Raw genomic sequence first — 43,689 nt, forward strand, 5'->3', positions numbered from 1 at the left:
GCCACCCCGCCCGCCCGCCTCTTCTCGTAAAATCCAACCGCATCAGCCGCCCCGAGCCTAAAATCCATCAGCGGATGAAATATCCGGGCTAGCGCCCGGCGGCTGATGTATAACCCGCGGCTAGCGCCTTGCGGCTCACGTTTCCCAAACCCTACGCCTTCTTATGCTGCACGGCTCGGCGGCGGTTGGGGTAGAGCGTGCGGCAGAGTTCGCACACCGTGCCGTCGCAGCCGCGGGCCGTACAGTGCTCGCGGCCGTAGTAGATGATCTGCAAGTGCAGGTCGTTCCACGACTCGACCGGAAACAACCGCTTGAGATCGCGTTCGGTCTCGGCAACGTTCTTGCCGCTCGACAGTCCCCACCGCTGGGCCAAGCGGTGGATATGGGTATCGACGGGAAAGGCGGGATGTCCAAAAGCTTGCGCCATCACGACCGAGGCGGTCTTGTGGCCGACGCCGGGGAGCGACTCGAGGTCTTCAAAATTTTCGGGGACGCGTCCGCCGAACTCGTCGATCAGCCGCCCGGCCAAGCCTTCCAGCGCGACCGCTTTTCGTGGAGCGAGCCCGAGCGGCCGGATGATCTCCAAAATCTTCTCGGCTCCCAGGGCACGCATCTTTTGCGGCGTGTCGGCCAGACGAAACAGCTCGGGCGTGATGCGATTGACCATCTTGTCGGTGCACTGGGCACTGAGCAGCACGGCGACGAGCAGCGTGAACGGATCGCGGTGGTCGAGCGGGATCGGAGGGTCGGGGTAGAGTTCACCGAGCCGCCGGCGGACGTGCTCGGCGCGTTCAGTCTTGCGCATGGGGGGAGTGCAGAAGGGGAACTTCGGAGGAGGGCGTTTCCGACAAGTCGCGGATGTGCTCGAGAACGCGGAGATGGATCCGGTCGTCGATGCTGTCGGTCCAGATCGTCCAGTAGGATAAGGGATGGATCCGCAATTGATACCAGGTGCGGCCCTCCAGCCGCGTCCGGCCATCGGGCAGCGCGATCAAGCGGAACTCTCCTCGCAAACTCCGAAACGACCCGTCCAAATGCGGCGGGTGAATGTGACGGTAGGGGGTCAGCTCGAACATCGGCTCTGGCTGCTCGGTGACGTCGAACGCCAGTCGGTGGGGCGGATCCCAGACGGTGATCGGTTCGACGAACGTCCCTGTGGTGAATTCGCAGTAGCGGATCGCTCCCACTCCCGTCCCTTCGATCCGTGACCGCTGCGGCGAAGCGATCCCCATCCGAAAGAACCATTCGGGCGGGCTCTCGATCTCGGAGAAAGCGATCACGTGCCCCCAGACGCGCTCCGGCGGAGCATCGATCACGATCGGAGTCATGATCTCGATCGTCGGCTGCGGCTCAAGTCGGCTTTCGACCACCGCGATCACCGGCAGCAGGATCATGCAGCCCAGCATCCCCGGGCGCTCGCTCTGCTCCGGACGTCCCAAGCTCGTCGCAATGCTGTAGCCGATGACGGCGCCAAAGATCGTCAGCGGCGCCATGATCGGGATCGCCATCACGATGCAGATCGCACCCTCGAGTCCAAACAGCAAAAATCCCAGCGAGGCCACAGTGATTGTCGCGAGCGAGTGCAGCACTGTGATCCCGAGGCCGCGCGGCGAGCCGGCGTTGAGCAGGTAGGCGCTGACTGCTCCGGCGATGATTGGGGAACCAAAGAATAGCACCGCTCCATAACTCGACAGCACGAAGACGCTGAGCAGCACGATCGCCACCATGAACCCCACTCCGGCGGTCAAGCCCAGCAAGGCGGCATAGACCGGCTGTAGCGGCGACACGTAATCCGGAGGGAGCTCCGAGGCAGTAGCCGGGGGACTCCAGGCTCGCTGAATCTCAGCCGCCTGCTGCTCCTCTTTCTGCTGCTCCTCGGGCGTTCGCGGGACGACCAGCCGCGTCGGGGCCGCGGCCAACGCCCACATCCCGACCAAGTTCACGAACGGCACCAACACGACCAGTCCCCACCAGGGCGAGATGCCGATGTCGCTGGCCCGCCGCACGCTCATCGAGACCGCGATCCACAGAAACGGCAGCGTCCACAGGACCCAGCCCATCCCGAACCACGCCGGTGCGTCGGCCGTGAAGTGGGCGCGACTCGAGAGCAGCGGATTGACGAAATCGAGCGGCGTGTAGCTCTTCCCGGTGAAGCTGCCGATCACCGCCGCTTCGACCGCGTACTTGAGTACCGCCAGCCCCACGCCGACCGCCGCATACTCGCGGCGGCCAACGGTGGCGCGAAAACTCAGCAGCGAAGTGAGCCTCTCTCGGAGCGTCCGACGTTGCGAAGAATCGATTGGAGCACCTCCGGAGGAACGGGGTAGGCTGGTTTTGTGAGGCGATCGATAAAATCCGCCGCAGGCGCAATTTTAAGTGTCCGTTGAGCCGTAGGCGCTAGCCTCGGGCCCAATTCGGTCCGCGGCGTGGGAAACTGTTGCGCCGCAGCCGCGTTTCATCACAAGCTCGATCCGTGGGCGGACGAAATCGGACGCGGCGGTTATAGTGGCCCGGGACACACGCGAGGTGATGCTTGAGCGACGCAGCAGTAATTGAGCTGAACGACGTCTACAAACGCTATGGGCAACGGCTGGCCCTGGGGGGTGTTTCGCTGCGAATTGAGCCGGGCGTAACCGGGCTGCTCGGTCCCAATGGTTCGGGAAAAAGCACCCTGATCAAATCGCTGATGGGGCTGGTGGCTACCGAGTCGGGTGACGGACACGTGCTCGGGCACCCTTGGCCTCGGTCGGCGCGAGCGATTCGCGACCTGGTGGGTTATCTGCCGGAGGACGATTGCTATGTGGCGGGGCTGCAGGGAGTCGAATCGGTGCAGCTCGGCGGTCGGCTCTCGGGGTTGCCGCGTCTCGAAGCGCTCCGCCGGGCTCACGAGGTGATGGACTTTTGCGACATCGGCCAGGAGCGGTACCGGCAGGTCGAGACGTATTCGACCGGGATGCGGCAGAAGCTGAAGTTCGCTCAGGCCCTGGTGCACGATCCTCCCTTGATCATTTTGGACGAGCCGACGACGGGGCTCGATCCCGGGCAGCGGGAGGCGTTGCTCAACCGGATCGGCGTGCTCGCGAAAAAGTTCGGCAAGACGATTCTGCTCTCGACCCACATCCTCCCCGACGTCCGGCAAGTCTGCGATGCGGTGGTGATCTTGGTCGCTGGCCGAGTCCGGCTCTCGGCGAGCCTCGAATCGATGAGTCGGCCGGCGACGCCGGAGTTGAATCTCTGGGTGGAGGAAGGGGTCGAGCGGCTCGAAGCCCGGGTCCAAGCCGAGGGGATCGCGACCACGCGGCGTCCCCCCTACGAGCTGCGGATCGTTGGGCTCGAGCCGGAAGACGCTCCCCGCGTCTGGGGCTGGGCGAACGAAGTCGGGGCGGCGATCCGCAAGCTCGAACCGGCCCGGGCGTCGCTCGAACAGACCTTCGTCGACGCCGTCCGCGAGGCCGCCGCTTCCGGTGAACTGGAACCGCGCGCCCTGGAATCGAGCAAGCTCGCGGCAGCGGAGGTTTCCCATGCCGATCATTGACCTCGGGTACCGTCGCTGGGCGGGCGCTCGCTCGGTTCGACCACTCCGTTGGCTGGCGATCAGCTCGACCAGTCTCCACCTGGTTTGGCGGGCCCCCTGGCTGCGGCGGCTACTGATGCTCGCGTGGCTGCCTTCGATTCCGGTGGGGCTGAGCTTTTTCGCCTACGAGCAATCGCTGCAGAATTTCGAGTGGCGTCAGCTGCTCGCCGGGGTGTTTACCAACATGTTCAACCGCCCCGACATCTCGGCTCGGATCATGGCCGATCCGCTCGAAGCCCGCCATGACATTTGGGCGATGCTGTTGCTGGCGTTCTTCCGCTACCCCCAGTCGTTGAACATGGTGGTTCTGTTCGGCATGGTCGCGCCGCGGATCATCAGTTACGACCTGCGGAGCCGTGCGTATCTGTTGTATTTCTCGCGGCCGCTGTCGGTAACCGAGTACATGCTCGGCAAAGCGATGGTCCTGATCGTGCTGTTGGCGATGACCTGCACGGTGCCGGCGCTCGGAGTGTACGCGATCGGGCTCGCCCTGAGCCCCGACACCTCGACGATCCTCCAGACCTGGGACATGCCGCTGCGGATCGTCGCTGCCTCGGCGACGCTGGCGATTCCGACCGCGGCGCTGGCGATCCTGTACAGCGCGTTCACGACCGAGAGTCGCTATGCCGCGTTCGCCTGGTTCACGACCTGGGCGCTCGGCTGGGTGGCCTATGGGACGTTGACCAGCAGCGAACTGGCGGCGGCCGGGCCGGCGATCTTGATCGACGACCGCGTTCGCTTGGTCTCTCCCTACCACGTCCTCGGCGAGATCCAGGCGGCCGTTTTTGGGGCGCTCCCGACGGGCAGTGATCCGCTCTCGGCGATCCTCCTGGTGTCGGTCGTGACGATCGCCGCGGTGATCGTTTCCCACTACCGGATCGCCAGCCAATTGCGTGTTTGAGGCCACTGAGAGTTTGAGGCATTGATGGAAGCAACTCCCCACGCCCCTCCGGCAACCGCTCCTGAGCCGGCGGTGGTTCCCCCGGCCGACGTGCCTCCGCCGGTGATCGAGCTCGAGCGGATCACGCGTCTCTACGGGACGGTGATCGGGGTCAACGACATGACGCTCTCGCTCCCCTCGGGGGCGTACGGGTTGGTCGGTCCCAACGGGGCTGGCAAGACGACGCTGATCGGGCTGATCACCGGCCTGCTGCGGCCGAGCCGTGGGCAGGTGCGGATTTTTGGAGTCGATCCCTGCCGCCATCGGCATGTGCTTGGGCGGATCGGTTTATGTCCGGCGAGCGAGCTGCTCTTGCCCCGGACGTCGGCACGAGGCTGGGTGGTCGAAATGATGATGCTGCAGGGTTACTCGCCTCGTGCCGCGGCCGAGCGAGCCGAATCGGCGCTGGTTCGCACGGGGCTCAAGGAGGTCATGCACCGGCCGATCGAAACGTTCTCGCTGGGGATGCGGCAGCGGGTGAAGCTGGCTCAGGCGATCGCCCACGAGCCTGATCTGCTGATCCTCGACGAACCCTTCAACGGGCTCGATCCGATCGGTCGGTTTGAGATGACCGAGCTGCTGCAGGATTGGATCGGTCAGGGCAAGACGCTGATCCTGGCCAGCCACGTGTTGCCCGAAGTCGAAGCGGTGACCGATGCCTTCTTGCTGATCTACGGCGGCCGGTTGTTGGCCAGCGGAACGGCGGACGAGCTGCGGGAGTTGGTCGCCGAACTTCCTCAGCAGGTGACGCTCTACGGCCGCGACGTCGATCGTTTGGCCGGTCGCTTAGCCGATCAGCCGTGGGTCGACAGCGTACGATTGTCTCCGGATCGGCTGACCCTGCGGATCGAAGCCCGGCGGGCGGGCGAGTTGTATCGCAACGTCACTCACTGGATCGGCAGCGATCGACTGCATGTCGAGCGGATGAGCGGGGCGGAAGGGGAATTGTCGGCGCTGTTCAGCGTGTTGACCCGTCGCCACCGAGGGTACGCCGGATGAATCCTTGGGGCCCGCTTGGGGTGCTGCGGTTTGAGCTGCGACGCTCGCTTTCGGCGGGCCGGCTGGCGTTGTGGCTGTTGGTCGCGCTGTTCCCAATGGCGCTGATCCTGCTGACGCAGCTGCGAGCGGCGCAGACGATGAGCCCTGGGTACTCCCAGGAAGCGATGATCGCGCTGCTGTTTCTGTTGATCGTGCGAGTCGCCAGCGTGCTCGGCTTGCTGCTCTGGGCAACGCCGGCTGTCCAGAGCGAGATCGAAGCCCGCACCTGGCTGTACGTGGCGACGCGTCCGCAAGGCCCGGGCAGCTTGGTGCTCGGCAAGTACGCCGTCGCCATCCTCTGGTCGTTCACCTCGGCGGTCGCGGCGACCACGCTCGCCGTGCCCGTCGCCGAGCTCGAACATGGGCTCCGGACCTGGGGCGTGCTGACCGCGCTGGCATTCTTAGCCGTGCTCGCCTATGGAGCCCTGTTCACGTTCATCGGCACCTTGATCCAACGGCGGGCGATGGTCGTGGCGATTCTCTACATCGTGCTGGTCGAGGGCGCGTTGTCGCTGATCCCGGCGACCATCAATCGCTTCACCGTCGGTTTTCGGCTCCTCTCGCTGCTCGTGCAGTGGATGGAACTCGACTTGAGCGAGCGGAGCGAACAGTACCAGATGCTGTTCACCGATGCCCATCCGCTGACCCACCTGCTGATCCTGCTGCTCTACAGCGGCGGGCTGCTCACCGCGGCGATGTTCCGCGCCCGGCGAGGCGGTTACCAGATCGAGCCGGAAGATTGAGGCATAGTCGCCTTTCGCTCCGCGAAAGTTGTGAGCAGACGCTACTTTCGCGGAGCGAAAGGCGACTAGGGTGAGCAGACGCTACTTTCGCGGAGCGAAAGGCGACTAGGGTGAGCAGACGCTACTTTCGCGGAGCGAAAGGCGACTAGGGTGACTAGGGCCAGCAGGCGTCGAGGACCTTGCGGATCTCGGCGGCTGAGGCTCGGAAGCTCTCGCCTTCGGCCGCCGAGAGAGCCGGATTGAGCGTTCGCAGCACGCCGCCGGCGCCGACGATCGCCGGCACGCTGAGGCATAGATCGTGGACTCCCTGAAAGCCCTCGATCAAGGTGCTGACCGGCAGCGTCCGGCGGCTGTCGCGAATCACCGACTCGATGATCACCGCCGTCGCCATGGCGATCGCGAAGTTCGTGAAACCTTTGCGGTGATAAACCTCCAGCCCCGCCGCCCGGGTCCGGGCAAACAAGCTCTCGATCTCCGGATCGGCGTCGAGCGTCCGCCCGCCGGTGGCGGCGATGCTGAGCGCCGGAAACTGGGTGTCGCCATGCTCGCCGAGAATGTACGCGCGGATATCGTCCGGATGGATCTGCAGATGATCCGACAGGTAGGAGCGGAACCGCGCGCTGTCGATCAGCGTGCCGGTGCCGATCACTCGCGAGGCGGGAAATCCGCTCAGCTTCCACGTCACATAGGTCATCACGTCGACCGGGTTGGTGACGACGATGATCACCGCCCCGGGGCTCGCCGCAGCCAACGACGGAATCGTCTCGCGGAACAATTCCACGTTCCCCTCGGCTAGTTCGAGCCGGCTCTTGAAATCCTGCTTCGTCGGCACACTGTGGGTCAGCACCAGCACGTCGCTGTGCCGCGTCGCCTCGACTCCGCCCGCATGGATATGGATCGAGCGTCCCACCAGCGCTGCAGCATGGCGGAGGTCAGCCGCTTCCCCTTCCGCCTTTTCCGGTGTGCGATTGACCAGCACGATCGTATCGACCAGCTCGCGAATTACGGCAGCAAACGCCGTGGTCGCACCGACGTGCCCAGCTCCGATGATCGACAGCTTGGTAGCCACAACGGTCCCTTCAGAAGTGGAGGAATAGGATTTGCCGCGGATCTTCGGGAGCCGGGAGCCGGGAGCCGGGAGCCGGGAGCCGGGAGATCAGAATTTGAAATCTCAGATTTGAAACCTCAGTTTCTTCCTGCACCTGACACCGGACACCTGACACCTGACACCGGACACCTGACACCTGACACCTGACACCGGACACCGGACACCGGACACCGGACACCGGACACCGGACACCGGACACCGGACACCGGATTCCGGTCTCCGCCTCCGGAGACGCGAATTTGGCAAAAGGCGAGCCGCTTGATTTCCCTCTGGTGGATTCTCGGCTCCCTCCGCGAGACAATAACGGATTCCGGTGTGGACGCGGAGTTTGCGAGCGGAGCTTTGTCGGCTGAGCTCTGGTGACTCGATCCGCGGCTGTGGTGATGCTGGAGTTCCCACCTTTTCGGCCGTTCCTTCCAAACGAAACTGAGCAGACGATGAAACGTTACTTCCACCGCTTGGCGGTTTGTGTGGCCTGGGCGGGCGTTGCGGGAACGGCCCTCTTCGCCGCCAACCCGGCCCCCGCTCAGGACTCGGCCGAAGCCGCCGAAGTGCTGACGATCGGCTCCAAAGCACCGCCGCTCGACATCGAGCACTACTTGCACAAGGACGACGACAAGTTTCAGCCGGTCACGAAGTTCGAGGAGGGTAAGACCTACATCGTCGAGTTCTGGGCGACCTGGTGCGGACCGTGCATCCAGAGCATGCCGCACTTGGCCGAGTTGCAGCGCGAGTACGCCGACCAAAATGTCCGCTTGGTGAGCATCAGCAACGAGGAACTCGAGACGGTCCAAACGTTCCTGAAAAAGCCGGTTCCCGACAAGGAAGACCTGACGTTCGGCGAGCTGACCAGCGCCTACACCCTGACCACCGACCCGGATGAATCGGCCTACCAGGATTACATGCAGGCGGCCGGTCAGAACGGGATCCCGACGGCGTTCATCGTCGGCAAGAGCGGATTGATCGAGTGGATTGGGCACCCGATGAGCATGGACGAGCCGCTCGCCCAGGTCGTCGATGGCTCTTGGGATCGCCAGGAATTCGCCAAGGAGTTCAAGGAAAAGCAAGCCAACGAATTGGCGTTGACCAAGGCGATGCAGCTGATGCGTGCCGGCAAAACGTCCGAAGCGGTCGCCCTGCTCGACGAGCGGATCAAGGCTACCGATTCGGAAGACTCGCTGTCGATGCTCAAGCAGTACAAGCTGCGGGCGCTGATGAGCGATCCGAGCATGAGTGGCCAAGTCAGCGAAATGGTCAAGGAGATGCTCGAGGACGCTGGCGAGGACCCGGTCCAGATCTACCAATCATCGGCGATCGTGATCGCGCTCGCCCAGCGCGGCAAGCCCGACGACGCGGTCGTCTCGCTGGCGGTCGACAAGCTCAAGAAAGCCGTGAAGGATGTCGAGGAACCGGGCAAACCGTTCCTCTACGACACGCTCGCCCGGTTGCTGCAGGTCCAAGGCAAACTCCAGGAAGCGATCGCCGCCGAAGAGCAAGCGGTCAAGCTGGCCGAAGGCCCGATGAAAAACCGCTTCCAAAGCTTCCTCGATGACCTCCAAGCCGAAGCCAACGGCGACAGCAAAGAAGAAGCCGAAGCCGAAGGCGAAAAGGCCGAGCAGGAGTAGGGGCCTGAACGTCACCCTCCCCCCGGGAGGGTCGCGAGGAACGAGTGGGGAGGGGCCGGTAGACGCTCGCGTGAGGAGTGCGCGCGGCCCTTTTTCCTCAACGAATTGGGCTGTTTTCTAACGTCCCAATCGAGAGTTCGTGCCGAAACCCATTGCCCTCCCCGGGCATAAGAGCCCGACCCTCCCGCAAGCGGGAGGGTGAGATCTTGACGTGCCGTTTCTACTTCTGGCGACCTTTTCCTCCGGGCTTTTCACCATCCCAGCCCGACCCTCCCGGCAGGAGGGTGCTGGGTAAAGTCTGAATGTTTCGCACGCTCTCCCCGGGCAATTTGCTGAGTTACAATGGAAGAAGTTACCTCACGACTTCTCTGATTGGCACTCGAGCGATGTTCAAAACTCTAGTGGGGGCTGCTGCGCTGTGCTTCGCCTGGCCCGCGGTCGCCGACGCCCAGATTCTCCGCATCGGGCCTCTGGGAGGCGTCAGCGTGCGGGTTCCCTTTGTCAGCGTCGACGTGAGTCCCTATGGCGGGACTCGTGTCCGCGCTCCGCTGACGGCGATCGATACCTCCGACCGCTATTACCTGGCTCCTCACGGCTATGGCTATGCGCCGATCCCGCCGGGGCACGCGGTCCCCTATCGCGACTTTCACGCTCCCTATTTTCGTGGCTACCACCGCGATTACTCCAAAGACCCTCGACCACCGCGGTTCGACCAGCCGCACGGCGAGATCCTGGCCGCTCCGCTCGACGGCGGCTCGCTTCGTGGCGGGCCGATTCCGGAGAGCGTCTACCGCCCGGCGCTTCCGGAGATCGAGCGGCCACCTGCCCCGCAATTTGATATCCCCAGCTTCTCCGAAGTCTTCCCCGGCCAGGAACCGCTCGAGGAACCGCTTCAGTGGAGCGATGTGCCGACGAGTGGCACCGATCCGACGCGGATCGCCGAGCGATTGCGGGACGGGGCTCTTCGGCTTCGGCTGGCCCTTGAGCGGCGTCATCAAGGAGAGATCTGGGCCGAGTATCTGCGCTGCGTCGAGCTGGAGCAGTTGGCCGACGACCTGATCGCTAGCCGCAGCCTCGCACCGCTCTCGCTCTCCGAAGCCCACGAGCTGCTCGGCAACTTTGACGGCGTGGTTGCCAATTCGTCACTCACCTGGGTGACGCGGTTGACGGGTTTTGAGGATACGCGCGGCGCGCTGACGAACCTGGTGATGGTCCTCGAGGCCGAAGCGGGAGAGGAACCGCAGCTCGATTCGCCATTCACGACTTCCGAATTCAGCTCCCCGAGATCCACGGCCCCCTCCAAATCCGCTCCCCGGCTGACCGCCCCGCGGCGGCCAAACGCAGACACTCGCGACGCATTTCCCGAAGCTGAAGAGTTGCCCGCCCCGCTGCCCGATCGGCTGCCCAAAGCTGGGGATCCCGATGCCGAGGCCCCACCAGAGCCGCGGCGGGTGTTCCGCGCCGAGCTCTGAGAGCGCCCGGGTCGACTCGATCGGCCGCCAGCGGCTACGATTTGTTGAAGCAGCAACAGGATCGTTTAACGGCAAGCCGCAGGCGACTGTGTTTCAAAAAGCAGTCGCCTGCGGCTTGCCGTTAAACGAAACTGCGGCTGATCGAAACCGCGGCTGATCGTGCGACCCCCGAAAAACGAGCCGGTGCGGGCACTTAACGAGGAGTGGAGGCCGAGAAGCCGCTGATGCTGTCCGCCGTCGAATTATCGAAGTGGTTCTCGGTGCCGGAGGGTCGCATTTGCGCGGTCGACGGGCTCTCGTTTCGCGTCGAGCCTGGGGAAGTGTATGGGTTGCTCGGACCCAACGGAGCCGGCAAGACGACGACCTTGCGGATGATCCTCGGTTTGCTGCGTCCCGACAGCGGGTATGCGGAGGTCGACGGCTTTCGCACCAGCGAATCGCCCGACGAAGTCAAAGCCAGGCTTGGTTTCGTCTCGGCCAGCGACGGCGTCTATCCGTGGTTGACCGTGCGCGAGATGCTGCTGTTCTTCGCCGATCTGTACGCGGTCGATCCGCCGGTCGCTCGACAGCGGCTGGACGAATTGGCGCAGTTGATGGGCGTCACCGAATTGCTCGACCGCCGTGCCGGGGCTCTCAGCACCGGCCAGCGGCAGCGGGTAACCTTGGTCCGCGGACTGATCCACGATCCGCCGGTGATGCTGCTCGACGAGCCGACGCGGGGTCTCGATGTGGTCGGCAGCCAGACCATCTTTGAATACATCGGTCATCTTCGCGAAGTAGGGAAAGCCGTGGTCGTCTGTACGCACCGGTTGGACGAAGCGGAGCGGTTGTGCGATCGCTTCGGGTTGCTGCATCGCGGCCGGCTGCGATACGAGGGAACGCTCGCCGAGCTCCGTGCGGCGACCGGCCGCGACCACTTGGTCGAGATCTTCGTCGACCTGCTTCGCGCTCCCGCCGCCCCACCCCGGGCGGGCATTGCGGTGGACCCCGCTGAACTCTCGGGCCCGGCTAACGCGTCTTCCACCTCCGAGACGCCGCTGCGATGAGTTCCACCGCCGGTCGGCTACTCCGCCTCTGCCAGAAAGAGCTTCGCGAAACGCTCCGCGACCGCCGCACGATCATCACGCTGGTCCTGATGCCGCTGTTGATCTACCCGGTTCTGAGCATGACGCTGAACCGTTTTCTCCTCACATCGGGGCAGGTTGGCGGCCAGCCGATGTTCATCGTCGGCGTGGCCAGCGAGCGAGAAGGGCGGTGGCTCGAAGAGGTATTGCTCGATCCGCGAAGCGGGCCTCCCGCAGCGATCTCGGCGGCCGCCGATGGGCAACTCTCGCAGTTTCGCTTCGCCACTCCGACCGGAAGCGGAGAGCTCGGCGAGTTGCTGCGGACCAACGAGATCGACGTCATCGCTGAAGTTGACTTGGACGCTCCGCCGCCCGAGCGAGAGCGGAGGGGCGGACGGTTCGGCCGCGGCGAGTTTGCCCGCGTCACCCTGACCGCAGTCAACGGCAACGGGAACAGCGAGCTAGCCCGTCGAATTTTGGCCGAACGCCTGCTGTACTTTGAAAAGGCACTCGCCGCCGAGACGCTTGCCGCCGCCGAAATCCGTCCGCCGCTGAGCCTGGAGATCGAAGCCCGGGGGATCGGCCAAGCGGAGCACGAATCGATGCTGGTGGCGATCGTTCCGCTGGTCTTGGTGCTGATGACGATCACCGGCGCGGTCTATCCGGCGATCGATCTGACCGCCGGCGAGCGAGAGCGGGGAACGATGGAGTCGCTGGTCGCTTCGCCCGTGGCTCGCGGAGCGGTGCTGTTCGCCAAATACGTGGCGGTCGTCACCGTCTCGCTGCTCACGGCGATTGCGAACCTGGGCGCAATGTTGACGACGCTCTGGGCCGGCGGATTGCTGCCCCTGCTGGTCGGCGAGGGCGAGCCGATCCCTTGGTTTCAGTTCCTCCAGATCCTTGGGCTGCTGGTCCTGTTCAGCTGCTTCTTTTCCGCCGTGCTATTGGCGCTGACCAGCTTTGCGCGGAGCTTCAAGGAGGCCCAGGCCTACCTCATTCCGCTGATGTTGCTGTCGCTCACCCCGGGTGTGCTCAGCCTGATGCCGGGGGTCGAGCTGAGTGGTCCGTTGGCGGTCGTTCCGCTGCTGAACATCATCCTGCTCTCGCGCGAGATCCTGGCGGGTTCGGCGACGGCGGTCACATTTTTGGCAGCGGTCCTTTCGACGCTGGCCTATGCGGCCGCAGCCCTGGCCATCGCCGCTCGGCTGTTCGGCAGCGATGCGGTGCTCCGCGGGTCGGAGCTGTCGATCGGAGCGGCAGTCCGGCGGCCCGAGCAGCCTCGCCCGCGGCCCTCGCTCAGCGAAGCAGCGATGACGCTGGCTCTGCTGTTCCCCACGTACTACCTGGCTTCGAATCTGCTCGCCCAGCTCGCACCGGCCGAGATCGCCCCGCGGCTCGTCGTCAACGCGCTCGTCTTGTTCGCCGTGTTTGGAGGCTTGCCGCTCTTGGCCGCCCTCTACTGTCGCGACACCTTGCGAACGACCTACCGGCTGCAAGCTCCGCCGGCCGCGGCCGTCTTGGGAGCGGCGATCATGGGACTGGGACTGTGGACCTGGGCCCATGAGCTGTTTTTGATCGCCGAGATGTTTGGGCTTCAGGGTTTGGATGCTTCGAAGATCAGCCGCGTTGAAGCGATGGTGGCGGAGTTTCGAACCATTCCCGCGTGGTTGATCCTGGCCTGTTTAGCGGTCACCCCCGCAATCGTCGAAGAGCTCTGTTTTCGCGGATACTTGTTCAGCGCGCTAGCCGAGAAAGGGTCTCCAGCCAAAGCGATCGGCGTGACCGCCGTGATCTTCGGCTTATTCCACGTGCTGACCGGCAGCACGCTGCTCCTCGAGCGGTTTTTGCCGACGGCGATGCTGGGAGTGGTTCTCGGCTGGATTGCGTGGCGAACCGGTTCGGTCTGGCCAGGAATCCTTTTGCACCTAACGCACAACGGCTTTTTGGAGTTGGCGGTTCGCTACCGCGACGAGCTGCTCGCCTGGGGCATCGGCGTCGAGGAGCAGACCCATCTGCCGCCCTTGTGGTTCGCCGCCGGTTCGGCAGCGGTCCTCCTCGGAGCGGCACTCGTCGCCTGGTCAACGCGGGGACGTGCAGAGGCGTAAGGGGAAAGGGGCGGAGCCCTTCTTGCCCCCTCTCCCCCGAACAGCCGGCAACCCGAAGACTCATCGGAAGCCACCGACTTCGCCGCCGGCTGTTTGGGGGAGAGGGACGGGGTGAGGGGGCCTGAATAAGCGGCAGGCTCGCCGACCGCCGCACGTCGAGGATCCGAGAACCGACCGAGCGATTGCTGAAGGATCTGCGTTTACGTCGGAGGCCACCCCCATTGCCGGAGCCCCCTCACCCTAACCCTCTCCCCCAAATGGTTCGCGGTAGAGTCGTCGATTTCAATGGAACTTGTCGTCGCGAAACATTCGGGGGAGAGGGGACTAAAACCCCCTCGGCCTGCCTCAGAGGTTCGTTAAATACTCGACCGCCTCGGCCGCTTCGGCCTCGCCGCCGCCGGGGCGTCCGACGACGAACCAGCCGCGGTAGCGGAAGTCTTCCAGCGCTCCGAGGATTTGCGGGTAATCGGCCGAGCCCTGGCCGAGCGGCACGTCGATGCCTCGTCCGCGTGCCAAGTCCTGGACGCCGTCTTGGGCGACGACGACGCCGATGTCGGCGCCGAGGGCACGGACGGCATCGGCGACCGAAAAATCGTTGACGACGAGCTGGCCTGGATTGAGTGCCGCCGAAACGTAGGCGTTCTCGAGCCCCTGGATCAGCCGCGCCAGATCCTCGCCCGACTCGGTCCCCGTTTCGGCTGCTAGAAACGCACCGATGTGGGCGCCGTAGCGGCCGAGATCCTCCATCACGGTTCGCAATTGCTCCCACCGCGGCGATTCGGTATCAGAGGGAACCCGCCCGATTTGGTTCACCACATGGGGAGCGCCGAGCGCAAACGCCATCCGCATCGCCGCCTTGGTCGCTTCGATCCGGCGGTCGAGATCGGCCAACACGTCGTAGCCTCGCCGGGTCTGAAAGCGGACCGAGCTGACCCGCAAATTCAGATCATCCATCATCTTCCGAATCTGGCGGGTTGCGGTATCCGTTAAATCCGCAGGCTGCATCTCGGTACGCGCATCAATTTCCACGCCTCTCGCCCCGAGACGCGATGCGGCGAGCAAGGCTTTCTTGAGTGGCAAACGCAGAGCGGAGAGACGCACAGAAATTCGAAGGTCGGGCACGATGCGGTTCAACGGTCAATGGAAAGGGACAATCAACGCTCCGGCGGTCCGCTGGAGCGTGCCGCTGGGGGTCATTCTATCGTTTCTCTGCCTCGCCTCGGCACCACCGGTCCGCGGTAGTGAGGCCATCGCCCAGTGGAACTTTTCCCGCCGCGATGACCTCAATTTTGACGGTGCTCCGGATCACTGGAAGCGGCTCGACGGGCCCGCGTACCCCCGCTATCTGGCGCTGGAGATCCGACCTCGCGACGCCGCTTACGCCGAGCGGATGCGGCAGGTCGACGCCCGCCTGCTCGCATCCTGGCAACCGCTCCGCGAGTACCTCCCCTGGCTGCCCTCGCTTCCGCCCTCGCTGAGCGATTGGTTCGTCGATCGCTACCTCCATGCGGAGCTCGACGGGGGAGCCCTGCAAACGACCAGCCCCACGGTCGACGTGTTTGCCGATTACAACTACCGGCTGCGACTGCGGCTGCGGACTGTGGGACTGACGCACAACGAGGCCTGGGCCGAACTCGTCTTCTACGACGCTGCGGGCGAGGAGCTGCGGGCGGTCGAAAGCCAGCGGCTCGGCGGCACGACCGAGTGGAGCGAGCTGCAAATCGGACCGATTCCGCCACCAGCCTCGGCGGCGGCGGTCGCCGTTCGCCTGCGTCTCGAACCGGGGGCAACCCCCGACATCACTGGGTCAGCGGGTTTCGACGACCTCCGCGTCGATCGGCTGCCCCGCATCCGCACCGAAGGCGACGTGCCGCTCGGGATCTACGCCAGCGGCGATCGGCCGCGCGTTCGCTGCCTCGCATCGGGGCTGCCGAGCCAAGTCACCGCCGTTCGCTTCTCCCTCCAGGACGAGATGGGCCGGGAGCTGCAAGCGGCTTCGCTGCCGCTGCACCATCAATTTCCTCCCTCCCCCACGCTCCGGCGGCAAACGCGGCGAGGTCGTCAGGTCATCGGTTTCGGCGGAGAGGCCGAGTGGCAGCTGCCGCCACTCAGCCCCGGTTTTTATCGCGTCAAACTCGAGCTCGATGGCTACCCTCCGGACCAGTTCGACGTCGCCCACACGCTGGCCGTACTCGGGGAACTGCCGGGTGGGCGAGGGCCGTTCGGCTGGTCGCTGCTGGACGCCGAGCAGCACGGCCTCCCTCCCAAGGCGCTCCCCGACTGGCTCGCCCAGTGCCATGTCAGCTGGGTCAAATATCCTTGCTGGACCTCCCCCGACGACCCGGCCCTCCTCGACGAGCTCGGCAAGCTGCTGCACCGCTTTCGGGACCGCGGAATCGAACCGGTGGGCGTTCTCGCAGCACCTCCCCCGTCGGTGTGTGCGAAGCTCGCGGTCGCCGCGAACGACCCGGCCGCCATTCTGTTTCGCGACCCCAGCAGCTGGTCTCCGCTGCTCGAGCCGGTGATGGCGCGGCTCAGTCCCGAAGTGCAGTGGTGGCAGCTCGGCGAAGAACGCGACTACAGCTTTCTCGGCCGCACGCAGCTGAGCCAATGGATCGCGGACATTCGCAGCGGGCTGCAAGGCTACGGGCACCCGGTGAACCTCGTGCTCAGCTGGCCTTGGCTCGAGACGCTCCCGCCTGAATCCTCCCGCTCCTGGGAAGCGGTCTGCTTGAGCGACGCGCTGCCGCCGACGGCTGCCGAAATCGCTGCCTACATCGCGGCCCTCGATCGCTCGCAAAACCTTCCCTCCACCGCCGCTGGGGCCGGCGATGCTCCCGTCGCCGGTGCGGCTCCCAGCAATCCGCCCCCCGCCGGCGATGCTCCGCCGCGGCGACCCTGGATCCTGCTCGACCCGCTGCCGGCGGACCGTTACCCGCGGAGCGAGCGGATTCGCGATCTGATCCTGCGGATGTTGACCGTTCGCCAGCAGCAGATTCCGGCCGCGTTTGTTTCCAATCCCTTCGATCCGCAGCAGGGGTTGCTCCGCGGCGACGGCACACCGGGCGAAATGCTGCTCCCGTGGCGGACCGCAGCCGCTCTGCTCGGCCCGCTCCGGCCGATCGGCTCGATCGAGTTGCCCGCGGGAAGCCAGAACGTCGCCCTGATCGACGAGACCCGCGCGATGCTGGTGCTGTGGAGCGACTCACCGCGGACCGAAGTCCTCTACCTGGGCGACGAAGTCCGCCAGATCGATGCTTGGGGACGCACTCGAGAGGTCGAGGAAGTGCAGCGCGAGGGTCGGACTGAGCAGCGGATCGAGGTTGGGACGCAACCGACGTTCCTCGTCGGCGTCGACCGGAACACCCTGCTGTGGCGGATGAGCATCCGTCTGGAACCGCAGCGAATCGACAGCCTGCTCGGTCGCGAGCAGACGGTCCGGCTGCACTTCCAAAACCCGGCGCCCGGGTTGCTCAACGGTTCGTTTCGGATCCGGCCCCCGGCGACCTGGAACGTGGGTCGCTTTAGCCAGCCCTTCGTCGCCGAGCCGTACCGCGAGCAAAGCGAGCCCTTCGCGTTGTTCCTTCGCTCCGACGCGACGATCGGCCGCCAACCGGTGGCGATCGATTTCGAGCTCGAAGGGGACGCGCCGCGGCGGTTCACCGTCTGGAGGCATTTGGAGATCGGCCCCGAGGACGTTCAGGTCGAAGTCACGACGCGTCTGCTCTCCGACGGACGGTTGCTCGTTCGCCCGGAGCTGAGCGTCGAGGCGGCGACCCCGCAGCGGTTCGACTGCTACATCTACGCTCCGGGCCGCCAGCGACTCCGCCGTGGCCTGACCGTCCCCGCCCGCAGCGCGGTCCGGCAAGAATTCTTTCTCGAGAACGGCGAGCAGCTGATCGGCCAGGAGCTGTTGCTCCGCGCCGAACAGCAAGGGCTCGGGCGAACCCTCAACTACCGCTTCACCGCCGAACGGTAGCTGTATAGTCGCCTTTCGCTCCGCGAAAGTTGCGCAAAGCGACGCTACTTTCGCGGAGCGAAAGGCGACTATCCCGGAGCGAAAGGCGACTATCGCCGTTTTCTGATACCCTGCGAGCAGGCAGCAGTACCGCACGATGGTTCCTTCCACAAAGGATGTGGCGACGGTGAGTCTCAACGCAATCGATCTCTCCCAGTACGGATTGGACGTCCGTGACGTGGTCCGCAACGCAACCCCAGCACGGCTGTACGAATTTGCGATTCGTGGACACGACGCGGTGATTGCGGCCAGCGGCTCGCTCGCCACCCGCAGCGGCGACAAGACCGGCCGCAGCCCCAAGGACAAACGCATCGTCGACGATCCGGCCAGCCACGATTCGATCTGGTGGGGCGACGTGAATATCCGCATGACCGAGCGGTCGTTCAGCATCAACCGCCAGCGGGCGATCGACTACCTCAACACGCGCCGGCGGCTGTACATCTTCGACGGCTACGCCGGCTGGGATCCCCGCCACCAGCTGAAGATCCGGGTGATCGCCAGCAGCGCCTACCACGCGCTCTTCATGCACAACATGCTGATCCGCCCGACCGCCACTCAGCTGGCCGAGTTCGGTGAACCCGACCTGGTGATCTTCAACGCCGGCTCGTTCCCCGCCAATCCCTACACCGCTCAGATGACCAGCAAGACCAGCATCGATCTGTCGATCGAGAACGGCGAACTGGTGATCCTCGGCACCCAGTACGCCGGCGAAATGAAGAAGGGCGTGTTCACGGTGATGAATTACCTGATGCCCCACCGCGGCGTGCTCAGCATGCACTGCAGCGCCAACGAGGGTGACCGCGGCGACGTGTCGCTGTTCTTCGGGCTCAGCGGCACCGGCAAAACAACCCTCTCGACCGATCCCCACCGACAGCTGATCGGCGACGACGAGCATTGCTGGACCGACGAAGGGATCTTCAACATCGAGGGGGGATGCTACGCCAAGGTCATCCACCTCAGCCCGACCAACGAACCGGAGATCTACGCGGCAATCCGTTTCGGCGCCGTGCTCGAAAACGTCGTCTACGACTCGGGCACGCACGAAGTCAACTACGACGACGCCTCGATCACCGAGAACACCCGCGTCGCCTATCCGATCGATTTTATCCCGCGCGCCAAAATCCCCTGCGTCGGCGGGCACCCGGAGAACATCATCTTCTTGACCTGCGACGCGTTCGGCGTGCTGCCACCGGTCAGCCGCTTGAGCCCCGATCAGGCGATGTACCACTTCATCAGCGGCTACACCGCCAAAGTCGCCGGAACCGAGATGGGCGTCACCGAACCGGTCGCCACCTTCTCGGCCTGCTTTGGAGCCGCGTTCCTCGTTTGGCACCCAATGAAATACGCGCAGCTGCTGGCCGACAAAATCCGCCAGCACGGAGCCCACGCCTGGCTGGTCAACACCGGCTGGAGCGGCGGCGGCTATGGGCTCGGAGAACGGATGCGATTGTCGGCGACGCGGCAGATCATCGACGCGATCCACTCCGGCTCGCTGCAGCAAGAATCCTTCCGCACCGAACCCTACTTCGGCTTGGAAGTCCCCGAGCGTTGCGAGGGGGTCGATGCAAAAATCCTCTGGCCCCGCGATGCCTGGTCCGACGGAGACGATTACGACGAAGCGGCTCAAGGTCTGGCCGACCTGTTCCGCGTCAACTTCGAAAAGTTCGCCGATCAAGCCTCGCCCGAAACCCTCGCCGCCGGCCCCCTCGCCACCGACAAACGCTCCGCCTAAACCAGCCGCAGCAGTCAGCCGCATGAACGCCAGCATGAACGACCACCAGACGACGATCCTCGAACTCCGCCGGTTGGTCGCGCGATTTGTCGCCGAGCGCAATTGGGAGGAGTTCCATACGCCGAAAAATCTGGCCATGTCCCTGGCGATCGAAGCGGCCGAAGTGATGGAGCACTTCCAGTGGTCGACCGCCGAAGAGGCGCTCGCCGCGGCCAGCGACGAGCAGAAGCGGGGCGAAGTGGCCGACGAGTTGGCCGACGTGTTGGCGTATCTCCTCTCGCTCGCCACCGCCCTGCAAATCGACCTCGCCGCAGCCCTCGAATCCAAGATGCAACGCAACGCGATCAAATACCCCCGCCCGAATCAGTAGCGGGATTTACCTTCTCTCCGCCCGAAGGGTGGCAACAGACCAGCCCAGGGCAGAGCGCAGCGGCGAAGCCGCGGAGCGTCGCCCTGGGGATCCTACATCCGCCCGAAGGGTGGCAACAGACTAGCCCAGGGCAGAGCGCAGCGGCGAAGCCGCGGAGCGTCGCCCTGGGGATCGCGATCCAGACCGAATCGGAAGCCCTGAAGGGGCGTCACAGACTTCGGCTGCCCCTTCGGGACGCAGAATCCGGAACCCCACCGCCTCTCTGGAGCAGCTAAGCTGAACGCCGGAGTGAAAACTGCCTCACTTGCTTCCTGTTCCCCTCTCCGAGGTCGAAACCATGCAATGCTCGCTCGTCGGGACGTGGGCCCGCACCGCTTGGACGCTGCCCCTGCTCTTCGCTTCACTGCCCACGCTCCACGCCGCCGATTCGCTGGTGACGAAAGAGCTTCCCGGGGTCGACAAAATTCGTCTGCTCCCTCCCACCGAGAACAATCCTCGGAACAGCGAAGGCGACTTTATTGAGCTTCGCGACGGCCGCGTGCTGTTCGTCTACAGCCACTTCACCGGGGGCGGCAGCGATCACGCCGCCGCCCACTTGGCTGGACGGTTCTCGAGCGACGGCGGAAAAACCTGGAGCGAAGAAGACGTGCCGATCGTCGAGAACGAAGGGGGCATGAACGTGATGTCGGTCTCGCTGCTGCGACTCGACAACGGCGATATCGCCCTGTTCTACCTGGTGAAAAATTCGCTCACCGACTGCCGACCGGCCATGCGGATTTCGAGCGACGAAGCGAAGACCTGGAGCGAGCCGAAGATGTGCATCGCCGAACCAGGATACAACGTGATGAACAACGACCGCGCCGTGCAGCTCCAGAGCGGCCGAATCGTGCTCCCGGTGGCCCTCCATCCGAACGACCCGCAAACCAAGAGCTTCGACCCCAAGGGGATCGTCCGCTGCCACTACTCGGACGATTCCGGCAAGACTTGGCAACCGGGCGAAGTGGCTCCCGCCCCGTCAGCCGATGGCAAGGGACTGACTCTCCAGGAGCCGGGCTTGGTCCAGCTCGAGGACGGCCGCTGCATGATGTTCTGCCGCACGCCGCACGGCAGCCAGTACCTCTCCTACTCGAGCGACGAAGGAAAAACCTGGACGGCGTTCGAGCCCTCCGAAATCCACTCGCCCGTCTCTCCCGCCACGATCGAGCGGATCCCCTCGACCGGCGATTTACTGCTGGTGTGGAACAACCACGCCAACGTGACTCCCGAAATCCGCGGCCGCCGCACACCCTACAACGCGGCGATCTCCCGCGACGAAGGCCGCACCTGGGAAAACGTCAAAACGCTCGAAGATGATCCCCACGGCTGGTACTGCTACACCGCAATGGCGTTCGTCGACGACCACGTCCTGCTCGGCCACTGCGCCGGAGACCGCCGCACCGGCGGCCTGAACACGACGCAGATCACCCGCATCCCGGTGCAGTGGCTGTACGAGTAACTCGTACGTCAGCCCCCAGTCCCGGAGGGACGACAGAGAATAGCCTGCGGCGTGAGCCGCAGGTATCGATGCCCCTCCAAACGCCCCCCAGCCCCAGCGGGGCGACATCGACGCAGACCGGCCCTGCGATGTCGCCCCGCTGGGGCTTTCGAGGGAAGGTGGTCCGCGGTCCAGGGGCTCGCGCCCCTGGCTATTCTCTGTCGCCGCTACGCGGCTGGGTCAGACGTGAATTGTCAGGCTGGAAAGCCTGACGTACTCAGCTGCAGCCCATGCTGTTGCCGCAGTTGTGGCAGAGGTAGCAGTTGCCGTTGCGGACCGTGATGCTGCCACAGTTGTCACAGCTCGGGGCGTCGCTCTGGAAGCGGGCGAATTGGTCGGCGCGGCTAACCAGGCTCTCCCCCTCGGCGTGGGCATGGCCGTTTCCGTTGCCGTTGCTGCTGCCGTTGGCCGCGTTCCGCAGCACCATCCCGGCTCGCTCCAACGCGGCAAAATCGACCGGCGGCAAACCTTCGCCGGTGAACCGGGCGAGCGTCTCGGACGACTCGACCGTCGGCCCGTTCCCTTCGCTGATCGCTGCGGCGACCGGATTTTCGGTAGCCGGAGCTTCCGCAGCCGGCGTGCTCGCAGCAGCGGGGCCACTCGCAGCAGCGGGGCCACTCGCAGCAGCCGGGGCATTGGGAGCGGGGCTGCTGTGGGGAACGCTCCGTCCGTACTCGGGGTGCCCCGAGAGGAAGGTGATCCCCAGCCAGCGGGCGATATAGTCGACGACGCTCTTGGCGATCCGGATGTCCTTGTTGCTGGTATGCCCCATCGGCTCGAACCGCGTGTGGCTGAACTTGTTGACCAGCACTTCGAGCGGCACGCCGTACTGCAGGGCGATCGAGAGGGCGGTGCCGAAGGAGTCCATGATCCCGCCGATCGTGCTGCCCTCCTTGGCCATCGTGATGAAGATCTCCCCCGGGCGACCGTCGGGATACAGGCCGACACAGAGGTAGCCTTCGTGGCCGGCGATCGAGAACTTGTGGGTGATGCTCTGCCGGGTGTCTTCGAGCCGTTCGCGGCGGGGGCGATAGACGACCTTTTCGACCGTCTTGATGATCTCCTTCGTGGCGGCCGCTTCTTTGCCTTCGCCGCTCTTGGTGTTCAGCGGCTGCGACTGCTTCGATCCGTCGCGATAGATCGCGATCGCCTTGAGCCCCAACTCCCAGCCCCACTGGTACGCGTCGGCGATGTCCTGCGGGGTCACGTCGGTCGGCATGTTGACCGTCTTGCTGATCGCTCCGGAGAGGAACGGCTGGGCGGCGGCCATCATCGTGATGTGGGCCTGCCAGGGAATGCTGCGAACGCCACCGGCCGGCTTGAACGCACAGTCGAAGACCGGCAGGTGCTCGTCGCGAAGTTCCGGAGCTCCTTCGATGGTGTCGTTCTCGTCGACGAACTTAATCATCGCTTCGATCTGCGGCTCGCTGTAGCCGAGCTTCCGCAGCCCCGCGGCGACAGTCCGGTTGACGATCTTCAGCATTCCGCCGCCGGCCAGCTGCTTGTACTTGACCAGCGCGATGTCGGGCTCGATTCCGGTCGTGTCGCAATCCATCATGAAGGAGATCGTGCCGGTTGGAGCCAACACGGTCGCCTGGGCGTTGCGGTAGCCGTGCCGCTCCCCGAGTTCGATGACCTTGTCCCACAGCCGGCGAGCGGCTTCCTTGAGTTCGGCCGGACCGTCGTCGTCGATGTTCTCGACCGCCTCGCGATGCATCCGCATCACGCCCAACATCGGTTCGGCGTTGTCCTCGTACGCATCGAACGCCCCGACCACGCCGGCCATCTCGGCGCTGGTCCGATTCGCCGTGCCGTGGAGCAGCGCGGTCAGCGATCCGCACAGCCCGCGGGCGGCGTCCGAATCGTAGGGAACGCCAGAGGTCATGATCACGCTGCCGAGATTCGAGTAGCCAAGCCCCAGCGGACGGAAGCGGTGGCTGTTGGCGGCGATCTCTTCGGTCGGGTAGCTGGCGTGGTCGACCAGGATCTCCTGGGCGATGAAGAACAGCCGCGCGGCCGCCTCAAAACGCTCGACGTTAAAAGTGCCGTCGCCGCGAACGAACTTCATCAGGTTAATGCTGGACAGGTTGCAAGCCGTGTTGTCCAGGAACATATATTCGCTGCACGGATTGCTCGCATTGATCCGGCCGCTGTTCGGGCAGGTGTGCCACTTGTTGATCGTCGTGTCGTACTGCACGCCCGGGTCGCCGCAGTGCCAGGCGCACTCGGCCATCTTGTTGAGCAATTCCCGCGCGTCATACTCCGGCGGCAAGCCCGCCGCCTTGTCGCTGATCCACCGCGTCTGCCAGCGGCGACCGTCGCGAACCGCTTCCATGTAAGGATCGGTCAGCCGAACCGAAAGGTTGGCATTCTGGAAGCAGACCGACGAGTAGGCTTCGCCGTTGAAGTTCGACTCGTAACCCTCGCGAATCAGCGCGTGGGCCTTCTTCTCTTCGCTCCATTTGCACTCGATGAATTCCAAAATGTCCGGGTGCCAGACTTTCAGCGACTGCATCTTCGCCGCCCGCCGCGTCTTGCCACCCGATTTGATCACGCCGGCGATCGAGTCATAAACCTTCATGAACGACAGCGGCCCCGAGGGGGTCCCGCCGCCGGAGAGCTTTTCGCGCTGTGAACGGATCGTCGACAGGTCGGTGCCGGTCCCCGAACCAAACTTGAACAACATCGCTTCGCTGCACGCCAGCCGCATGATGTCTTCCATGTTGTCGCCGACGCTCTGGATAAAACACGCCGAGCCCTGCGGATACTCGTACGAGTTCTCCGGCTGGGTCACCGTCTGCGTCTCGCGATCCCACCGCCAATTGCACTTCGCGCCGCTGACCCCGTACTGCTGGAACAACCCGACGTTGAACCACACCGGGCTGTTGAAGGCTCCGTGCTGGTGCAAGCACAACCACGACAGGTCGCGGTAGAAGTTCTCGCCATCCTCGGGCGTGTCAAAGTAACCGTCCTCGAGCCCCCAGTCGGCGATCGTCCGCGTCACGCGGTGCACCAATTGGCGAACGCTCCGCTCCCGCTCCCGAGGGTTTTTGGGGTCGCCGTAAAAATACTTGCTGACCACGACGTTCGTCGCCAACTGGCTCCACGCGGCCGGGATCTCACAGTCGGTCTGCTCGAACAGCGGCTTGCCCGACTCGTCCTTGATCGTCGCCGAACGCAGCTCCCACGCCGTCGTGTCGAACGGCGAGTCGGCGTCGCTCGGACAGAACACCGACTCCACCTTCAGCCCGCTGCGGTCCCCCCGCAGCGTCGTGCCAAATCGTTGCCGAGCGTAATCCACTCCGTGCTGGAGTTGCCCTCCCACGGAGGCGGCTTCTTGATCCGAAGCGAGATCGAGCGCAGCGGAGGTTGCAGCGGGAGCCATAATTTTCATCCTTGGGCCACGCCCCCCTCGAGGTGCATCGCTTCAGTGCGAGCGCCGCGGGGCGACCTGGAAAAGCGGAAACGACAAACAAACCGAATAATGCGGACGACGAAGTGAACCTTTGTCTATACCCACGCCACGAGGTTCGACGACAGAGAAACCCGGAAAAGCCCGATCGAGGGCGGAGAGGAGCGTCAGCTGAAAATTGCTAGCAACTGGCGTACCTACTAGGGATAGTACGTAGCGGGCAAGGTTAGCACTACATCTGGTAGCGGGCAATGTTATCGAGGCCTCCTTTTGCAGTCAATGAAAATTGCGGCTGCGGCCTAAGTGGTTTGCTAGCAAAGGGTTATCCAGTGGACCGGTCGGGCAAGGGAAGCCGATTGGCTCCGCCGCCAGCGACGCAAACCGAACGCTGGCGGGAGGTTAGTAACCGGCGGCCGAGTCCCGTCCCCGGCTGGGGAAAACCTGTCGAAGTCGTAAAAATTTTCCCGCGGAACTCCCCCGCGGTCGCTCGCCAAGAAACCCCCGACCGACCTGCCTGCTTCGCCTGCAACCATCATCGCCGGGCCTCGGGACACCTTTGGTCATGGCGGCCCATTTTTGGGGTGGGAAAATCGACTCCCCCCGCTTCTACTCTTAAGTGGGCCTGCATGACCGCTCCTGTCGGGGGGCCGAAGGGGCTGCGAGGCCCTGCGAGGCCTGAGACTAGCGCCTACGGCTCAAATACCTGAGCCGACGGCGCTAGCCGCGGGTGCGGCAGCGAGAATTCCGGGGCTGCGAGGCCCGAGGCTAGCGCCTACGGCTCAGAAACCGAAACCACTGGGTTTTCTGACAGAACCTAGGGTGGATCGAGACGCGGAGGGCGAGTCGCCGCAACGGGGCGGGGCTCTGCGAAAGACAACTCTTAAGTAGGTGAATGCATTGAAGTTTGCGATTTGCAATGAAACGTTCGGAGATTGGCCGCTGGACCGGGCTTTGGCGTTCGCCGCCGAAGCGGGCTACACCGGCTGGGAGATCGCTCCGTTCATGCTGGGCCCGGACATCTACGAACTGTCGGGAACGCAGCGGGCCGAATACCGCGGGGCGGTCGTCGGAGCGGGGCTGGAGGTCGTCGGCTTGCACTGGCTGCTGGCCAAGACCGAGGGATATCACCTCACGAGCCCCGACGCTCGGGTGCGCAAACAGACGGCCGAGTACCTCGGCGAGCTGGCCCGCTTGTGCCACGATCTGGGCGGCTCGGTGATGGTTCTCGGCTCGCCTCAGCAGCGGCAAGTGGCCGACACGCTGACGATGGACGAAGCCTACATGCACGCGGCCAATGTGCTGCGGGCGGTCGTCAAAACGCTGGAAGAGACCGGCGTCAAGCTGGCCCTCGAACCGCTCGGACCGGCCGAGACGAATTTCATGAACACCGCCGCCGACGCCCGCCGGCTGCAGGAGATGGTCGGCAGCGACGCGATCGGCCTGCACCTGGACATGAAGGCGATGAGCAGCGAAGCCGAGCCGATGCCCGAGCTGATCCGTGCCAACCGCGATTGGCTGCTCCACGTCCACGCCAACGACGCCAACGGCCGCGGCCCCGGAATGGGCGAAGTGCCGGTCGCCCCGGTCCTCGAAACGCTACAGGAAATCGGCTACGACGGCTGGATCAGCGTCGAAGTGTTTGACCACGAACCGGGCGTCGAACGGCTGGTCAACGAAAGCATCGATAACCTCCGCTCGGCCGTCAGCGCCTAGACGCGGGAAAGATCGTTTAACGGCAAGCCGCAGGCGACTGCTTTCTCAGACACAGTCGCCTGCGGCTTGCCGTTAAACGACGACGCGGTTCGCGTGAGGGAGATCCTCCATGCAGCCAGCGAACTCGAGTAGCACCTCGTCCGCCGCCGATTCCCCGTCGCCCCGCCCCCTCGCTGGCGACGGTTGGCGAGTGGTGCCCAACGGCTCCGACGCAAGCAGCCTCGTCTGCGCCCCCTGGTACGCGGTCGTCTCGTCGCGGCTCGGCCGAGTGGTGGAAAAGCGGCGGCGGTGGTTCGCGCTGCTCGAGCGCTCCGTGCAGCGAGCGATCGCCGACCGCGCGGCGCTGCTGGTCGTTGCCGGAACGGCTCCGGAACCGTGGGTCGTGCGAGCGACCGAGCTGTTTCGCGTGCCGCTCGTCCGCGTCGAAGTCGCCGATCCGCGAGCCCGCGACCGAGTGCTCGTCGAGCTCGCCGACCGCCTGTTCGTCCTTCGTGCCCGCCGCGGCGGCCAAATCGAACGGCTGGTCACCGAGCGGATCGCCGCCGAGAAACGCTTCGAGCAAGCCGCTCCCGCCGTCTACGTGGCAATCCATGACGACCCGGACGATTGCGGGGCTTCGCTGGTCGACCGGGGCGCGGTCGGCTGGTGGATCGCTGAGCCGGCTCCAGCGCAGGCGGCTGCTTCCTGGCCCAAAACGGGGACCGAGGAGCTGCTCACGCTCCGCAGCGCAGCTGCCCAGCACGACGCTTGGCTCGTGCACTGCACTCGTGGCCACTGCGGGCGATGGCCGTGGCAGAGCGAAACGCAGTGGCGGGACGAAGTTCTGCTCGGCGGGGAAGGGGCCCAGCCGCTGAGCCCTCTGGAAGTGCTCGAGCGGATCCTTCGCGAGGGTCGACTGCGGGGTTCTGCCGCGGTCACCTCGACCGGGCCAGTCGTCTGTTTCTCCGCAGTCCCGCTCGCCGAGCTACTCGCCCGCCGCACTTACCGTCCCCATCTGGGCCGCTGGGACTACGAGCCGTTTGGGATCGCCATCCGCCGCTCGCGGCTCGAGGCACTCGGCGGCCGGCCAGTCGTCTATGGCTCGACGCTGGCCGACGCGGGACTCGCCGAGGACGAGCGATGGCGATTTCAGGCAACCGGCCGGACATTCGATTGGCGGCGGGAGCAGGAATGGCGAGTCGCCGGGAGCCTCGACCTCGACCAGCTCCACGAGTCCGACGCGTTCGTGTTCGTCGACGACGCAGCGGCGGCTCGCCGCGTCGCCCCGCAGAGCCGCTGGCCGCTCGTGCTCGTTTAACAGCAATACCGTTCGTTTTTCATCTCATCAGCCGCAGGGCGCTAGCCCCCGGTTTCTTCAAACCCCATCAAAAACCGAACGCTAGCGCGTTGCGGCTGATCCTGCGACAATCAGAAAAACGAACGGGATTGCGTTTAACGGCAAGTCGCAGGCGACTGTGTTTCAGCTCAGCTTCGGCTGGCCGGCATACGACTCTGGCACGAGCCTTCCGTGAGGCGAAGCTGCAGCAATTGGGCGTGGCCGGTATTGCCTGCTCTGGCGTATAATTCCTCGCGAAGATTCCGTGGCACCGAAAACTTTTTGGGGAATGGCGAATTGAGCGTCGTGACGCAATCCGAGGGACTTCATCCGCTGAAGCCTTACAAGTCACTCGAGAACGAAGTCCTGCAGGCGCGGATTGAAGCGGTGCGTCGGGAATTTGGAGACCGGCTGCTGATCCTCGGCCACCACTACCAGCAGGACGAAGTGATTGCCCACTGCGACCTTCGCGGCGACAGCTACCAGCTGAGCCAGATGGCGGCCGAGAGCGAAAGCTGTGAAGCGATCGTGTTCTGCGGCGTGCACTTCATGGCCGAGACGGCCGACCTGCTCGCCAATCGCCCCGACAAAATGGCAGCCCGCAACGGCGTCCGCGTCCCAGTGGTCCTTCCCGACATGGCGGCTGGTTGCTCGATGGCCGACATGGCGGCGATCAACCAAGTGGAAGCGGCGTGGGAAGACATGGGCGAAGTGATCGACACTTCCGAAGTCATTCCGGTCACCTACATTAACAGCGCGGCCAGCCTCAAAGCGTTCTGTGGTCGCCACGGTGGGATCGTCTGCACCAGCAGCAACGCCGCGGCGGTCCTCGAGTGGGCGTTTGAGCGTGGGCGGCGAGTCTTCTTCTTTCCCGACCAGCACCTCGGCCGCAACACGGCCCTGAAAATGGGGATCGGCGTCGACCAGATGCCGGTCTGGGATCCCTACCAGCTGGAGCTCGGCGGGAATACCGAAGCGTTTTTGCAGAACAGCAAAGTGATCCTCTGGAAAGGGCACTGCAGCGTTCACCAGATGTTCCGCCCCGAACATGTCGCCCAGTTCCGCCAGCAGCACCCGGGAATCAAGATCCTGGTCCATCCGGAATGTCCCCGCGAAGTCAACGACTTGGCGGATGTCTCGGGCAGTACCGGCAAGATCATCAAAACGGTCGAGGAAAGCCCGCCGGGAACGAAATGGGCGATCGGCACCGAGCTGCACCTGGTCAACCGCCTCAAGCAGGAGCATCCCGAGCAGGAGATTCACTTCCTCAGCCCGGTCGTCTGCATGTGCGCGACGATGTACCGCATCGACCTGGCCCACCTCTGCTGGAGCCTCGAAAACCTCCGCGACGGCCACCCGGTGAACGTCATCGAAGTCGAGCCCGAAGTCACCAAGTGGGCGCTGATCGCTCTCGAGCGGATGCTGGCAGTCCGCTAGCCGCGGCCAAAAAACCGCCCTCCCCATCACCCACCCCCCGGGAGGGTCGGGCTCTAAGGCCCGGGGAGGGCCAGCAGAGTTCAGTCGTCTCCAGAGGCGGCTCACCAGGGCTCGGCCGCAGGCGACGGCGACGGAAATCGCCCCCGATCAGCCGTTGACCCAAAGCGTCTGCGACACTAAATTCTGCCTCTAGACACGGTGGGTGTAGCTCAGTTGGTTAGAGCGTCGGATTGTGATTCCGAAAGTCGAGGGTTCGAGTCCCTTCACCCACCCTTCTTCTCAGCCTCTCCCCGGTCGCAGCATCGCTTCAGCGACCTTCTCGGGGGCACGCCTCGACGCGGTCGAGTCGCGTCAGCATTAATTGCTCGCTGAACTCCCGCGGCAGATGCTGCCGGATGGTTTGCAGAATCGCCCGGGAGCGGATCGCGAAGCGGGGCATGGCCATTCCGTACGGCTTGCTGCGGATCAGCTCACGAAGCGACGGCCGCTACTCAGCCGCAAACACCCGCCGCTTGATCAACCGAAACCTGCCATGACACACGCGCCGCAGCCACGACCGTAAGCGGAGCACGGCGAAGAGCGGGAACAACCACCAATGACACGAATTAAACGAATGGTGGCCACGGAAGGACACGAAAAAGCACGGAAAGGGAAGGACCGCGGATAGCACGGAGAACGCGGATGACGGGGAATCTAGAAGCCAAACATCCGTGTTATCCGAGTGATCTGCGGTTTAAATCCCCACCCTTCCTTCATGCGAGGAGAGGGAAGGGACCGCGGATAGCACGGAGAACGCGAATGAAGGGGAAATCTAGAAGCCAAACATCTGTGCTATCCGAGTGATCTGCGGTTCAACTCTCCACCCTTCCTTCATGCGCGGAGAGGGAAGGACCGCGGATAGCACGGAGAACGCGGATGAGGGGGAAATCTAGAAGCCAAACATCTGTGTTATCCGAGCTATCTGCGGTTCAATTCCCCACCGTTCCTTCGTGCACGGAGGGGAAGGACCGCAGATAGCACGGAGAACGCGGATGACGGTGAAATCTAGAAGCCAAACATCCGTGTTATCCGAGTGACCTGCCGTTCAGCTCCACACCACTCCTTCGTGCACTTCGTGCCCCCCGTGGCTCACCGCCTTTTGGAATCCCTCAGGCGGTTAAGGGCGCGTCGACTTCGTTAGAGCCAGAGATTTTAAGACCAAGAAGCTTTTCCACAAGAAAACACAGCACGATCCGAGAATCGAGGTGCGCCCCCTCTTCCCCGCCCCTCTTACATGGGGCAACAACTCAGCGCCGAATTCGGCACCAAAAATAGCTCCTCAGTGCCTACGGCACTCCGGCAGCAACCACCCCCTCCTGCCCATCCCCCCAGCCTTCGCCCATAGCGAACTCTCGGCGAACTGGAACTTCTGGTGTTTTTCCACATACCATCTAAGGGGGCGCCGCCGCCGACCTGATATCATTTCCGCAATTTCCTCGCGTATTTAAAGCCTTGACAACCTCGCCCTCGCCGCCGTCCCACGACTACTTCAAAGTTAATTTATCCTCTCGCAAATTTTCTCGATCAGTCGCTTGCTAGGGCAGCACCGAGCCGCTACACAGGGGGGGAGCGAATCTTCTGCATTGCGCTCCTGCGCTGATCCGTCGCCAGCGGAACATGCCCTCCTGGAAGGACCTAAAATGGAATTTCGGCGTTTTCTCAACTCTGCGTTTTCTAGCAAAGCCTCCCGGAACTCCACCCGCGGTCGCGCCCGCAAAAACCGGAGGCTGTCACGGATTGAAATGCTTGAGAAAAGAGAGCTTCTCGCTGTCGCAGCTGAAATCTCCTACCAAGGCACGCCGGTTCGCGATTTCGGGAATTTCCTGTTTCTCGAAGCGGATGATCTGCAGCAGGACCAACTGGGCTACTACGTCGAAGTCGCTTTTAAGAACACCAGCACGGCTGGAGAAGACTTCGCTGAACTGGACTTTTTCGGTGGAAACTTTTGGGACCCACTCTACATTGATGGAATCTCCCACAGTACAGCAGGGGGAGATACGGCATTCGGCCTCTCGGACGGAAACTCGGTCCCTGTAAAGCTCTACGTCACGCCGGGCGCCGGTCTCTGGATCGGCGAATTCCACATGGGCGGCAATACGCAAGCAGGGGGAACCGGAGCATCTGCGGGTGATTTCTTCTATGCTGAGATCGCCTACCCCGGCGCGGAGATTGAACTTTTCGACGGCGCAACCGAAGTGCCAGACAACACCGGTAGCGTAGAATTTTCTCCGACCACCGTCGGTAGCCCGGTGCAAAAAACCTTTCGTGTAGACAATACAGACACCCATACGGACCTCGTCTTAGGCAACATCAGCCTTCCCGCTGGGTTCTCAATGGTGAGCGAGCCCGAATTATACACGGTTCCGCCAGGAGAGAGCGTCTCGTTCACGGTTCAATTGGACGCCACAAGTCTTGGCGAGTATTCGGGAGAAATCTCTTTTGCCACGAACGATGGCGACCAGTACTGGTACTACGGCGATCCGTATCATGACCCCAACGATGTCGAAGATATCTACAATTTCTCAGTTTCCGGCCAGGTGCAATACGAGGCGGATTTCAACGACACCACACTGTCGTATCAAGTTGGGATGACCGAGCAAATCCCCTTTGCTTCCTGTGGATGCGACTATACCATCCACCTAGAGCAAACGGGGAAGATCGTGCTTTCTTATGAAGTCGAAATCGATCCGTCGACGGTTGGCAGCGACTCCCTCACTTTGAGTGGAACGTTCGGCAACGAGACATTCACAGCAACGAAATCATTCACACGAACTTCGGCCGACACGGAACCTACGATTGTTCGCTTCGCATTTGACTTCGACAGGAGCGATTTTACTGAGAATCATGCGGCCTACTCGGCTACGCTCACCAGCCAAGCCTATGGCAGCCCGGCTCTCTATCGCATGCAGGGCGGGCCTAAGTCTGCATCTGGACACGTTTATTTCGGTGACGACAAAGTAAGCGTCAGCCCGATCCCACGACTGGAGGTCAGTGGGGATGGTGCCATGTACTCATCTGGAAGCGACGTGTTCTACTACCCCGCCGATGGTGCCGGAGGGTACGACGATGCCCCTGGTGCATTCTCGCAGCTCTCGCCCTCTGCAGGAGGTTACGAGCTAGTGGACAGGAACAACAGCACCTATGTTTTCGACAGCGACGGATATGTGCTGACGGTCACGGATTCAAAGGGGCGAACCACGACCTATAGCTATGTCACGGTCAATAACGAGAAGCTTATCTCCGAGATCGAAGGTCCGTTTCTTACGACGACCTTCACGTACTCTGGCGACAAACTCGTCCAAGCGTCGAACTTGATCGGCGACTGGGTGAGTCTTGGCTACTCGGCAGGCCTGCTATCGACGGCAACCCAAAAAGATCCCGACGGCGCGGGACCGTTGCCAGCACATGTCACCAGCTACGCGTACGACGCCTATGGCAGGCTGAAGACCAAGACGGCCACCGGAGGTCTCGTCACAACCTACACGTATGACTCGACCGGTCGCCTTGCTTCGGTCGACGCCCCAGACGGATCAACGGTCAGCTACACGTCGCCCCAGCAAGCGGCAATTTCCGGTGGGGCCGCGATAGAAACCGTAACAGACGAGCAGGGGATTTCCAGGCAGTACGGATACGACAGCTTTGGAAACGTCGTTCGTGAAATCGACGCGATTGGAAATATTACCTCGCATTACCGGGATTCCAATGGCTCGTTGCTGAAGACGATCCTGCCCGACCCTGATGGAGAAGGTCCGCTCGAAGCTCCAGTGTATGAATACACATACGACACCCGCGGAAACAGGCTCACCGAGACGCTTCCCGACGACTCGGTACGGGAGTGGGAGTACCACACGACCTGGAACAAGCCCATCCGCTACACCGATGCCAACGGCCAGGCCACGCTCTACGGATACGATCCGGTAAGCGAACTCGTCCTCAGTGAAACCCGCGTTGTCGGACAGCCTGACGATGAATTCAACCTGGAAACTGACGACTTGACCATTGTTTACAGCTACACCGCGGCTCCAACGCTCGCCACAGAGCCACCTCAGGGAATGCTCTCTTCCGTCACGGATGCTGGCGGCGCTGTCACTGAATATGAATATGACGCGCAAGGCCGACGCACCAAAACCATTTATGCGGTCGGCACCGCGGACGAGGCGTTTACCGCGAGCGCGTACGATGCACACGGGAACGTGCTTAGCCGAACGGACGAGTTGGGCAACGTCACCACCTACACCTATGACGATCTCAATCGCCAGACGTCAATCACCACGCCTGATCCCGATGATGCTGGACCACTAACCGCGACAGTCACAACATTCACGTACAACGATCAGGGCCAGCAAGAAAGTGAAACCGTTGGCGGCCGAACAACCTCCTTTGCGTACGACGCAAATGGTCGGCTCGAGTCGGTAACCGATCCGGATCCCGATGGTACTGGACCGCTACTAGCTCCCGTTACCAGCTACACGTACGACACTTCCGGTAACCTGCTGACGGTTACAGACCCGCTCGGGAATGTCACTACTAATTCGTACACGGACGGATTGCTGACTTCCGTAACGCGGCCCGATCCAGATGGCTCCGGACCACTTACTGCCCCCGTAACGTCTTACACTTATGACGACATGGGGCGCGTGCTGACTGAAACTGATCCGTTGGGCCGAGTAACCAGCTATGCCTACGACGGTCAAGGCCGCGAAGTCTCAGTTACTCTTCCGGACCCCGACGGCACGGGCCCACTTCAGGCACTCAGCAGTTCCACGGCCTATGACGAGTTTGGGCGGATTGCGAGCCAGACCGCATTCGACGGCACCACGGTCACCTTTACCTATGATTCGGAAGGAAACAAGGTCGCCGAGACGACCGCACTCGGCGTCACGACCTTCCAGTACGATGAACAGAATCGCGTCGTACGCGAGGAGACACCTGATCCAGATGGCGCCGGGCCCCTTGTCTCGCTGGTGACCACCTATACGTACGCAGCTTCGGGCAACCTACTGACGGTCACTACTCCGAAAGGAACGACCAGCTACACATATGACGATAGGGGCCGTCGCACGAGCGTCACACTCCCCGACCCGGACGGCTCCGGGCCGCAAACAGCTCCCGTAGAGAGCACGACCTACGACGACGCGGGGAATGTGCTCACCGAAACGAACCCCCTCGGAGGCGTAACCAGCTACGTCTATGATGCGCTCGGGCAACTGACGCAAGTCGTGTCCCCCGATCCTGACGGAAATGGTCCTTTGTCTGCGCCCGTCACCAGCTATGCGTATGACGCCGTTGGAAACCTGCTGGCCACCACCGATCCTAATGGAGGCGTCACCAGCTATGAGCACGACGCATTGGGCCGAAAAATTAAGGAGACCCTTCCTGATCCGGACGGCTCAGGCCCCCTCTCCGCGCCCGAAATATCCTATAGCTACGATGCAGCTGGGCGACTTACTCAGGTCACTGACGAGCTCGGAAACGTCACGCTCTACGAGTTCGACAATCTCGGCCGGCGACTGTCAATCGTGGAGCCGGACCCTGATGGCGCAGGGCCGGACCTATCGCCCGTGACCACCCATACATATGACGCCGCTGGCCAACTGCTCAGCACGACTGGTCCGCTGGGGGGAACGACCGACTATACCTATGACGCCATGGGACGGCTACTTTCCGAGACCTTGCCAGATCCCGATGGAACGGGGCCGCTTGCGTCACCAGTCACGTCTTACGCCTATGATGGCAGCGGTCGCCTAGCTAGCGTGGTGGATGCAGAGACGCAAACGGTCAGTTACGAGTACGACGCCACGGGCCAGATCGAGTCGGTCACCGACCCCACGGGCGTCACGCAGTATTCCTACGATGCGTTAGGCCGCACCACTCTCGTAGTGTCGCCAGATCCCGACGGCTCCGGGCCACTCGCATCCCCCACCGTCACCTACGATTACGACGCCGCTGGAGATCTCGTAGCGGTGTCAACCGATGATGGCGTCACTTCCTACGAGTACGACAATCTGGGGCGGGTCGTAAAGATCACGCAGCCGGACCCGGACGCAGACTATGGCGCAACCCAAGGAATAAGTGGCCAAAATGGACCTCTCGTATCCTCGTGGATTGTCTACACCTATGACGCGCAGGGACAAGTCATAGCCGAAACCAACCGACTCGGCCACACGACTGGCTACACGTACGACAACCTAGGGCGTCTTGTCAAAAAGACTGATGCTGAACAAGGCGAAACGTCTTTCACCTACGATGCCGTCGGCAACCGACTTACCTTAACCGACCCAGTACTCAACACGACCACCTGGACCTATGACTCATTGAACCGAGTCATAAGCGAAACGAATGAACTCAACGACACCCGGTCATTCAAGTACGACTCCGCAAGCAATCTCATTGAGAAAACCGACCGAAACGGCCGCGTCACGGTATACGAATACGACAATCTACACCGGCGCACCGCCGAAAAGTGGATGGATGGCGTGGCGGTGATACGCACACTGTCGTACACGTACGACGCCGCTTCACAACTCACCTCAGCAACCGATCCAGCGGCAACTTACACATTCACCTATGATGCACTCGGACGCAACACGAGCACGGTTCACGACCTCATTACTCTCGGTTTTGATGTCGTTATCGACGAAGCCTATGACGCTCTGAACCGCCGCATTAGCCTCGCCGCTGAAATCAATGGTACTGCGGACTTGGCGAATACCTACCACTACGACTACATGAACCGCATGACACGAGTCACGCAAGGCTCACAATCGGGTGGGAACGCGGTCGCGGAGAAGCGTGTAGACTACACTTACAGCACCGACGAAGTCATGCAGTACTCAGCCGTAACTCGCTACGCCGACTTAGCTGGCACGCAGCTAGTCGCAACCAGCACCTACGGCTATGACGCGGCCGATCGTTTGACCAGCCTCACGCACACTGGCCCCAGCAGCGCTACGCTAGCCGGCTATTCCTGGGGCTACGATGAGGCTGACCGGTTGACCGAGTTTCTTGTGGCGGGCTACTCCGACGAGAACGTCACCTACACCTACGACGACACTGATCAACTTGCCACGGCGGATCGCGATGGCACATCGAACGACGAGTCCTACACGTACGACGCGAACGGCAATCGTACCGGCAGCTACACAGCAGGCAGCAACAACCAACTCCTCTCCGACGGCACGTACAATTACACCTACGACGACGAGGGCAACCGACTCACAAAAACGAATATTGCAAACGGCGACTCGGTCGAATACCGGTGGGACTATCGCAACCGGCTCACAGGGATAACGTCAAGAGACTCGTTAGGAGCAATCACCCACGAGGTCGAGTACACCTATGACGCCTTCAACCGACGGATCGCGAAAGAAATAGACGAGGACGGTACGGGCCCTGGAGTCGCGAAGGAGGCGGTCTACATCTACGACGGCCTGCGGGAAGAACGCGGCAATGCAGGAGATCATATTTTACTCGCCCTTAACGAAGCCGATGCCCTCACAGACCGCTATCTGTATGGCGCTGCAGTCGATGAAGTTTTGGCAAGCGAGGAAGTAGCGTCCACTTTGGCGGCGGGCGATGTCCTTTGGCCGCTCGCAGACAACCTCAGAACGGTCCGCGACATAGCTGAACACGAAAACAGCACTGGATCCACTCTCATTGCGAGTCACATCGCGTACGATGCCTTCGGAAGCATAGCATCAGAATCTAATCTGTCCGTCGATTTTCCGTTTGCCTTCACAGGCCGTGAGCGAGATACGGAAAGTAGCCTGCAGTACAACAGAGACCGCTACTACGATCCAGTGGTCGGGCGATGGGCGAGTCAGGATCCAATTGGATTTGAGGCGGGAGACGCGAATCTGTACCGGTACGGCAGTAATGGACCATCGATGTCGACCGATCCTAGCGGGAGAATCGAAGTGCAGATCGTTGGCGACCGATTCACCTCGCCAAATCCTGACCGACAAAGAAATGGAATTTACGGTTCTGTATGGATGCGACCTGAGCCAGACGAGATGGCTAAAATTGCGCTGGCTGGTGGTGGATACTTCATTGTCGAGGATTACGTTCGAATCGCCTGCCGAGCATGCGGCCAAGATACTGATCTGTCAGGGTCCAGTCGATCGCGTAGGCTTTATGAAATCCAGGTGATCCCTGGCCTGGACGAAGTCCCCGTTTATCCCTCTAACGACCGCGGCAACCAAGGTTGGCAGTACCACCAGATGTTTAACGCGGCTTATGCGTCAGGCGCCGAGTACGAGGGGAAGGTATCGGTTACGACGGTGATCCTTCTCTATGCCAGCCCTCCGTCAGAAAAGGTCCGCAAGCAATTCCTCCCTCCATACGAAGGTGGCATCAAAGGAGACTACCCGGGGCACCAACCTGATGAAATTGGGACAGTCACCGATCGTCCTGTGAGAGGCGACACTGAGCTAATCGGGCGACGCACGGTGCGGTATGAGATTACATTTGGATGCAACGGGGGACTCACGCCCGGGATATTTTCGACAACGGACGACCTGACGGGAGAGACTGTCTCTCCGATTCCTAGTGGACCAAACCGACCGCCGCAGGATCTACGATGAGCAAACGAGCGACATGTAGGCTATCTCTTCGGCAGTTACTGTTCGTCGTCGGGATTGCTGCCGTTTTCTTCGCTTATAACCGTACCCAAAGATTCAGCCAAGCTATTGAAGCGATTGCGCAACACGGAGGATGGACTTGCTACAGTGAAGACTGGGTCGCAATTAGCTTCGCCCCGTGGAGACCCACAGGCGTGCCAGAGGATGCCAGTTGCGTCCAGGCTGAGCCCGGTTCCTTGCCGGATATAGATGCTTTGCTCCCGGACCTTACGCGACTTTGTTACGAGCGCGACATCGTTCGTGTCGAATTTGCAGATGAACTGCTCGCAAAAGACGTCATTGAGAAGTACAACTTGCAGAGCCCGCCTCACATTGAGTCGAATCTCGTCATCAGACGACCCGGATGGGCAATTATGGAGCTGCGCTGCGTTTCACGTACGAACCGACAGGGAGGACGGAAAGCCATCGCCGGAGCATCACCAGTGGAAACGCAATAGGACTTTTCGCGATGCCCGGCTGTCGAGAGGCTCCACTAGGGCAACAGCCTAGATTCACCTCCACGGCGATCGAGGACGGACTAGCCCTGATCGGTGTGGAGGTGCTATACATCGAGCCAGGCTCTCCCTCGCAGAACTGCCAGTGCGAAAGATTCGGCAGCCGCTTCCAAGACGGCACCTGGACCAATCGGAGCGCACGGGGCTGGAGGAAGAACGTGTCAAGGCCCGGGCCTGGCGAGAGGACTTCAATGACCGTCGGCCCCACAGCTCGCTGGGCCACCTGACCCCCTCGGAGTTTCTGCGTCGCTGTGCAGCTTCCGCTACACGGTTCTCTCTCGCATTGGCGTGGAAGCTAATCCGCCGAGAATAGTCCTTGGCGAGCACCAGCTGATTTCGGGCGAACTCTTGGACTACTTTCAGTCGCATTTCGGGCGTGTCCGGTGGAACGCAAAGAAACGGGAGGGATATCCTGGCGAAATACCGTCTTAGCGTTTGCTGTCATACCGCGACACCCGGCAATTCAGGGAGATTTTACGCGAGAGCTTGCGACAGCCGATTCAGGCCGATAAGCTGGTTTTCTTCGGGAAAACGCGACGTTTTCGGGTCGGCCGGGAGAGATTGTGATTCCGAAAGTCGAGGGTTCGAGTCCCTTCATCCACCCTTCTTCTCAACCTCTCCCCGGTCGCAGCATTGCTTCAGCGACCTTCTCGGAGGTACGCCTCGACGCGGTCGAGTAGCTTCAGCACCCATTGCTCGCTGCACTCCGGCGACAATTCAGTTGCCATCAGCGGAATCCTTGAGAGATGCACCCTGGTGGCCATCTGGCGCGTCGCCCACCGCGGTACGTCCTTCGACACTGAGAACTTCGCCGTACCCTCCGCTCGGCCGGCCGAGACTCGCTCACTGGCCCCTCTACCTAACCACGCACCTCACGAGCGGGTGTATCATGGATGTTCACTAAGCTCGGCCCTAGTGCAGTCAGCAGGCAGCCAGAGAACCGGTTCCGAAAGACGTTGAGGAGTGTTATCCATGGAGATCCACTTGCCGCCGGATCAAAGGGCGATCGTCGAGCATCTAGTCGCGTCAGGACGCTTCCGGTCGGCTGACGAAGCTTTGGCCGAGGGCGTGCGGCTACTGGCGTCGGCGGAGAAACTGCGTGAGGAGGTTGAAGTCGGGATTCAGCAGGCGGACCGGGGAGAACTTGTCGATCATGATACCGTTTTCGCACGATTGAGAACGCTGGCGGACGCGGGCATGCCGCGCAACCCTTGATGCCCAAGCCGTTCTATACCTCGGCAGCAATCCGCGACCTGGAAGAGATCCTCGCATTCATCGCGCAGGACAAACCGAATGCCGCCACCGAATGGGTGGAGAAAATTGAAGCTAAGTGTCTGCTGATTGCGTCGTCCCCAGAAATCGGCGAAGCAATGCCGAGACTTGGTGCGGGCGTTCGAGCGAACAGCATCGGTCGCTACATAATCTTCCACCGCTTCGTAAGCAACCGCCTGGAAATCCTCCGAGTGCTGCCGGGCGAACGGAACATCACCAGTCTCTAGGGCAGAGGCCGACGCATCTCTTTTCCACGAGAAGACGCAGTTCGACCCTGGAATCGAAGTACGTCCCCTCCCCCCCGGCCCTGGCTTCTTCAGCTTAGGGCCCTTTGTGCGAGTACCCTTCGCTCGCCGTACGATTCTCCTATGACCGGGCGGCCATTCGATGCTACATGAAACTGCACAATGTACCCGCGCATGGAATTCGATAGCCCTTCTTTGGCTCGTCGCATTTTGTGGCTGCGAGAGTCTCGCCGGAAATTACTCCGTGCGGATTGTCGTTCCGACGGGGTTTAGCGGCACGATTCGGCTTGTTTTCGACGAATCAGGCAAACCCCGTGTCTGTGATAAAAACACGCTCGTTTTTCGGGTTCCAAAGTCTGGCATGCTGGTAACGCGGGGAGAGAATCCCTTCCTAGAATGGCGTTCTGACTTACAGGTAGTTACCACTACCGGCGACTCGATTTCCTGGGAGCCCGTGATTGGGGAAGATGACGAAGTGCGATTCAGAACTGTGGGTGGCACGAACGATGGAACAGAATTCTGGGCAGTGGTTGGAACGCTCGAGGACCTGAAGGAGGCAAGACGCGAACTTCTCCGTGTAATGGCGGAGGAAGGCAGCGGGAGGGACCGCCGTCAGTGACATAGGCAGCTTACTGATCGGCTCAATCTCCGACGAGCTCGTCGAGCGGACTCCGGTCCCCGAACTACGGATATCCGGACACACGTGTTCGCTTCAATCCAATATCAGCAATGCGATCAGACTCCATGAACAAAGGGCGGCGGTAATGCCTACGACTCCACGTGGCAAGATCCACCACGACCAAAGTGGTCAACTCGTAAACAACATCTTTTTTCGGATCTGGACGGGACCCTTTTTTGAAGACGATTACGAACTGCCCGGGGTCATTGTGAGAGGCGTGCCGTCCGGACACCCAACCGAGGTCAGTCCCTACGAAGATCGCTCAACCGACCTGTCTTCGCGACGATGCCCGCATCATCCAGATTTCGTGGACATTCGTCGCTACGAGTACATTCACTGTTTGATATGCAACTTCGGAAGGGACGACGGCGACGCTTTCGGACACCACGACTTCGAATTCATTCACGCTGGTCGCCGGCTTCAAGAAGCACTCCTGGGGGCCGGACTCAACGGAACTCGATTCGCCGAGACGCATGTAGAGCTAGACGGCCCGGGACCGTCGCATTTAAAGGAAATACGCACCCTCTGCTTCGATGGTCGCGATATGCGTCGCCCTTTCGCTGTCGACCCACCCGAAGCGAATCGCTGCTTTCATTGTGGATTTTCTCCAATCGTCTGCCCCACTTGCCCGTCGTTCGAGTCTTTCTGCCCGAGTTGTAGCAAGGCGGCCTGGGGCGGCAACCTGCTCAGCAAAGATCCGAGAACAGTGGATACTACACTTCAATCCGGATTTGATGACAATGGACTCGGATCCGTGCTGGACTTCGACTACTGGGACGGAAACGATTTTGTAGGCCAACCATTGGGTAGCTGCATCGTCACGGGACGCGTCGTGGATTTACTGCTCGACCTCAACGTGACCAACATTGCCCTCCAGCCGCGCCGCTGCCACGTTGGCGGCCGCCAATCTGCCGAATATGCGCACCTGCGAAGTGTTTTGTACCAGGAGAACCTACAACATCCTTAGAGACGATTTCCCGACCATTGCTTGATGGAACGACCAGCTGCAGCAAAAGCGAGTTTACAGTGCGACAGGCCTTGCGGAAGCGACAAATCAGCATCAGATACCTTCTTGTCGCGACGCTTCTTTGCGCCGTGGTTGCCTGGTGGGTCCAGAACGCCTTGAAGCAGGCTCGCGCTATTCACGGACTCAGAAAGGCCGGTGCCGCCATCGGCCACTCCCGGGACGTCCGTGGTAAACAGATGTTCCGGATATTGGAGTATGTCGTTCCGGACGACTTACTGTATGACATTTCGAGCATCTCCATCCGTGGGGATAGCTTTATGGCCAATGCTGACCAGTTTTCAAGAATCCTCCCTAAGATTGGCGGATACCATAGGCTGGTCATCAAGGATATTCCTGTCGACCGGCAACTGCTGCGGCACATCGCGACCGAGCGTTCGCTAGAGCAATTGTGGATCATCGGCGCCGACCTTACGGATGAGGATCTCGTCTCACTGGGAGGCCTCAAGTGCCTGGAGTCGCTAAACTTGTCACGCAACCCGTTGCGCAATCTGGCGCCACTCGAATTAGGCAGCTTGCCGGTTCTTCAGGAATTGCAACTCGATTCCACGCGAGTGACGGGTGGTGACCTTGACTTCATTGCAGGATCGAGCGTCGACTATTTGTCCGTAAGGAACACTCGCGTGACCTTTGAAACGTTCGGTGCGATGCGGAGGCCTAATTCGCTGAAGACACTTTTTGTTGACGACGACTTTGCGACACCAGCGACCATTCGTAGCATCGAGTCCGCAAGCGATATTAACGTGATTTTGCCGTCTGGACCGTTCGAGATTGTTCCCTTCACCCCTTGAGCACGTGTCCCACCAAGGGGATGAGCGTGTTACCTGATCTGGACGTAAAAAGAACGTAAAAACGTGACGCACCTCTTTCTCTGGAAAAGACGGATTTTGGAATTGAGGTGCGTCCCCTCTTTCCCTGTTTTTCCCGGAAGATCACTGCCACCGAAGCGAGAGGAATGAGGGCATGAGGGAAAATCCCACGCGACGCCGCTCGCTTGTCTTTCCTTCCCTACCAGCAGCGGTTTTGACGGGGCTGATCGTAATGCCCCTGTACATTCTGGGGGCAAACGCAATTCTGAAAGGATTTGCCGCGCACATGGAATTGCGGCTCACGCTTTCCCTGCTGTGGGGCATCGTTGGATTTATCGCACCGGTCCTGTACTCGACGGTGGACGTCGCCTACCTGAGGAGGAGCCATCGCCTGTCCTGGGCGGTGATGTTCCGGCCCTACACTGCTCCCGATGCGGGTAGCAGTTCCAATAATCTCCGTGGCTTCTACATTCCGACGTGGCAACGCTTGGCAGCACTATTTGCATCCGCGGTCGTGTCGACGCTCGTCATGCGGTCGATCGGAGTCAATTTCTGAAGCGGTCCACCGCAGGCGGAGCGTGGTGAGGAGCGGGAACAACCACGAATGACACGGATTAAACGAATGGTGGCCACGGAAGGACACGAAAAAGCGCGGAGAGGGAAGGACCGCGGATAGCACGGTGAACGCGGATGACGGGGAAATCTAGAAGCCAAACATCCGTGTTATCCGAGCTATCTGCGGTTCAACTCCCCACCGTTTCTTCGTGCGCGGAGAGGGAAGGACCGCGGATAGCACGGATAACGCAGATGAAGAGGAAATCTAATAGCAAAACATCCGTGTTATCCGAGTGATCTGCGGCTCAACTCCCCACCCTTCCTTCGTGCGCGGAGCGGAAGGACCGCGGATAGCACGGATAACGCAGATGAAGAGGAAATCTAAAAGCAAAACATCCGTGTTATCCGAGCTATCTGCGGTTCAACTCCCCACCCTTCCTTCGTGCGCGGAGAGGGGAAGGACCGCAGATAGCACGGAGAACGCAGATGAAGAGGAAATCTAATAGCAAAACATCCGTGTTATCCGAGCTATCTGCGGTTCAATTCCCCACCCTTCCTTCAAGCGCGGAGAGAGGAGGGACCGCGGATAGCAGGGAGAACGCGGATGAAGGGGAAATCTAGAAGCCAAACATCCGTGTTATCCGAGCTATCTGCGGTTCAATTCCCCACCCTTCCTTCATGCGCGGAGAGGGAAGGACCGCGGATAGCACGGAGAACGCGGATGAGGGGGAAA

27 protein-coding genes, 1 tRNA gene and 1 pseudogene are annotated in these 43,689 nt (G+C 62.0%); 23 read left to right on the forward strand and 6 right to left on the reverse strand.

What is annotated here, in order from left to right:
• Positions 1 to 151: 151 nt before the first annotated feature.
• Together nth and GNK13_RS11020 are read right to left on the reverse strand one after the other, a co-directional pair.
• Positions 152 to 805 (reverse strand): endonuclease III, encoded by a 654-nt coding sequence (gene nth, locus GNK13_RS11015; RefSeq protein ID WP_164102577.1) that lies wholly within the window; start codon positions 803 to 805, stop codon positions 152 to 154.
• Positions 792 to 2,300, reverse strand: coding sequence for an SRPBCC family protein (locus GNK13_RS11020; RefSeq protein ID WP_315852984.1), 1,509 nt, complete (start codon positions 2,298 to 2,300; stop codon positions 792 to 794). The genes nth and GNK13_RS11020 overlap by 14 nt, the downstream gene beginning before the upstream one ends.
• Positions 2,301 to 2,533: 233 nt before the next feature.
• On the opposite strand from GNK13_RS11020, the gene GNK13_RS11025 reads away from it, so the two are divergent.
• Genes GNK13_RS11025 through GNK13_RS11040 form a run of 4 tightly spaced genes read left to right on the forward strand, consistent with a single transcriptional unit; the run spans position 2,534 to position 6,295 of the window.
• On the forward strand, positions 2,534 to 3,535 hold the full coding sequence (locus GNK13_RS11025; RefSeq protein ID WP_164102579.1) for an ABC transporter ATP-binding protein: 1,002 nt from the start codon (positions 2,534 to 2,536) through the stop codon (positions 3,533 to 3,535).
• Entirely contained in the window at positions 3,522 to 4,475 is a 954-nt protein-coding gene (locus GNK13_RS11030; RefSeq protein ID WP_164102580.1) for a hypothetical protein, read from the forward strand. Before GNK13_RS11025 ends, GNK13_RS11030 begins: the two co-directional genes overlap by 14 nt.
• A gap of 24 nt (positions 4,476 to 4,499) precedes the next feature.
• Positions 4,500 to 5,513: an ABC transporter ATP-binding protein gene (locus tag GNK13_RS11035; protein ID WP_235935048.1), complete on the forward strand. Its 1,014-nt coding sequence runs from the start codon at positions 4,500 to 4,502 to the stop codon at positions 5,511 to 5,513.
• Positions 5,510 to 6,295: a hypothetical protein gene (locus GNK13_RS11040; RefSeq protein ID WP_164102581.1), complete on the forward strand. Its 786-nt coding sequence runs from the start codon at positions 5,510 to 5,512 to the stop codon at positions 6,293 to 6,295. The genes GNK13_RS11035 and GNK13_RS11040 overlap by 4 nt, the downstream gene beginning before the upstream one ends.
• A gap of 154 nt (positions 6,296 to 6,449) precedes the next feature.
• Here GNK13_RS11040 and GNK13_RS11045 read toward each other — a convergent pair whose 3' ends face one another.
• Entirely contained in the window at positions 6,450 to 7,364 is a 915-nt protein-coding gene (locus tag GNK13_RS11045) for a malate dehydrogenase (RefSeq protein WP_164102582.1), read from the reverse strand.
• A gap of 476 nt (positions 7,365 to 7,840) precedes the next feature.
• Here GNK13_RS11045 and GNK13_RS11050 point away from each other — a divergent pair, with 476 nt between their 5' ends.
• The 4 genes from GNK13_RS11050 to GNK13_RS11065 all read left to right on the forward strand — a co-directional run bounded on the left by GNK13_RS11050 (position 7,841) and on the right by GNK13_RS11065 (position 13,669).
• Positions 7,841 to 9,028, forward strand: a complete 1,188-nt coding sequence (locus GNK13_RS11050; RefSeq protein ID WP_235935050.1) for a TlpA disulfide reductase family protein — start codon at positions 7,841 to 7,843, stop codon at positions 9,026 to 9,028.
• Between the two features lie 386 nt (positions 9,029 to 9,414).
• On the forward strand, positions 9,415 to 10,500 hold the full coding sequence (locus GNK13_RS11055) for a hypothetical protein (protein WP_164102583.1): 1,086 nt from the start codon (positions 9,415 to 9,417) through the stop codon (positions 10,498 to 10,500).
• Between the two features lie 224 nt (positions 10,501 to 10,724).
• The gene (locus GNK13_RS11060; protein WP_164102584.1) at positions 10,725 to 11,546 is read left to right on the forward strand and encodes an ATP-binding cassette domain-containing protein; all 822 of its coding nucleotides are present in this window, start codon (positions 10,725 to 10,727) and stop codon (positions 11,544 to 11,546) included.
• A complete protein-coding gene (locus GNK13_RS11065; protein ID WP_164102585.1) occupies positions 11,543 to 13,669 on the forward strand; it encodes an ABC transporter permease subunit/CPBP intramembrane protease in 2,127 nt (708 codons plus the stop codon). The genes GNK13_RS11060 and GNK13_RS11065 overlap by 4 nt, the downstream gene beginning before the upstream one ends.
• A 345-nt stretch (positions 13,670 to 14,014) precedes the next feature.
• Here the strand turns inward: GNK13_RS11065 and GNK13_RS11070 are convergent, their stop codons facing one another.
• On the reverse strand, positions 14,015 to 14,791 hold the full coding sequence (locus tag GNK13_RS11070; RefSeq protein WP_164102586.1) for a sugar phosphate isomerase/epimerase family protein: 777 nt from the start codon (positions 14,789 to 14,791) through the stop codon (positions 14,015 to 14,017).
• A 1-nt stretch (position 14,792) separates the two neighbouring features.
• Between GNK13_RS11070 and GNK13_RS11075 the strand changes: the two genes are divergently transcribed.
• The 4 genes from GNK13_RS11075 to GNK13_RS11090 all read left to right on the forward strand — a co-directional run bounded on the left by GNK13_RS11075 (position 14,793) and on the right by GNK13_RS11090 (position 21,284).
• A complete protein-coding gene (locus GNK13_RS11075) occupies positions 14,793 to 17,648 on the forward strand; it encodes a hypothetical protein (RefSeq protein ID WP_164102587.1) in 2,856 nt (951 codons plus the stop codon).
• A 136-nt stretch (positions 17,649 to 17,784) separates the two neighbouring features.
• Positions 17,785 to 19,419: a phosphoenolpyruvate carboxykinase (ATP) gene (pckA, locus tag GNK13_RS11080; protein WP_164102588.1), complete on the forward strand. Its 1,635-nt coding sequence runs from the start codon at positions 17,785 to 17,787 to the stop codon at positions 19,417 to 19,419.
• 22 nt (positions 19,420 to 19,441) lie between these two features.
• Positions 19,442 to 19,789 (forward strand): nucleotide pyrophosphohydrolase, encoded by a 348-nt coding sequence (locus GNK13_RS11085; protein WP_235935052.1) that lies wholly within the window; start codon positions 19,442 to 19,444, stop codon positions 19,787 to 19,789.
• Positions 19,790 to 20,126: 337 nt separating this feature from the next.
• Entirely contained in the window at positions 20,127 to 21,284 is a 1,158-nt protein-coding gene (locus GNK13_RS11090) for a sialidase family protein (protein ID WP_164102589.1), read from the forward strand.
• A 256-nt stretch (positions 21,285 to 21,540) separates the two neighbouring features.
• Here the strand turns inward: GNK13_RS11090 and GNK13_RS11095 are convergent, their stop codons facing one another.
• Positions 21,541 to 24,708, reverse strand: a complete 3,168-nt coding sequence (locus GNK13_RS11095) for a vitamin B12-dependent ribonucleotide reductase (protein ID WP_164102590.1) — start codon at positions 24,706 to 24,708, stop codon at positions 21,541 to 21,543.
• A 924-nt stretch (positions 24,709 to 25,632) separates the two neighbouring features.
• On the opposite strand from GNK13_RS11095, the gene GNK13_RS11100 reads away from it, so the two are divergent.
• The 4 genes from GNK13_RS11100 (at position 25,633) to GNK13_RS11115 (ending at position 29,472) form a co-directional block, all read left to right on the forward strand.
• Positions 25,633 to 26,448, forward strand: a complete 816-nt coding sequence (locus GNK13_RS11100) for a sugar phosphate isomerase/epimerase family protein (RefSeq protein WP_164102591.1) — start codon at positions 25,633 to 25,635, stop codon at positions 26,446 to 26,448.
• 109 nt (positions 26,449 to 26,557) lie between these two features.
• Entirely contained in the window at positions 26,558 to 27,745 is a 1,188-nt protein-coding gene (locus GNK13_RS11105; protein ID WP_164102592.1) for a hypothetical protein, read from the forward strand.
• 324 nt (positions 27,746 to 28,069) lie between these two features.
• Positions 28,070 to 29,200, forward strand: a complete 1,131-nt coding sequence (nadA, locus tag GNK13_RS11110) for a quinolinate synthase NadA (RefSeq protein WP_235935054.1) — start codon at positions 28,070 to 28,072, stop codon at positions 29,198 to 29,200.
• A 198-nt stretch (positions 29,201 to 29,398) separates the two neighbouring features.
• A tRNA-His gene (locus tag GNK13_RS11115) sits at positions 29,399 to 29,472 on the forward strand.
• 35 nt (positions 29,473 to 29,507) lie between these two features.
• Here the strand turns inward: GNK13_RS11115 and GNK13_RS21910 are convergent.
• Complete coding sequence (locus GNK13_RS21910; protein ID WP_261345409.1) at positions 29,508 to 29,639, reverse strand: hypothetical protein; 132 nt, start codon at positions 29,637 to 29,639, stop codon at positions 29,508 to 29,510.
• 1,240 nt (positions 29,640 to 30,879) lie between these two features.
• On the opposite strand from GNK13_RS21910, the gene GNK13_RS11120 reads away from it, so the two are divergent.
• From GNK13_RS11120 to GNK13_RS11150, 7 genes and pseudogenes are all read left to right on the forward strand, one after another.
• Complete coding sequence (locus GNK13_RS11120; protein ID WP_164102594.1) at positions 30,880 to 37,821, forward strand: RHS repeat-associated core domain-containing protein; 6,942 nt, start codon at positions 30,880 to 30,882, stop codon at positions 37,819 to 37,821.
• A gap of 466 nt (positions 37,822 to 38,287) precedes the next feature.
• Positions 38,288 to 38,640 (forward strand): annotated as a pseudogene (locus GNK13_RS11125) (integrase core domain-containing protein); the annotation flags it as partial.
• 704 nt (positions 38,641 to 39,344) lie between these two features.
• Positions 39,345 to 39,587: a ribbon-helix-helix domain-containing protein gene (locus tag GNK13_RS11130; protein WP_164102576.1), complete on the forward strand. Its 243-nt coding sequence runs from the start codon at positions 39,345 to 39,347 to the stop codon at positions 39,585 to 39,587.
• Positions 39,587 to 39,871: a type II toxin-antitoxin system RelE/ParE family toxin gene (locus tag GNK13_RS11135; RefSeq protein WP_164102596.1), complete on the forward strand. Its 285-nt coding sequence runs from the start codon at positions 39,587 to 39,589 to the stop codon at positions 39,869 to 39,871. The genes GNK13_RS11130 and GNK13_RS11135 overlap by 1 nt, the downstream gene beginning before the upstream one ends.
• Before the next feature lie 782 nt (positions 39,872 to 40,653).
• Positions 40,654 to 41,535, forward strand: a complete 882-nt coding sequence (locus GNK13_RS11140; RefSeq protein WP_164102597.1) for a hypothetical protein — start codon at positions 40,654 to 40,656, stop codon at positions 41,533 to 41,535.
• Positions 41,536 to 41,690: 155 nt separating this feature from the next.
• The gene (locus GNK13_RS11145; protein ID WP_203545355.1) at positions 41,691 to 42,383 is read left to right on the forward strand and encodes a hypothetical protein; all 693 of its coding nucleotides are present in this window, start codon (positions 41,691 to 41,693) and stop codon (positions 42,381 to 42,383) included.
• 250 nt (positions 42,384 to 42,633) lie between these two features.
• Positions 42,634 to 42,957 (forward strand): hypothetical protein, encoded by a 324-nt coding sequence (locus GNK13_RS11150; RefSeq protein ID WP_164102599.1) that lies wholly within the window; start codon positions 42,634 to 42,636, stop codon positions 42,955 to 42,957.
• The last annotated feature ends 732 nt before the right edge of the window (positions 42,958 to 43,689 follow it).

It is taken from the genome of Candidatus Laterigemmans baculatus, from assembly GCF_010367455.1.
Classification (GTDB): domain Bacteria; phylum Planctomycetota; class Planctomycetia; order Pirellulales; family Pirellulaceae; genus Laterigemmans; species Laterigemmans baculatus.

What these genes read in the sequence shown, in the direction of transcription:
- nth (WP_164102577.1), bottom strand. Translation starts at nt 805, where the DNA reads ATGCGCAAGACTGAACGCGCCGAGCACGTCCGCCGGCGGCTCGGTGAA.
- GNK13_RS11030 (WP_164102580.1), top strand. Translation starts at nt 3,522, where the DNA reads ATGCCGATCATTGACCTCGGGTACCGTCGCTGGGCGGGCGCTCGCTCG.
- GNK13_RS11035 (WP_235935048.1), top strand. Translation starts at nt 4,500, where the DNA reads ATGGAAGCAACTCCCCACGCCCCTCCGGCAACCGCTCCTGAGCCGGCG.
- GNK13_RS11040 (WP_164102581.1), top strand. Translation starts at nt 5,510, where the DNA reads ATGAATCCTTGGGGCCCGCTTGGGGTGCTGCGGTTTGAGCTGCGACGC.
- GNK13_RS11050 (WP_235935050.1), top strand. Translation starts at nt 7,841, where the DNA reads ATGAAACGTTACTTCCACCGCTTGGCGGTTTGTGTGGCCTGGGCGGGC.
- GNK13_RS11055 (WP_164102583.1), top strand. Translation starts at nt 9,415, where the DNA reads ATGTTCAAAACTCTAGTGGGGGCTGCTGCGCTGTGCTTCGCCTGGCCC.
- GNK13_RS11060 (WP_164102584.1), top strand. Translation starts at nt 10,725, where the DNA reads ATGCTGTCCGCCGTCGAATTATCGAAGTGGTTCTCGGTGCCGGAGGGT.
- GNK13_RS11065 (WP_164102585.1), top strand. Translation starts at nt 11,543, where the DNA reads ATGAGTTCCACCGCCGGTCGGCTACTCCGCCTCTGCCAGAAAGAGCTT.
- GNK13_RS11075 (WP_164102587.1), top strand. Translation starts at nt 14,793, where the DNA reads ATGCGGTTCAACGGTCAATGGAAAGGGACAATCAACGCTCCGGCGGTC.
- pckA (WP_164102588.1), top strand. Translation starts at nt 17,785, where the DNA reads ATGGTTCCTTCCACAAAGGATGTGGCGACGGTGAGTCTCAACGCAATC.
- GNK13_RS11085 (WP_235935052.1), top strand. Translation starts at nt 19,442, where the DNA reads ATGAACGCCAGCATGAACGACCACCAGACGACGATCCTCGAACTCCGC.
- GNK13_RS11090 (WP_164102589.1), top strand. Translation starts at nt 20,127, where the DNA reads ATGCAATGCTCGCTCGTCGGGACGTGGGCCCGCACCGCTTGGACGCTG.
- GNK13_RS11095 (WP_164102590.1), bottom strand. Translation starts at nt 24,708, where the DNA reads ATGGCTCCCGCTGCAACCTCCGCTGCGCTCGATCTCGCTTCGGATCAA.
- GNK13_RS11105 (WP_164102592.1), top strand. Translation starts at nt 26,558, where the DNA reads ATGCAGCCAGCGAACTCGAGTAGCACCTCGTCCGCCGCCGATTCCCCG.
- GNK13_RS21910 (WP_261345409.1), bottom strand. Translation starts at nt 29,639, where the DNA reads ATGCCCCGCTTCGCGATCCGCTCCCGGGCGATTCTGCAAACCATCCGG.
- GNK13_RS11120 (WP_164102594.1), top strand. Translation starts at nt 30,880, where the DNA reads ATGGAATTTCGGCGTTTTCTCAACTCTGCGTTTTCTAGCAAAGCCTCC.
- GNK13_RS11130 (WP_164102576.1), top strand. Translation starts at nt 39,345, where the DNA reads ATGGAGATCCACTTGCCGCCGGATCAAAGGGCGATCGTCGAGCATCTA.
- GNK13_RS11135 (WP_164102596.1), top strand. Translation starts at nt 39,587, where the DNA reads ATGCCCAAGCCGTTCTATACCTCGGCAGCAATCCGCGACCTGGAAGAG.
- GNK13_RS11140 (WP_164102597.1), top strand. Translation starts at nt 40,654, where the DNA reads ATGCCTACGACTCCACGTGGCAAGATCCACCACGACCAAAGTGGTCAA.
- GNK13_RS11150 (WP_164102599.1), top strand. Translation starts at nt 42,634, where the DNA reads ATGCCCCTGTACATTCTGGGGGCAAACGCAATTCTGAAAGGATTTGCC.